General features: G+C 71.6%; 51 protein-coding genes, 3 tRNA genes and 4 pseudogenes (2 of these 58 running past the window's edge). 26 read left to right on the top strand and 32 right to left on the bottom strand.

Annotated elements, in window-relative coordinates; all coding sequences use genetic code 11:
- A protein-coding gene (locus ACZ68L_RS24125; protein WP_469580009.1) for an ABC transporter substrate-binding protein crosses the window boundary here: on the bottom strand, window positions 1-907 show its 5' portion. It extends 422 nt beyond the left edge of the window; 907 of the gene's 1,329 nt are visible here — the first part of the coding sequence; its start codon is at window positions 905-907; its stop codon lies beyond the left edge, outside the window.
- Between the two features lie 804 nt (window positions 908-1,711).
- Complete coding sequence (locus tag ACZ68L_RS24120; protein ID WP_469580007.1) at window positions 1,712-2,404, bottom strand: FadR/GntR family transcriptional regulator; 693 nt, start codon at window positions 2,402-2,404, stop codon at window positions 1,712-1,714.
- A gap of 175 nt (window positions 2,405-2,579) precedes the next feature.
- On the opposite strand from ACZ68L_RS24120, the gene leuA reads away from it, so the two are divergent.
- Complete coding sequence (gene leuA, locus ACZ68L_RS24115) at window positions 2,580-4,352, top strand: 2-isopropylmalate synthase (protein WP_469580005.1); 1,773 nt, start codon at window positions 2,580-2,582, stop codon at window positions 4,350-4,352.
- A gap of 347 nt (window positions 4,353-4,699) precedes the next feature.
- On the opposite strand, the pseudogene ACZ68L_RS24110 reads toward leuA, so the two are convergent.
- The 3 genes and pseudogenes from ACZ68L_RS24110 to ACZ68L_RS24100 all read right to left on the bottom strand — a co-directional run.
- Window positions 4,700-4,912 (bottom strand): annotated as a pseudogene (locus ACZ68L_RS24110) (two-component sensor histidine kinase); the annotation flags it as partial.
- Between the two features lie 238 nt (window positions 4,913-5,150).
- Window positions 5,151-6,077 (bottom strand): spermidine synthase, encoded by a 927-nt coding sequence (locus ACZ68L_RS24105; RefSeq protein WP_469580068.1) that lies wholly within the window; start codon window positions 6,075-6,077, stop codon window positions 5,151-5,153.
- A 144-nt stretch (window positions 6,078-6,221) separates the two neighbouring features.
- Window positions 6,222-6,671, bottom strand: a complete 450-nt coding sequence (locus ACZ68L_RS24100; protein ID WP_469580003.1) for a hypothetical protein — start codon at window positions 6,669-6,671, stop codon at window positions 6,222-6,224.
- Between the two features lie 241 nt (window positions 6,672-6,912).
- Here ACZ68L_RS24100 and ACZ68L_RS24095 point away from each other — a divergent pair, with 241 nt between their 5' ends.
- Window positions 6,913-8,265, top strand: coding sequence for a tetratricopeptide repeat protein (locus tag ACZ68L_RS24095; RefSeq protein WP_469580001.1), 1,353 nt, complete (start codon window positions 6,913-6,915; stop codon window positions 8,263-8,265).
- 190 nt (window positions 8,266-8,455) lie between these two features.
- Here ACZ68L_RS24095 and ACZ68L_RS24090 read toward each other — a convergent pair whose 3' ends face one another.
- Window positions 8,456-9,052: a histidine phosphatase family protein gene (locus tag ACZ68L_RS24090; RefSeq protein ID WP_469579999.1), complete on the bottom strand. Its 597-nt coding sequence runs from the start codon at window positions 9,050-9,052 to the stop codon at window positions 8,456-8,458.
- Between the two features lie 256 nt (window positions 9,053-9,308).
- Between ACZ68L_RS24090 and ACZ68L_RS24085 the strand changes: the two are divergent.
- The 7 genes and pseudogenes from ACZ68L_RS24085 to ACZ68L_RS24055 all read left to right on the top strand — a co-directional run.
- Window positions 9,309-9,977, top strand: a pseudogene (locus ACZ68L_RS24085) (phosphatase PAP2 family protein); the annotation flags it as partial.
- 181 nt (window positions 9,978-10,158) lie between these two features.
- Window positions 10,159-11,388 (top strand): hypothetical protein, encoded by a 1,230-nt coding sequence (locus ACZ68L_RS24080; protein WP_469579997.1) that lies wholly within the window; start codon window positions 10,159-10,161, stop codon window positions 11,386-11,388.
- On the top strand, window positions 11,379-12,992 hold the full coding sequence (locus ACZ68L_RS24075) for a hypothetical protein (protein WP_469579995.1): 1,614 nt from the start codon (window positions 11,379-11,381) through the stop codon (window positions 12,990-12,992). Before ACZ68L_RS24080 ends, ACZ68L_RS24075 begins: the two co-directional genes overlap by 10 nt.
- Complete coding sequence (locus tag ACZ68L_RS24070) at window positions 12,989-14,323, top strand: AAA domain-containing protein (protein ID WP_469579992.1); 1,335 nt, start codon at window positions 12,989-12,991, stop codon at window positions 14,321-14,323. The genes ACZ68L_RS24075 and ACZ68L_RS24070 overlap by 4 nt, the downstream gene beginning before the upstream one ends.
- Window positions 14,324-14,414: 91 nt before the next feature.
- Window positions 14,415-14,756: a hypothetical protein gene (locus tag ACZ68L_RS24065; protein WP_469579991.1), complete on the top strand. Its 342-nt coding sequence runs from the start codon at window positions 14,415-14,417 to the stop codon at window positions 14,754-14,756.
- Window positions 14,757-15,003: 247 nt separating this feature from the next.
- Window positions 15,004-15,711 carry a bifunctional DNA primase/polymerase gene (locus ACZ68L_RS24060; protein WP_469579989.1) on the top strand — a complete coding sequence of 236 codons (708 nt, stop codon included), beginning with the start codon at window positions 15,004-15,006 and terminating at the stop codon, window positions 15,709-15,711.
- Window positions 15,702-15,775, top strand: a tRNA-Lys gene (locus tag ACZ68L_RS24055). Before ACZ68L_RS24060 ends, ACZ68L_RS24055 begins: the two co-directional genes overlap by 10 nt.
- Before the next feature lie 56 nt (window positions 15,776-15,831).
- On the opposite strand, the gene ACZ68L_RS24050 is transcribed toward ACZ68L_RS24055, so the two are convergent.
- Window positions 15,832-17,046 (bottom strand): M6 family metalloprotease domain-containing protein, encoded by a 1,215-nt coding sequence (locus ACZ68L_RS24050; protein ID WP_469579987.1) that lies wholly within the window; start codon window positions 17,044-17,046, stop codon window positions 15,832-15,834.
- 409 nt (window positions 17,047-17,455) lie between these two features.
- Between ACZ68L_RS24050 and ACZ68L_RS24045 the strand changes: the two genes are divergently transcribed.
- Complete coding sequence (locus tag ACZ68L_RS24045; RefSeq protein ID WP_469579986.1) at window positions 17,456-19,336, top strand: putative bifunctional diguanylate cyclase/phosphodiesterase; 1,881 nt, start codon at window positions 17,456-17,458, stop codon at window positions 19,334-19,336.
- 68 nt (window positions 19,337-19,404) lie between these two features.
- Here the strand turns inward: ACZ68L_RS24045 and ACZ68L_RS24040 are convergent, their stop codons facing one another.
- Window positions 19,405-20,502 carry an LLM class flavin-dependent oxidoreductase gene (locus ACZ68L_RS24040; RefSeq protein WP_469579985.1) on the bottom strand — a complete coding sequence of 366 codons (1,098 nt, stop codon included), beginning with the start codon at window positions 20,500-20,502 and terminating at the stop codon, window positions 19,405-19,407.
- Window positions 20,503-20,649: 147 nt separating this feature from the next.
- Window positions 20,650-21,462, bottom strand: a complete 813-nt coding sequence (locus ACZ68L_RS24035; RefSeq protein ID WP_469579983.1) for a maleate cis-trans isomerase family protein — start codon at window positions 21,460-21,462, stop codon at window positions 20,650-20,652.
- Between the two features lie 191 nt (window positions 21,463-21,653).
- On the opposite strand from ACZ68L_RS24035, the gene ACZ68L_RS24030 reads away from it, so the two are divergent.
- The 8 genes from ACZ68L_RS24030 to ACZ68L_RS23995 all read left to right on the top strand — a co-directional run bounded on the left by ACZ68L_RS24030 (window position 21,654) and on the right by ACZ68L_RS23995 (window position 28,791).
- Window positions 21,654-22,613: a D-2-hydroxyacid dehydrogenase gene (locus ACZ68L_RS24030; RefSeq protein ID WP_469579981.1), complete on the top strand. Its 960-nt coding sequence runs from the start codon at window positions 21,654-21,656 to the stop codon at window positions 22,611-22,613.
- Window positions 22,614-22,869: 256 nt separating this feature from the next.
- A complete protein-coding gene (ehuB, locus tag ACZ68L_RS24025; protein WP_469579980.1) occupies window positions 22,870-23,772 on the top strand; it encodes an ectoine/hydroxyectoine ABC transporter substrate-binding protein EhuB in 903 nt (300 codons plus the stop codon).
- A gap of 19 nt (window positions 23,773-23,791) precedes the next feature.
- Window positions 23,792-24,532: an ectoine/hydroxyectoine ABC transporter permease subunit EhuC gene (gene ehuC / locus ACZ68L_RS24020; RefSeq protein WP_469579978.1), complete on the top strand. Its 741-nt coding sequence runs from the start codon at window positions 23,792-23,794 to the stop codon at window positions 24,530-24,532.
- Entirely contained in the window at window positions 24,529-25,173 is a 645-nt protein-coding gene (gene ehuD / locus ACZ68L_RS24015) for an ectoine/hydroxyectoine ABC transporter permease subunit EhuD (protein ID WP_469579976.1), read from the top strand. Before ehuC ends, ehuD begins: the two co-directional genes overlap by 4 nt.
- Entirely contained in the window at window positions 25,163-26,014 is an 852-nt protein-coding gene (ehuA, locus tag ACZ68L_RS24010; protein ID WP_469579974.1) for an ectoine/hydroxyectoine ABC transporter ATP-binding protein EhuA, read from the top strand. Before ehuD ends, ehuA begins: the two co-directional genes overlap by 11 nt.
- Before the next feature lie 166 nt (window positions 26,015-26,180).
- Complete coding sequence (locus ACZ68L_RS24005) at window positions 26,181-26,939, top strand: IclR family transcriptional regulator domain-containing protein (RefSeq protein ID WP_469579973.1); 759 nt, start codon at window positions 26,181-26,183, stop codon at window positions 26,937-26,939.
- Between the two features lie 129 nt (window positions 26,940-27,068).
- Window positions 27,069-27,142 (top strand) — tRNA-Lys (locus tag ACZ68L_RS24000).
- 131 nt (window positions 27,143-27,273) lie between these two features.
- On the top strand, window positions 27,274-28,791 hold the full coding sequence (locus tag ACZ68L_RS23995; protein ID WP_469579970.1) for an MFS transporter: 1,518 nt from the start codon (window positions 27,274-27,276) through the stop codon (window positions 28,789-28,791).
- Window positions 28,792-28,994: 203 nt separating this feature from the next.
- Here the strand turns inward: ACZ68L_RS23995 and ACZ68L_RS23990 are convergent, their stop codons facing one another.
- The 4 genes from ACZ68L_RS23990 to ACZ68L_RS23975 all read right to left on the bottom strand — a co-directional run bounded on the left by ACZ68L_RS23990 (window position 28,995) and on the right by ACZ68L_RS23975 (window position 33,474).
- On the bottom strand, window positions 28,995-29,303 hold the full coding sequence (locus tag ACZ68L_RS23990) for a hypothetical protein (RefSeq protein ID WP_469579969.1): 309 nt from the start codon (window positions 29,301-29,303) through the stop codon (window positions 28,995-28,997).
- A 23-nt stretch (window positions 29,304-29,326) separates the two neighbouring features.
- Window positions 29,327-29,917, bottom strand: coding sequence for a lytic polysaccharide monooxygenase auxiliary activity family 9 protein (locus ACZ68L_RS23985; RefSeq protein WP_469579967.1), 591 nt, complete (start codon window positions 29,915-29,917; stop codon window positions 29,327-29,329).
- 157 nt (window positions 29,918-30,074) lie between these two features.
- Window positions 30,075-32,057, bottom strand: a complete 1,983-nt coding sequence (locus tag ACZ68L_RS23980; protein WP_469579966.1) for an SPFH domain-containing protein — start codon at window positions 32,055-32,057, stop codon at window positions 30,075-30,077.
- A 28-nt stretch (window positions 32,058-32,085) separates the two neighbouring features.
- The gene (locus ACZ68L_RS23975; protein WP_469579964.1) at window positions 32,086-33,474 is read right to left on the bottom strand and encodes a peptidoglycan-binding protein; all 1,389 of its coding nucleotides are present in this window, start codon (window positions 33,472-33,474) and stop codon (window positions 32,086-32,088) included.
- Window positions 33,475-33,658: 184 nt separating this feature from the next.
- Between ACZ68L_RS23975 and ACZ68L_RS23970 the strand changes: the two genes are divergently transcribed.
- Both ACZ68L_RS23970 and ACZ68L_RS23965 read left to right on the top strand, forming a co-directional pair.
- Window positions 33,659-33,732, top strand: a tRNA-Lys gene (locus tag ACZ68L_RS23970).
- Window positions 33,733-34,105: 373 nt separating this feature from the next.
- Window positions 34,106-34,484: pseudogene (locus ACZ68L_RS23965) on the top strand (glycosyl transferase); the annotation flags it as partial.
- A gap of 77 nt (window positions 34,485-34,561) precedes the next feature.
- On the opposite strand, the gene ACZ68L_RS23960 reads toward ACZ68L_RS23965, so the two are convergent.
- The 12 genes from ACZ68L_RS23960 to ACZ68L_RS23905 all read right to left on the bottom strand — a co-directional run bounded on the left by ACZ68L_RS23960 (window position 34,562) and on the right by ACZ68L_RS23905 (window position 46,775).
- A complete protein-coding gene (locus ACZ68L_RS23960; RefSeq protein WP_469579962.1) occupies window positions 34,562-35,245 on the bottom strand; it encodes a class F sortase in 684 nt (227 codons plus the stop codon).
- Between the two features lies 1 nt (window position 35,246).
- A complete protein-coding gene (locus ACZ68L_RS23955) occupies window positions 35,247-35,822 on the bottom strand; it encodes a hypothetical protein (RefSeq protein ID WP_469579961.1) in 576 nt (191 codons plus the stop codon).
- A gap of 126 nt (window positions 35,823-35,948) precedes the next feature.
- On the bottom strand, window positions 35,949-36,737 hold the full coding sequence (locus ACZ68L_RS23950; RefSeq protein WP_469579959.1) for an HAD-IIA family hydrolase: 789 nt from the start codon (window positions 36,735-36,737) through the stop codon (window positions 35,949-35,951).
- A gap of 204 nt (window positions 36,738-36,941) precedes the next feature.
- A complete protein-coding gene (locus ACZ68L_RS23945) occupies window positions 36,942-38,003 on the bottom strand; it encodes a 2-aminoethylphosphonate ABC transporter substrate-binding protein (protein WP_469579957.1) in 1,062 nt (353 codons plus the stop codon).
- A 64-nt stretch (window positions 38,004-38,067) separates the two neighbouring features.
- Window positions 38,068-38,865 carry an ABC transporter permease gene (locus ACZ68L_RS23940; protein WP_469579955.1) on the bottom strand — a complete coding sequence of 266 codons (798 nt, stop codon included), beginning with the start codon at window positions 38,863-38,865 and terminating at the stop codon, window positions 38,068-38,070.
- On the bottom strand, window positions 38,852-39,667 hold the full coding sequence (locus ACZ68L_RS23935; protein WP_469580066.1) for a 2-aminoethylphosphonate ABC transporter permease subunit: 816 nt from the start codon (window positions 39,665-39,667) through the stop codon (window positions 38,852-38,854). The genes ACZ68L_RS23940 and ACZ68L_RS23935 overlap by 14 nt, the downstream gene beginning before the upstream one ends.
- 298 nt (window positions 39,668-39,965) lie before the next feature.
- A complete protein-coding gene (locus ACZ68L_RS23930; protein ID WP_469579953.1) occupies window positions 39,966-41,066 on the bottom strand; it encodes an ABC transporter ATP-binding protein in 1,101 nt (366 codons plus the stop codon).
- Entirely contained in the window at window positions 41,063-41,788 is a 726-nt protein-coding gene (locus ACZ68L_RS23925) for a phosphonatase-like hydrolase (RefSeq protein ID WP_469579951.1), read from the bottom strand. The genes ACZ68L_RS23930 and ACZ68L_RS23925 overlap by 4 nt, the downstream gene beginning before the upstream one ends.
- Window positions 41,785-42,909, bottom strand: a complete 1,125-nt coding sequence (locus ACZ68L_RS23920; protein WP_469579950.1) for a TIGR03364 family FAD-dependent oxidoreductase — start codon at window positions 42,907-42,909, stop codon at window positions 41,785-41,787. Before ACZ68L_RS23920 ends, ACZ68L_RS23925 begins: the two co-directional genes overlap by 4 nt.
- A gap of 165 nt (window positions 42,910-43,074) precedes the next feature.
- Complete coding sequence (locus tag ACZ68L_RS23915; RefSeq protein ID WP_469579948.1) at window positions 43,075-43,845, bottom strand: GntR family transcriptional regulator; 771 nt, start codon at window positions 43,843-43,845, stop codon at window positions 43,075-43,077.
- Between the two features lie 242 nt (window positions 43,846-44,087).
- Complete coding sequence (locus ACZ68L_RS23910) at window positions 44,088-45,146, bottom strand: hypothetical protein (protein ID WP_469579946.1); 1,059 nt, start codon at window positions 45,144-45,146, stop codon at window positions 44,088-44,090.
- Window positions 45,147-45,575: 429 nt separating this feature from the next.
- Window positions 45,576-46,775, bottom strand: a complete 1,200-nt coding sequence (locus ACZ68L_RS23905; RefSeq protein ID WP_469579944.1) for an ROK family transcriptional regulator — start codon at window positions 46,773-46,775, stop codon at window positions 45,576-45,578.
- A 56-nt stretch (window positions 46,776-46,831) separates the two neighbouring features.
- On the opposite strand from ACZ68L_RS23905, the gene ACZ68L_RS23900 reads away from it, so the two are divergent.
- Entirely contained in the window at window positions 46,832-47,995 is a 1,164-nt protein-coding gene (locus ACZ68L_RS23900) for a Gfo/Idh/MocA family protein (RefSeq protein WP_469580064.1), read from the top strand.
- On the top strand, window positions 47,992-48,471 hold the full coding sequence (locus ACZ68L_RS23895) for a heme-degrading domain-containing protein (RefSeq protein ID WP_469579942.1): 480 nt from the start codon (window positions 47,992-47,994) through the stop codon (window positions 48,469-48,471). Before ACZ68L_RS23900 ends, ACZ68L_RS23895 begins: the two co-directional genes overlap by 4 nt.
- 169 nt (window positions 48,472-48,640) lie before the next feature.
- On the opposite strand, the gene ACZ68L_RS23890 is transcribed toward ACZ68L_RS23895, so the two are convergent.
- From ACZ68L_RS23890 to ACZ68L_RS23875, 4 genes are all read right to left on the bottom strand, one after another.
- Window positions 48,641-49,501 (bottom strand): fumarylacetoacetate hydrolase family protein, encoded by an 861-nt coding sequence (locus tag ACZ68L_RS23890; RefSeq protein ID WP_469579940.1) that lies wholly within the window; start codon window positions 49,499-49,501, stop codon window positions 48,641-48,643.
- Between the two features lie 136 nt (window positions 49,502-49,637).
- Complete coding sequence (locus ACZ68L_RS23885; RefSeq protein ID WP_469579938.1) at window positions 49,638-50,408, bottom strand: YidC/Oxa1 family membrane protein insertase; 771 nt, start codon at window positions 50,406-50,408, stop codon at window positions 49,638-49,640.
- 92 nt (window positions 50,409-50,500) lie between these two features.
- Window positions 50,501-50,833, bottom strand: coding sequence for a DUF6412 domain-containing protein (locus ACZ68L_RS23880; RefSeq protein ID WP_469579936.1), 333 nt, complete (start codon window positions 50,831-50,833; stop codon window positions 50,501-50,503).
- 174 nt (window positions 50,834-51,007) lie between these two features.
- The gene (locus ACZ68L_RS23875) at window positions 51,008-51,133 is read right to left on the bottom strand and encodes a hypothetical protein (RefSeq protein ID WP_469580071.1); all 126 of its coding nucleotides are present in this window, start codon (window positions 51,131-51,133) and stop codon (window positions 51,008-51,010) included.
- A gap of 7 nt (window positions 51,134-51,140) precedes the next feature.
- On the opposite strand from ACZ68L_RS23875, the pseudogene ACZ68L_RS23870 reads away from it, so the two are divergent.
- Window positions 51,141-51,515, top strand: a pseudogene (locus ACZ68L_RS23870) (MFS transporter); the annotation flags it as partial.
- On the opposite strand, the gene ACZ68L_RS23865 reads toward ACZ68L_RS23870, so the two are convergent.
- Genes ACZ68L_RS23865 through ACZ68L_RS23855 form a run of 3 tightly spaced genes read right to left on the bottom strand, consistent with a single transcriptional unit; the run spans window position 51,484 to window position 54,066 of the window.
- Window positions 51,484-53,019: a sodium:solute symporter family protein gene (locus ACZ68L_RS23865; protein WP_469579934.1), complete on the bottom strand. Its 1,536-nt coding sequence runs from the start codon at window positions 53,017-53,019 to the stop codon at window positions 51,484-51,486. The pseudogene ACZ68L_RS23870 and the gene ACZ68L_RS23865 overlap by 32 nt on opposite strands.
- On the bottom strand, window positions 53,016-53,174 hold the full coding sequence (locus tag ACZ68L_RS23860) for a DUF3311 domain-containing protein (protein ID WP_469580062.1): 159 nt from the start codon (window positions 53,172-53,174) through the stop codon (window positions 53,016-53,018). The genes ACZ68L_RS23865 and ACZ68L_RS23860 overlap by 4 nt, the downstream gene beginning before the upstream one ends.
- 55 nt (window positions 53,175-53,229) lie before the next feature.
- On the bottom strand, window positions 53,230-54,066 hold the full coding sequence (locus tag ACZ68L_RS23855; RefSeq protein WP_469579933.1) for a class E sortase: 837 nt from the start codon (window positions 54,064-54,066) through the stop codon (window positions 53,230-53,232).
- Window positions 54,067-54,144: 78 nt separating this feature from the next.
- Between ACZ68L_RS23855 and ACZ68L_RS23850 the strand changes: the two genes are divergently transcribed.
- The 3 genes from ACZ68L_RS23850 to ACZ68L_RS23840 form a co-directional block, all read left to right on the top strand.
- A complete protein-coding gene (locus ACZ68L_RS23850) occupies window positions 54,145-55,146 on the top strand; it encodes an SEC-C domain-containing protein (protein WP_469579931.1) in 1,002 nt (333 codons plus the stop codon).
- Between the two features lie 187 nt (window positions 55,147-55,333).
- Entirely contained in the window at window positions 55,334-55,828 is a 495-nt protein-coding gene (locus tag ACZ68L_RS23845) for a GNAT family N-acetyltransferase (RefSeq protein WP_469579930.1), read from the top strand.
- Between the two features lie 228 nt (window positions 55,829-56,056).
- Window positions 56,057-56,955: the 5' portion of a NaeI family type II restriction endonuclease gene (locus ACZ68L_RS23840; RefSeq protein ID WP_469579928.1), read on the top strand. It continues 28 nt past the right edge of the window; only the first 899 of its 927 coding nucleotides appear in the window; its start codon is at window positions 56,057-56,059; its stop codon lies beyond the right edge, outside the window.

Raw genomic sequence — 56,955 nt, 5'->3', positions numbered from 1 at the left:
TGGCGTCACCGGCGTTGACCGAGATCTGACCGGCCATCCACGCGGGGCAGGCCACCGTGGCGACGGTGCCCTTGCGCAGGGCGGCCGTCCACGGGTCGTTGAACTGGGCGAGGCCCTGCGTCAGCTTCTTGGACGCCGCCTCGGCCGCCAGGTTCCAGCCCTGCTTGACGCTGGGGCTGTCCTTATAGACCGGCTTGCCGCTCTCGTCGTAGTACTGCTTCGCGTTCGAGCTCACCACGGCGTTGAACATGGCGCTCGCGGAGTCCATGAAGTAGGTGCCCGCGGGGGCCTTCTTCTTGTACTCCTCACCGAGCTTGAGGTAGTCCTCCCAGCCGCCGGAGACCTTCTTGGCAACCTCCTCACGGTCGGTCGGCAGGCCGGCCTTCTTGAAGAGGTCGGTGTTGTAGCAGAGCGACATCGGACCGATGTCGGTACCCGCGCCGATCACCGCGCCGTCGGACGTGGTGGCCTGCTTCTCCTTCCAGGAGACCCAGTCGTCGACGTTGATCACCTTGCTGAGGTCGGCGAAGGAGGACGCCTTGGTGTCGACGAGCTCCTTGATCCGGCCGACCTCTATGCCCTGGACGTCGGCGAGACCACTGCCCGAGTTCAGCTGCTGGAGCAGCTTGGGGTAGTAGACCTTCTCGTCGGAGGTGACGTCTTCCTTGACCGTGATGTTCGGGTGCAGCTCGTGGTACTTGGCGAAGAGACCGGCTTCCTTGTAGCCGAACTGCCCGAAGTCGGCGACGGTCAGCGTGATCTTCCCGTTCGCATCGGGGCCCGTGCTGCCCGACGAATCCGAGTCGCTGCTGCAGCCGGTCAGCAACAGGGCCGAGGCTGTCAGCCCCGTGGTGGCCAGAACCGCGGCTCTGCGGCTCCGGCCGGCGACGGTGCGGGTGATACGCATTCCACTACTCCTTGTTCCGGGGTGGGACTGGCGTTCTGACTGCGCGGCATACGCACCGGTGGGCGCGGGTGCCGGGTGTTCAGGGGGGAGGACACGGGCAGTGCCGTTCGGACGGGAATCCCCGCACGATGTGGGAGCGCTCCCATGCGTCGATGTCGGAAGGTTCCTGCCTTGAGGGGGTGGGTGTCAAGAGTTGAAGGCGCTTCCGTTGCCCGAGTGTGTCCTGCAAGTCACGAGACCGTGTCCCGCCCAAGTCTTGCCATAGCCCACCGACTTCGGCCGAGAGTTCGTGTGGTTCCGGAAACACGCAGGCCAAGGGCCTTTCAAGGCAGGGTCGCCGCACCGGGCACGCCGAACAGGCCCCGTCGCGCCGCGTTTCCGGCCGCTGCCGGGAGTGGCCCCCGTCATCCCCGATTCACGGCCGACCGCCCGCCGGAAGGTGAACGGGGCATCGCGCGGCGGGGGTGGTCGGGGGCGGATCCGCGTTCTTTCTCCGAACCCGCCGCCGGTACTCGGCGTTCCGGGCCCGGGGCGACTGGGTATGGGGGCGGGCCCGGGAGGCCCGACTTGGAGGCCCGACTTGGAGGCCCGACTTGGAGGCCCGACTTGGAGGCCCGACTTGGAGGCCCGGCTTGGAGGCGGCTTGGCGGCGCGGGCCTGAAGGCGCGGGCCTGGAGGCCGAGCCCGGAACGCCGAGCCCGGGGGCCTGGGCCTGGCGCTCCGCACTCGGCGTTCCGCGCGCCGGTTCCATCGCCGACGCCCCACAGCCGGCCGTGCCTCCCCGACGTGTCGGAGTCGTCAGGCCTACACCGTCCGCAGCCGGGCCAGCGTGGACTCCAATTCGGCCTGAGCGGCCCGGCCCGCCGAATCCGCGTCACCGGCCACGACGGCCCGCACCAGTGCGTCATGGCTCGCGTCGCCAGGGTGCGGGTTCTCGCGGCGCAGGCCGAACAGCTCGACGAGGTCGATGAGCCCTTGCCGCAGCGCGGGGGCGAACTCGCCGAAGAGGTCGGTGAGTACGGGATTGTGGGCCGCGACCACCACGGCCCGGTGCAGGGCGATGTCCGCGTCGACGAACTCGGCGTCTCCCCCCGCCCCCGCCGCCCGCCGTGCGGTGAGCGCCGCGTCGAGGGCGGCCAGGTCCTCGTCCGTACGGCGTCGCGCGGCCAGCCGCGCGGCCTGGACCTCGATCAGCATGCGCACCTCGTAGACATCGACGACGGAGGCCCGGCGCAGTCGGGCCGGCCAGTCCTCCGTCGCGTGGTCGGCGATGACGAAGACGCCCGCGCCCTGACGGGACTGGAGGAGGCCGAGCGTGGCCAGGGTGCGCACCGCCTCGCGGACGGTGGAGCGGCCCACGCCGAGCGTCTTGGCCAGGGTGGTCTCGCCGGGAATCTTCGTGCCGACCGGCCAGTGCCCCTCCGTGATCTGCTCGCGCAGATGGTGCGTGGCCTGTTCGACCAGGGGGCTGGGGCGGAGTGGACCGAGCGAGGACACGGATTTCACCTGTCAGGTTGTCTGAGGACTTTCTTTCTGGCTACTGTACCGGGCATGACGCACAGCGGTCTCCTTCTTCTCGGCTGCCGCGGCGGGGCCTGAAGCGACCGGCACCCCGCCGCGGGGTGCCGTGCTGTGCCGGTCGCATCCGGCGATGCGAGAAGAGTCCGCCTTCATGTCCGACCGCCTGTCACCGATGCACAGCTTCCCCACCATCTGCACCCCGCGCGGGCCCGTGCCCGCCGCCGCGCCCCGCTGGAACCCGCAGCGCGGCAGTTCCATGCCGTCCCACCGCTACCGTTCGGCCTTCGACCGCGTCGAGGTCCCGCTGACCGGGCGCACCTGGCCGCAGGCCCGTATCACGAAGGCCCCGCTCTGGGTACCCGTCGACCTGCGGGACGGCAATCAGGCACTGGCCGAACCCATGGACACCCCGCGCAAGCGCCGGATGTTCGATCTGCTCGTCGCCATGGGATACAAGGAGATCGAGGTCGGCTATCCGTCCGCGAGCCGCACCGACTTCGACTTCGTCCGGCATCTGGCCGAGAGCGACGCCGTGCCGGACGACGTCACCGTGGTCGTGTTCACCCCGGCCAAGCAGGACCTGATCGAGCGGACCTTCGAATCCATCGAGGGGATGGACCGCGCAGTGGTCCATCTGTACATCCCGACCGCCCCCGTCTGGCGCGATGTCGTGCTCGGCCGCAGCCGTGCCGAGGTGCACGGCGTGGTGCGCGAGTCGGCGACGCGGATGGAGCGGCTGGCGCGGGCGCGGCCCGCGGCGGACATCCGGTTCGAGTTCTCCCCCGAGGTCTTCGTCCTCACCGAGCCGGACTTCGTCCTGGAGCTCTGCAACGGCCTCACCGAGCTGTGGGACGCCTCCCCGGACCGGCCGGTCATCCACAACCTGCCCGCCACGGTGGAGATCGCCACGCCGAATGTGTACGCGGACCAGATCGAGTACATGCACCGTCATCTGGAGCGGCGCGACGCGGTGATCCTCTCCGTCCATCCGCACAACGACCGCGGCACCGGCACCGCGTGCGCCGAACTGGCCGTCCTGGCGGGCGCACAGCGCGTGGAGGGCTGTCTGTTCGGCAACGGGGAGCGCACCGGCAACGTCGACCTGGTCAACCTGGCCCTCAACCTGCACGCCCAGGGCGTCGACCCGATGATCGACTTCTCCGACATCGACGAGATCCGCCGCACGGTCGAGCACTGCAACCGGCTGCCGGTGCCGCCCCGCCACCCCTACGGCGGCGATCTCGTCCACACCGCGTTCTCCGGCACCCACCAGGACGCCATCAGCAAGGGCTTCGCCCATCACGCGCGCAGCGGCTCGGACCGGTGGTCGGTGCCGTATCTGCCGATCGACCCGGCGGACGTGGGGCGTACGTACGAGGCGGTCATCCGGGTCAACAGCCAGTCGGGGAAGGGCGGCATCGCCCATCTGCTGCAGAGCAACTACGGGGTGAACCTGCCGGCCGGGATGCGCACGGACTTCTCCCGTACGGTGCAGACCGCGACCGACGACAGCGGCCTGGAGGCCACGCCGAAGGATCTGTGGGAGCTGTTCGAGGCGGCGTACCTGGTCCCCGGACAGGACGGGAACGTGGCTCTGACCTCCTGGTCCACCGACCGGAACCCGGCCGGTGAGCACCGGTTCGTCTGCACGCTGCGGGTGGGCGACCGGGAGGGCGACTACGAGGGCACCGGCAATGGTCCGGTGTCGGCGTTCACCCGTGCGCTGGCGGCGGCCGGCATCGAGGTGGACATCCTCGACTTCACCGAGCACGCGACGTCGACGGGGCGGGGCAGCCCGGCGATGGCGTACGCGGAGTGCCGGGTCGGCACCGGCGGGGAGCGGCGCTGGGGGGCGGGCCAGGACACGTCCGTCCTCACCGCGTCGATCCAGGCCGTGCTGTCGGCGGTGAACCGGGCGGAGTAGCGGGGCCGTCGGGCTTCGTCCGGGCACCAAAAGGTCCGGGCACCACAAGGTCCAGGCGTCAAAGAGAGGGGGCGCGCACCCCGGCCGGAGGTGGGGATGTGGGGGCCGGCCGGGATGCGCGGAGTGGGTGTTGGTCCATGGACGTCGGGCGGTTACTTGTACGCGCCGATCGCCTTGGTCCCGGTGCTCGCCGTGCGCCGGTGCGTACTGGTGCCCATCGCGTGCCTGCCTCTGTCCTGCCGGGGTGGGGGTTCGGAGCACGCCAGCGGCAGCGAATCCGGCACATGGCGCCCTTCGGAACCGAGTTGGCGTTCTCAGGGCTCCCTTAAGGAACGCATCGGTGCTGGTCAAAGGTTCGGACCTGCGCCGGAGCGGAATCGGAGCACTGCCTTCCGGCGGATCGCACGGCGACGCCGCCGCACCCGGTGGCCGCGCCGGTCCCGCTCCGGCCGCTGCCCGTCGAGGCCGATCCAGTCGCGCACCTCCGTGCCACCGAGCGCCGAACGGCCGATCCGCACATCGCCGCCGGTGGACTCCGCGACCCGGCGGACGATGTCGAGGGGATGTTCCGACAACGCGGCGAGGTGCCGTAGCTGTCGTCGCGCGCCCGCCAGGGATGACGTGTGACAGCCCTTAGGCCCTGTCCTGCCGATCTTCGCGGGCCCGGAACGCCTGGCACGGCACCTCGCCGCGTTGTCGGAGTCGCCCAAGTACGTCCAGTACGAGGACGATCCTCCGCCTTGCGATGCACCGCACCAGACACCCCGGGCTGATCCACGAAGATCGACAGGACAGGACCTAGCCGAACGCCGACGGCGGCGGCGCCGGTGACGGTCTGGCCTCCGCGTCCCTCACCGCCGCCGCGCCGCCGGTGAAGTCGGCGAGCGCCCGCCCGTGTTCGACGCGTCCGGGGTGCGGATCGGTCGCGACCCGGCGGGTCAGCTCCGCGACCTTCAGCGCCAGGTCCGAGGCGAGCAGCACGGCGTTGCCGAAGCGGCGGCCGCGCCAGACGGTCGGGTCGGCGGCGAGCGCCAGTTCGGGGAAGACCGTGGCCGCGGTGGCGATCTGGCCGCGGAGATGGGTCAGCGGCGGCCCGTCCGCGAGGTTGGCCACGTAACTCCCGCCGGGTTTCAGGACCCGGCGCACCTCGGCGAGGAACTCGGTGCTGGTGAGGTGGGCGGGGGTGCGGGCCCCGCTGAACACGTCCGCGATGACGAGGTCCGCCCAGCCGTCCTGGATCTTCCCGAGCCCGGCGCGGGCATCGGTGGACCGGACCCGGATCCTGGCCTGCGGGTCCAACGGCAGCTCCCGGCGGACCAGTTGGACGAGCGCGGCGTCCACCTCGACGATCTGCTGGGTGGAGCGGGGGCGGGTCGCGGCGATGTAGCGGGCGAGCGTGAAGGCGCCGCCGCCCAGGTGCACGACGTGCAGAGGCTGCCCGGGGGGTGCGACGAGGTCGGCGATGTGGCCGATCCTGCGCTGGTACTCGAAGGACAGATACGTGGGGTCGTCGAGGTCCACATGGGACTGGGGGGCGCCGTCGAGCGTCAGCGTCCAGGCGTGCGGGCGCTCCCGGTCGGGCACCAGCTCGGCGAGACCGCCGTCCACGGGTTCGGCGAGGGGCTCGGCCCTGCGCCCGCCCACGCGTTCGGTCCTGGCGTCGGCCCTGCGGTCGGACCGCTTGCGGGCGCCCGCGCCGCCGTCCGGCGTTCCTCGACGTGCCACTGCTGCTCGTGCCTGCTCACTGCTCATCGCTCCGGGCCCGTTCACGGAACCGGCCGTGCCGGGGAATCCGGCCACCGGCCCATTATGGGCGCGCCGGCAGGAAGTCCGCGGTCGGCCATGGGCGCGCGGGCGGGGAGGCGGTGGTCAGCGGCAGCTGTCGGCCGCCTCGATCAGCCGGGCCGCCTGGTCGAGCGCGGCCCGCAGCGCGCCCGGGTCGGTGACCGGGGCGTCCTCCCCGGGCGGCAGCAGCCAGCCGCTGCCGGTGACGGGCGGTTCGGCGGGGACGCGCAGCCCGCGGCCGTCGGTCTGCGTACAGGCGCTGCCCGGTACGTCCCAGGCCTCGGCGGTACCGGGCGGCACCAGGAAGCCGAGGGTGTCGCAGGCGCCGTCGTGCAGGACCGGGCCGACGGCCTCCTGGTCGGCACCGCGGCGCAGGATGTCCACGGCCTCCAGTCCCTGGCGGGCCGGGACCGTCACCAGGTCGCAGGGCTCGGCGCCGTGGTCCTCCGTGAGGGCGGCGGGCGCCGTGGCACCCGTTGCGGCCGGGGTCGTCGCGGTCGTCCGTGAGCCGGTCTCCGTGCCGAGATGCAACAAGGGACCTCTCCTCTCATCGCCGGGCGGAGCCGATTCCGTCTCCGCGTGGACCAACGCGCCGACGGCGTCAAGGGCTACGGTGCCACGCCGCCGCAAAGGGTGGCAGTTCATGGCGGATCGTGGACGATATATCCCTTTTGTACGTAATCGCTGAGTGTGCGACGCGTCACAGCCGGTACGTTCTTGCTCCGCCGGGACACCGGAAGCAGGAACCCCGGCTGCAGAAGAGAGGTCCTAGCCCATGGTGTCGACAGGGGCAGTTCCCAACCTCGCCTTCCGGCGGCTGCGCGGCCCGCGCTCCGCCGGGGAGTTCGCTGCCGCGGTACGCAGGTCCGCCCGCGAGATCGGCGAGCAGGTCGCGTGCGACGCCCGGTACATCGGACGCGTGGAGTCCGGCGAGATCCGCTGCCCCAACTACGCGTACGAGCGGGTCTTCCTGCACATGTTCCCCGGGACGACCCTGGCGGACCTGGGCTTCTCAGCGCGCGAAACCGTACGCGGCCGAGGTGCGCGGGCCACTGCCGAAACCCCACCGCCCCCAGCGCTCCACAGCGACACCGACGAGGAGAGCGACGTGCTGCGTCGCGTATTCATGACGAGCGGCACCACCGCGATGGCGGCCGCGACCCTGGGTCTCGGCCTGGACGGCCCCTCCGCCGCCGCCACCCTGCCCGACCCACGCCGCGTCGGCGAGGCCGAGGTGAGCGCCGTCGAGAAGGCGGTACGGCAGATCCGGCTGCTCGACGACCGGCACGGCGGTGACGGCCTGTACCGCAGGGCGTCCCGGCCGCTGCGGGCGGCGTACGCGCTGCTCGACTCCGGGACCGCCACCAAGCGTTCCACCGCCGACCGGCTGCATGCGGGAGCGGGCGAACTGGCCATCTCGGTGGGCTGGCTGGCCCATGACTCGGGCCGGTTCGAGGACGCCCGCTCGCACTACGCGGAGGCGCTCGCCACCGCGCGGGTGGCGGGCGACGCGGCGCTGGAGGCGCATGCGTTCTGCAATACGTCGTTCCTGGCCAGGGACACGGGACGGCCCCGTGAGTCCGTACGCGCGGCCGAGGCCGGGCAGCGGGCGGCACAGCCGCTCGGCTCGCCGCGGCTGCTGGCCCTGCTCGCGCTGCGGGAGGCGGGGGGCCGGGCAGGGCTCGGGGACCGTACGGGCTGCGAACGGGCGATCGGCCGCGCGCACACCGCGTTCGGGCGCGGGCCCTGCGACGCCGATCCGGAGTGGATGACCTTCTTCCGGGAGGCGGAGCTGGAGATGCTGGAGGCCCAGTGCTGGTCGGCACTGGGCGACTGGTCGCGGGCGGCCCGCCACGCACTGCGCGCGACGCGGCTCCAGGACCCGCACTTCACCCGGAACCTGGCGCTGTACCGGGCCGAACTGACCACGGACCTCGCACGGGCCGGCCGGGTCGCGGAGGCGGCGACGGCGGGCCATCAGGTGCTGGACCTGCTGGACCGCGTCCAGTCGTCCCGTATCCGGGCGATGCTGGCGGACGCGACGGCGGTGCTGGCGCCACAGCGGGGTGCGGTGGAGGTACGGGGGTTCATGGAGCGGTACGCGGAGGTCGCGGAGCCGGCCGGGTAGAGGCTCCGGCGGGCGCGTCGCGCCCGCCCGCGGCGGACGGCGAGCCCCGGCCGACGTCCCGCGCGCCGAAACCCGGCTGGGCCGGCGAACCGGACCCGTCAGCCGCCCGGACACGGAACTCCTGCCCCTGGTCAGGGACGCAGGGCTACAAGCCCGTCCGGCGAGCGGGGCCGCTCCCGGAACGGCCGGGTCACCGGTCCAGGTGGCCCGTGTCGTTCCAGCGCTCCAGCGCGGGCGCCCCGTAGGCCCATCCCAGCACCGAGAGCGACGTCGGATCGAGCCGGATGCGCGCCGCGAACGACACGTCCTCGCCGAGCCACCGCGCTCCCAGCGCCCGCAGGATGTGCCCGTGGGCGAAGACCAGGACGTCGCGGTCGGCCGAGCGGGCCCAGTCGACGATCTCGTCGGCGCGGCCGGACAGCTCGGCCAGGGTCTCCCCCTCCGGCACCCCGTCACGCCAGATGAACCAGCCGGGACGGATCGCCTTGATCTCTGCCGGAGTCATCCCCTCGTACGCCCCGTAGTCCCACTCCATGAGCGCGTCCCACGGCTCGGCCCGGTCCGCGAAGCCCGCGATCTCACAGGTCTCCCTCGCCCGCAGCAGCGGGCTGGTGCGGACTTCGAGGCCCGGCAGGTCCGCCCACGGTCCGCGGTGCAGCCGCTCGCCGAGGAGCTTGGCGCCCGCACGGCCGGTGTCGAGCAGCGGAATGTCCGTCCTGCCGGTGTGATTGCCCCTGACGGACCATTCCGTCTGGCCGTGCCGGGCGAGCAGGATACGCGGTGCCATGACGGCTCTCCCTGAAACTGAGATCTGAGGCCGGCGATCGGGACAGAACGGATCGTCCGGTTTTCCCATCATCGCGCACGCGCACGCGAGGCAACCTCCGGGGCCGAACCGGCGTCCCTCTCTGCACGGAGATCTCCGGCGGAGAAAACCAACGGAAATGTCCGTACACGCACGGGGTACCCGACAGGGACCCCCGGGGGAATCGCGGCCGGCCCGCACCGTACGGTTGAACGCCCGCTGTCGGTCGCATTAACACATGATGGAGAGCTTCCGGATGCAGCATGCCAGCACCGCGCCCATAACGCGCCCACGGCCCCGTTGGTGGACCGAGCTGCCGCTGCTGGCCCTGGTGTACGCAGCCTACTCGGCGGGCCGGCTGGTGGCGCGCGGCGACGTGTCCACGGCCGTCGACCACGGTCTGCGCATCCTGCACCTGGAGAAGACGCTCCACATCAACTTCGAGCACCCGCTCAACCGGCTGCTCACCGCGCACTCCTCGATAGGCATACCCGCCGACTTCGCCTACGCGTCCCTGCACTACCTGGTCACCCCGGCCGTCCTGATCTGGCTCTTCCGCCACCGCGCGGCCCTGTACCGCAGGGCCCGCACCTGGCTGATGACCTCCACACTGCTCGGCCTGATCGGCTTCACCCTGCTGCCGACCTGCCCGCCCCGGCTGCTGCACGCCAGTCACGGATTCGTCGACACGATGGCGCAGTACAGCTCGTACGGGTGGTGGGGAACCGAGGCGAGCGCCCCGCGCGGCATGGGCGGGATGACGAACCAGTACGCGGCGATGCCGAGCCTGCACGTCGGCTGGGCGCTCTGGTGCGGGATCCTGCTGTGGCGCCACGGCCGCCACCCGCTCGTACGGGCCGCGGGCATCGCGTACCCCCTGGTCACCACGTTCGTCGTGATGGGCACGGCCAACCACTACTTCCTCGACGCGGTCGCGGGCGTCGCCGTGATGGGCGTCGGAGCCCTGCTGGCCGGACCGGTGATGCGTCTCGCGGACCGGATCAGGGACCGGCTCGAAGCCCGCTTCCCGAGGCTCGTCGCGACCACGAAGTCCCCGGTTGTCAGTGCCGGATGCGAGACTTCGGCGGGTGAGCGAATCCCTGGCCAGCGGACCACCTCCGCAGATTCCACCGACGCCCCGGCAGCGGCCGACGCAGACGCCTCGGACGGCCGCGCGTCCCGGGCCGACACCGCAGCCCCCGCAGACGCGCGACCAGCGCAGGACGACGCTCCGGCAGCGGCTCGCTGAGCTGCGGGGCCCGGCCGTCGCGGCCCGGCCGCTGGACGCCCGCGCACTGGCGGCCCTGGCCGCCAACCCCGGCTGCCGGCGCCGCGCCCTGCTGGACGGCGCGGGAGTGGACAAGGCCGCGCTGGCCGCCGCGCTCGGTTCGCCGGCCCCCTTCGGCCAGTCCCAGTTCGCTCTCGTCCGGGGCAACGCCTTCGAGGCCAAGGTCAAGGCCGACGGCGGTACGGAGCTGATGCGGCTGCTGCACGAGCGTCTCGGCGACGGCGCGCCCCCGCACGAGGTGCTGGTCCCCGATCTGACCGCGGCCGGTCCCGAGGGCCGCGCGGCGCGTACGGCCCTCGCGCTGCGGGAGGCGACCGAGTCGGGCGGCTGGGCGCTGCTGGACCACCCGATGCTGGCCCTGGAGGTGGCCGGCTCCCCGGCCTACCTGGAGCCGGACGCGGTGGCGGTGCACCCCGACGGCACCTGGACGGTCATCGAGATCAAGTCCTTCCCCATGATCGACGGTTCCGCCGATGCCGCGAAGGTCGGCGCGGCGGCCCGGCAGTCCGCCGTCTACGTACTGGCTCTGGAGCGGATCGCGGAGCTGACCGAGGGCGCCGAGGTCGGCCACCGGGTCCTGCTGGTCTGCCCGAAGGACTTCTCCAATCTGCCCACCGCTTCGGTCGTCGACGTACGCAAGCAGCGTGCGGTCACCCGGCGTCAGCTGACCAGGCTGACCCGGATCGAGGACATCGCGGCGGCCCTGCCCGAGGGCGCCACCTTCGACCCGGAGTGCCCCCGGCAGCAGCTGGACGCGGCGGTCGAGTCGGTCGGCGCGGCCTACGCCCCGGAGTGCCTGTCCGCCTGTGAACTGGCCTTCCACTGCCGGGCGAAGTCCCGCGCGGCCGGTGCGGTGGAGACACTGGGGCGCAGTGTGCGGGGCGAGCTCGGCGGGCTGACCACGGTGGGTGCGGTGCTGGCCGCCGCCGCGGGCAAGGAGGGCGACCCGGCCGATCCGACGGTCGCGGCCCTGCGGCGGGCGGCGGCGCTGCGTGCCGAGGCCCTGGCGGGCGGTCCGGCATGTCGCTGATCAGCACCCTGGCCCGGCTGGAGGCCGTGGAGAGCGGCCGGGCACAGCCGATGACGACGGTCCTGCACCGCCATCTCACCGACCGGCCGCTCGTCCTGGTGCCACTGACCACCGCCGGTGAGGCGGGCGCCCCACTGGGCGCGCTCGTCGGGACCGACCGGGAGGCGCCCCGGCTGCTGGCGGTCGCGCAGCCGCGCGACCGGGATCTGCGGTTCGCGTTCCTCGCCGAGCTGGCCGAGGCGGTGCTGCCGCACATCGAGGCGTACGAGGACGTCATCGAGCCCGCCGAGCGGAGCGAGACCGATCCGGAGACCGGGAAGAAGGTCAAGGTCGAGGTCGAACTGTGTGCGGACGCACCGCAGTTGATCGTGCCGAGCCGGGCGGGCATCGACTTCGTACGGCTGCTCGGCCGCTCGATGCGGTTCCGGCGCACGGCGGAGGACGATCCCGAGGCCCCTTACCCGGCGCCCGCCCGCGTCCCGCTGCTGGGCCGCTGGCTGACGCATTACGGGGAGCGGGCCAGGGTGCCGGGCTCCTCCCTGCTGCTCGCCACGACGGATCTGCTGAACCGTCACTGGGCGACCGGGCAGAGCAGTCTGGAGGATCAGCATCTGGGCGCGTTGCTGGCCTGGATCGACGCCCCGGCGGGCGAGTCCGGGGCGCGGGCCGCACTCAGTGCGGAGCTGGACCGGGACGGCGCAGGACAGCTGCTGTGCCCGCCGGCCGGCCCGGCCACGGACCCGGCGTTCGACAACCGGCTGCTGGCGCCCGCCATCGAGAAGTACGACCGGGCGCGCACCTCGCTCGCGGCGGCCGAGGACGGCCTCGCCGCCGATGCCCGGCTCGGCGAACTGACCGCCGCCGAGCGGGAGATCAGGGCGCTGCTGGCCGGGGTGATGCGGCCGACGTGGGATGCGGTGTGGCGGGGGCTCGATCTGCTGAGGGAGCTGCCCGAGGGGACCAGGGCCGAGGACCGCTGGACGCGGGACCGCTGGTCGTTCACCGGGCACCGGGACCGGGTGCGTTCCGGTGAGCCGCCGCAGCCGCGCCGGGACGACGCGGTGACGGCGGCGCAGAAGCTGGCCTCGCGCGAGACGGCGCAGGCCCAGCTGGAGGCGCAGGAGGCCTTGGACGATCCGCTGGTGCTGGCCGGACGGCGGCTGGCCGGTGAGGCGTTCGTCGGCGAGGTGACGGAGGTGGTGATGGCGTACAGCGAGTCGAAGCGCCCGTCCCCGCGTCCGCTGGTCACGGTCCGCACGGACGAGCGCCCGCATCTCGGCGAGCGCACCAAGGTGTACCGCTCGCTCGAAGGCAGGCCGCAGACCGCCGAGTTCGTGGGATTCGCCGCGGAACCGGAGGACGACGGCCCGCCTCCGCTGGTGCTGCGCATCACCGACCGGATGGGCAGAAGCAAGGAACCGGCCCCGGGTTCGGTGCCCGAGCCGGGTGACCGGATCTCCTGGACGCTGTTCGAGCACGATCAGCGCGGCGGCCCGAAGCTGCCGGACCCGGAGCAGACGCCGTGGACGCACGGCGGACCGCCGGGCGCGGCCGCGGAGCGTGCCGAGCATCCCGATCCCGTGACCGCGGAGGACCTTCTGTGACGGCCGTATTCGACCCGGGCGCGCAGGCCGCGCGGGCGACCGACGCGATCCTCGCCGACACCTTGAGCGGCACGTCGCGCGGCATCGTGGTGGACTCCCCGCCGGGCGCGGGCAAGTCGACGCTCGTGGTGCGTGCCGCTCTCGAACTCGCGTCGGCCGGGCACCCGTTGATGGTGGTGGCGCAGACCAACGCCCAGGTCGACGACCTGGTGGTGCGGCTGGCCGAGAAGGACCCGGGACTGCCGGTCGGCCGGCTGCACAGCAATGACACCGACCCGTACGACAAAGTGCTGGACGGCCTGGCCAACGTACGGAAGTCGGCCAAGGCGTCGGACCTCACCGGACTCGACGTCGTCATCTCGACGGCCGCCAAGTGGGCGCACGTGAAGAACGTCGAGCCGTGGGGGCACGCGATCGTCGACGAGGCGTACCAGATGCGTTCGGACGCCCTGCTGGCCGTCGCGGGACTCTTCGAACGGGCGCTGTTCGTCGGCGACCCGGGCCAGTTGGACCCGTTCTCGATCGTGGGCGCGGACCAGTGGGCGGGGCTGTCGTACGACCCGTCCGCGAGCGCGGTCTCCACGCTGCTCGCGCACAATCCCCGGCTGCCGCAGCACCGGCTGCCGGTCTCGTGGCGGCTGCCGGCCTCCGCCGCGCCGCTGGTCTCGGACGCGTTCTACCCGTACACCCCGTTCCGCAGCGGTACGGACCACGGGGACCGGCGGCTGTCGTTCGGCGTCGCGTCCGACGGCTCGGCACCGGACCGGGTGCTGGACGAGGCCGCAAAGTCCGGCTGGGGCCTGCTGGAGCTCCCGGCCCGGCACACCCCGCGCACCGACCCGGAGGCGGTACGGGCGGTGGCGCTGGTCGTCCGCCGGCTGCTGGACCGGGGCGGCGCGGCGACGAGCGAGCGTTCCCCCGAGCCGGCCCCGGTGACGGCGGACCGGGTCGCGGTCGGCACCGCCCACCGCGATCAGGCGGCGGCGGTACGGGCGGCGCTCGCGGAGCTGGGGGTGACGGGCGTGGCGGTGGACACGGCGAACCGGCTCCAGGGCCGCGAGTTCGATGTGACGGTGGTCCTGCACCCGCTCTCCGGCCGCCCGGACGCCACGGCGTTCCATCTGGAGACGGGCCGGCTGTGCGTACTGGCCTCGCGCCACCGGCACGCCTGCGTCGTGGTGTGCCGGGCGGGCGTCGCGGAGCTCCTGGACGAGCACCCGTCGACGGAGCCCGTGCAGTTGGGGGTCACGGTGAAATTCCCGGACGGCTGGGAGGCGAACCACGCGGTGATGGCGCATCTGGCGGAACACCGGGTGCGGTGGCAGGCGTGAGGGCGGCCGTTCGCGGAACGCCGGACGGCCGCTTGCGGGACGTTGGACAATGGAGGGTGGCCGTCGGGCCCACCGAAGGAGGAAACACCACATGGCACAACCCGAGCGGAACGAGCAGCAGCGGCTGCGACCCGCGCCCCTGCTCTTCGAGCCGTCGGCGTCGGTCGCCGATCCCGAGCACTTCTTCGACCTGGAGTCGATGGACGATCCGCAGGAGCTGCTGACCCGCGCCACCGAGCTGACCCTGGCGTTCCGCGCCGCGACCGACCGGGCGGTCGAGTTCCAGGCGCTCGCGGCCGCTCAGCTCGCCGATCCGCGCCGGTTCGACCGGCTGACGACCGCGGACATCGCGCAGCGCGCGGAGTGGACCGAGGACTATGCCAAGAAGATGGTGGAGTTCGGCCGGAGCCTGCTGGGCGGCTCCGCACCCTGACCTCCCCCTTGGGCCCGGCACCGGCACCGGCCCGAGCGCCGTACCGATGCCATCGGGTCCGCCGCCCCGCCCCGTCCCGGCCCGCCACCGCAACCGGGGCCGTCCGGGCCCTCGCTCCACCCGGCCGTGACTCCGGGTACCACCACTGGCATATGCCCGCGCGCAAGATACTCCTTTGCACCCTCACCTGTCCCGGTTTCCGGCAACTCTCGGAATCCACTTGATCACTCCCGGTAGACATGCCTGCATGAGCGCATGGCTGCCAGACGAAACGACCCTGCACACCGGCGACGCCCCCCAGCACGGCTCCGACGTCTTCGCCCTCCTGCGGGACCGGACCGCGAGCCAGACTGCCCAGGTCACGGCGGCCGGCGCCGCCTGGCTCGCCGGCGCCACGGCCTATCCGCGCAGCACGCTGGCCCAGTGGGAGGCCCACCCCACCTCCCCGGGGGTGCTGCCGTGCGGATCGGCCTTCGACGTGGTGAACGTGCCCACCCTCTTCGGCCGCCGGATGCTGGAACACCTGTGGGCCGACGGGCCCGGCTCCGGGCCCGTCGCCACGCATCGCGGACGGATGCTGCTCTTCGCCTCCCCCGGCACCGCCCAGCGGCTGCCGTCGCTGCTCGACTGGGAGGAGTGGGGCGGCGGCCTCGAACCGCGCGCCGCCGCGGACCCGCGGGAGCGGGACGGCGGCGAGGCCAAGGTCCCGCCACTGCTCTGCCACGGCACCGGGGACGCGGTGACCGTCCCGCCCCTGACCTGCGCGTCCGCCGCCCCCGGACCCCGCTGGGTGGTCGCCCCCGACACCCGCGGCCCCTGGCTGCCGGGTCCGGACGTACTGCTCTGGGCCTGCGTCCGGGTGACCCGGTCGACGCTCTCGCCGGCGGCTCGGAATCCGATTTTTCCTCCCGCCGATCAGGATGCTAATGTCTACGACGTCAGCAGGCGCCGCTAGCTCAGTTGGTTAGAGCAGCTGACTCTTAATCAGCGGGTCCGGGGTTCGAGTCCCTGGCGGCGCACAGACGGAAGAAGCCCCCTCGCGGAAGCGAGGGGGCTTCTTCGTGATCGCGGACACCTATGTTCCCGTGGTGATCCGGACCGTCCAGGCACCCGACGGCGTCCGGTCGGCGACTTCGATCCTGGCGTGCGCGCCGGGGATGCTGTACGTCTCGCCGACCTGCAGCGGGGCGTCGGCGAGCGGGGCGTAGACGGACCGGTCCCAGCAGGCGTCGGTGGTGGGGTGGGTGTCGAGTACCTCGACCGGGCCACCGCCGGACGGGGTTCCGTTCCGCACCCGGTAGAGCAGGACGCCTTCGGTGCAGGTCGTCCGGTCGTTGCCGGTGGCGCCGCGCGCCTCGATGGCCACGGCGCTGCCCTCACCGGTCCTGATCACCGCGAGCCGGGTGCCGAGGGAGCCGCCGGGTGCGGGCGCGGCGGCGATCGGCTCCAGGGTGATGTCCCGGCTGCGCTGGACGCAGACCACCTGTCTGCGGTCCAGCCAGCCCAGCTTCCACTTGTGCCAGCCGAGGAAGTCCGGTGCGAGACCGAACTGGCTGCCCATCACGTCCCAGTCACCGACATAGGTGTCCCAGTCGCCCTTGCCGTCGGACGGCCGGTGGTAGAGGTCCGGCAGGTCGAAGACGTGGCCGGTCTCGTGGGCCAGCACGTTGTGGTCCGGCGGGTGCCGTTCGAAGACGGTGACGAGGCGCCGGATCTCCGTACCGTCCGCGCGCAGCGGCTGATCGAAGTTGACGACCTTGGTGGCGTCGGAGTCGACCCCCGGGGCGTCCGGGTCGGCGACCAGGTAGACGATGTCGTACCGGGAGAAATCGACCTTCGGGTCGGCCGTCGCGATGGCATCGCGCAGATAGGCACTGCGCCTCTCGTTGTTCCAGTCGCGCTGTATGCCGTACCAGTCGGAGGCCTCGGGCATCTGGATCCACTGCTTCAGCGGGTGCGGGCGCAGGGTGAACTTCCCGTACGAGGCGCGCTGGAAGAACTGGGTGGTGGCGGGGAAGTAGTCCGCGGTGAGTTCCTTCGGGGTGGCGGTGGGGCGGTGGTCGGGAAAGGAGAGGAAGACCATGACCGCGTCGAGGGAGCGGACGGGGCGGGGGTAGGCGTCGTTCCAGTCCCCCAGGCCGAGTGAATGATGCGCCTCGGTGCGGGGCAGCGCGCACGGACCCGCTTCGCCGATGGCGGCCACGGCCGGCCCGGCGACGAGGGAGGTGGCCGCGAGGGCCAGGAGAGAGGTCACGGCCGCGGCCACGCCGCGCAGGCTCGGCCTCTCCACTCCCCCGGTCCTGTGCTGACGCGGCACATCTACCTCCGGGCGCGGGCTGCGGTCACGCACCCACCCTGTGACGGTTCGAGGCTTTCGTCCTGTTGAGCTGCCCCAGTCGAGTCAGCAGCCGGCCACGGCGTTCACCCTCACGGACAGTCACAATCAATCACTGGAAGATCGCGAAAGAACGGAACCACTCAGGAACGACCAGTCATGGGCAAACCAGATCGGCGCGGGACTGGCCCATGCGGGGCGAACGCGGGGCGTGGAGGGGGCGGGCGCTGGAACGGCCGACGTACCAGCCTCTATGCTTCACCAGGCTTTCCCGCGTGGATTCCGCCTCCGACAGCGGCGTTCCGCGCGGTGGGCCAGTCCGGCCACACCTGTTCAGGACAGAACTGCACGGCGGGAGCGAACGGTGAGCGGAACCTCCGAAGGGCCGAGGCCCGCGGCGGGCACACACCCCCACTCCGCAGGACCGTCGGTCACGGAGTGTCACACTTTGTGGCCCCCTGCCGGGGCCCAGCGATCCGAGCCGCACGGCTACCGGGCCGCCTTCCGGGCCGCCACGCTCCCGATGGCCGTCGTCAACCACGAGGGCCTGGTCGTCGCCGCCAATGACGCTCTCGGCGGCCTCCTCGGCAACTCCCCCACGGCACTGACCGCGCAGTCGGCGGCCGATCTGCTCGACCTCGTCGCGGACGGCCGCACCTGGCACGCGTACCGCGAGGTGCTGCACGGGCGGCGCTCACGGTTCCGCTGCACCCGCAGGCTCAAGCACCCCGACGGACGCTCGCTGTGGGCCGAGATCACCGTCGTACCGATGCCCGAACCGGAGGCCGGCCGGGCCGGTGGCTCCGGGCCCGGCCGGGTGCTCCTCTCCGTCGCGGACGTCAGCGACCGGCGTGAGCTGCAGAAGCGGCTGCGCCACCTCCAGATGCACGATCCGGTGACCCGGCTGCCCAACCGGACGCTGTTCTTCGAACGGCTCTCGGCCGTCCTGGAGACCCCCCGGCACCAGGACGGCCGGGACGACGGTGTCACCGGGCACCGCCGGATCGGGCTCTGCTACCTCGATCTGGACGGTTTCAAGGCCGTCAACGACACGATGGGCCACCGGATCGGCGACCGGCTGCTCGCCGCCGTCGCCGCACGGCTCACCGACTGCGCGGCCCAGGACGGCCCGCACCGCCCCGGTGCCCATCTCGTGGCGCGCCTGGGCGGCGACGAGTTCGCCATCCTGGTCGAGGACTCCACCGGGACACAGCAGCTCACCGACCTGGCCCGCACGGTCCTGGCCGCGCTGGAGAAGCCCTTCGACCTGGCCGGGCAGCGGCTCTCCGTCTCCGCCTCGATCGGGGTGGTGGAGCGAGCCATGGCCGGCACCTCGGCGACCGGCCTGATGCAGGCCGCCGACACCACGCTGTACTGGGCGAAGGCGGACGGCAAGTCCCGCTGGACGGTCTTCGACCCGGAGCGCAACGCCCACCGGATGACCCGGCAGACGCTCTCCTCCAATCTGCGGCCCGCCGTCGAGCGCGGCGAGTTCACCATCGAGTACCAGCCGCTGGTCGGGATGGCCGACGGAGTCGTACGCGGTGTGGAGGCCCTGGTCCGCTGGAACCACCCGCAGTTCGGCATGCTCTCGCCGAATCGGTTCGTCGCCATCGCCGAGGAGGACGGCTCGATCGTCCAGCTCGGCCGGTGGGTGCTGCGGTCCGCCTGCCGCCAGGCCCGGCGCTGGCAGCTCGATCACCCCGCCGAGCCGCCGCTGTTCATCAGCGTCAACGTCGCCGTGCGGCAGGTCTGGGACTCCGACCTCGTCACCGATGTCGCGGAGATCCTCGCCGAGACCGGCCTCGATCCCGGGCTGCTGCAGCTGGAGCTGACCGAGTCGGCGGTGATGGGCTCGGCGGGCCGCCCGCTGCAGGCCCTCCAGTCGCTCAGCGACATGGGCGTACGCATCGCCATCGACGACTTCGGGACCGGCTACTCGAACCTCGCCTATCTGAGCCGGCTGCCGGTCTCCGTGCTGAAGCTGGACGGTTCGTTCGTGCGCGGCTTCCGCTACGAGGACGGTGCCCACCCGAGCCCGGCCGACGAGACGATCGTCGAGGCGATGGTGCACCTGGCGCACCGCCTGGGCCTGACCGTCACCGCGGAGTGCGTGGAGACGGCGGGCCAGGCCGAACGGCTGCGACGGATCGGCTGCGACACCGGGCAGGGCTGGCTGTACTCACGGGCGGTGGCGCCGGAGCGGATCGCCGAGCTGATCGGCAGCGGCGGGCTGAAGGTCTGAAACCGGTGTTCCGGCCCTCCCCCGGGGTCCGGAACACCGGGGGAGGTCAGGAACACCGGTTGCCCGGGTCAGGCCGCCGGCAGCCCGTACGCGTCCGCGATCAGCTCGTAGCTGCGCAGCCGGGCCTCGCCGCCGTGGGCGTTGGCGGTGATCATCAGTTCGTCGGCGCCGGTGCGCTTGGCCAGGTCGTCGAGGCCCGTGCGGACCTCGTCCGCCGTGCCGTGGACGATGTTGGCCAGCCAGCTGTCGACGAACTCCCGCTCCATCGGGCTGAAGGCGTACGCCTCCGCCTCCTCGGGTGTCGGGACCAGGCCGGGGCGGCCGGTGCGCAGGCGGACCATGGACAGCGCTCCGGAGAGCACCTGACGGCGGGCCTCGCGCGCGTCGTCGGCGGCCAGCGCCGAAACGCCGATCAGGGCGTACGGGGCGTCGAGCGCCGCGGACGGCCGGAACGACTCCCGGTACAGATCGAGGGCCGGCACCGTGTTCTGCGCCGAGAAGTGGTGGGCGAAGGCGAACGGCAGGCCGAGCACACCGGCCAGCCGGGCGCTGAAGCCGGAGGAGCCGAGCAGCCAGATCGGCGGGCGGGCCGCGGACTGGACGCCGCCCTCGGCCGTGGCCTGGACCGGGCCGGGGACCGCGTGGATACGGGAGTAGGGGTGGCCGTCGGGGAAGTCGTCGTCCAGGAACCGGGTCAGTTCGGCGAGCTGCTGCGGGAAGTCGTCGGCGCCCTCGTTGAGGCGGTCCGACCGGCGCAGGGCGGCTGCCGTGGCGCCGTCGGTGCCGGGAGCGCGGCCGAGGCCGAGGTCGATGCGGCCGGGCGCCATGGCCTCAAGGGTGCCGAACTGCTCGGCGATGACGAGCGGTGCGTGGTTCGGCAGCATCACGCCGCCCGAGCCGAGCCTGATGCGCTCGGTGCGGGCGGCGAGGTGGGCCAGGATCACGGCCGGTGAGGAGGAGGCGACGCCGGGCATGGAGTGGTGTTCGGCGACCCAGTAGCGGTGGTAACCCCGGCGCTCGGCGAGCTGCGCGATGTCCACGCCGGTGCGCAGCGCCTGGGTGGCGGTGCGGCCCTGGCCCACGGTCACCAGGTCCAGCACGGAGAGCGGAACGGTGGCCGTTCCCTCCGCCTTGCCACGGATCTCGTCGCCTCGAATCTCGTCCACGTCCTGGCCTCTCCGGTGATGCGCCTACGTCCGGCTCGTAGGTCCGGAAGAGCAGAACAGGAGGTGGACTCCGTTTATTCCCCACTCCCTTGTTCCCCCGTTCTCCTGTTCCGCCTCCCCGCACCGCCGACCGCCGACCACCCCGGCTCACCAGCCGGAGTGGGTCTGCTTTCCGGGCCACCCCTTCCTTCCGCTGTGCGCACGCTCCCGGCCGGTGCCCCAGGCGGCCACCGGGGCCGGGGGCGCCTCGCGCTCGGCGAAGATCCTGCCGAGCCTCGGGGACCAGGACCGGCGGTCCGCCAGCCGCAGCCCCTCCCGCACCGACACCTGGTTCCCGGTGAGGACCGGTTTGCCGAGCAGCCGCTCCAGCTCCGCCACGTGCGCGACGGTGTGCAGGGCGGTGTCGGGCAGCAGCATCACGTCCGCCTCCGGCCGGTCCGCGGCCGTGACGAGGTCCTTCACCTCGTCCAGGCCCCAGGCGGCGGCCTCGGCGGCGGAGGCGAGACCGGCGGCACGGGTGGCGGTCACCTCGACGCCCGCGGAGTGCAGGAAGGCGGTGAACAGCTCGGCGACGGGCTCGGGATAGGTCGCGGCGACCGCCACACGGGCGGCCTCCAGTTCCCGTACCGCGTGGACGAAGGCGAAGGAAGTGCTGGATGCGGGCACCCCGGCCGCTCTGGCCAGGGCGGCGGTCTGTTCATGGGCGCCCTCCCAGCCGTACAGGAAGCTGCCGCCGCCGCTCACCCAGACGACGGACTCGACACCGGCGCGCTGCAGCTCCGCCACCCCGGCGGCCAGCCGTTCGGGCGTACCGGTCCGCATCAGCGCGTCGGCCCCGTAATTGTCCTCGTCGACGTCGGTGTGGTTCACGACCAGCCTGACGGCGTCGAGCAGGATCTCCATCCGCGGGAAGTCGTCCTCCGCGAAGTGGCCCGGGTAGAGAAAGCCGAGGGTCGTCATGTCCACCCCTTCTGTTCCTGCGGTGCCTGGACGGGGCGGGAGCAGCGCACCCACCCATGACCGTTTTCGCCCGTCTCTCCCAGTATTCCCCCATCCGTCGCCGCTCCCCCTGTGAGCTGTTGACGAAGACGGGCGCGGCTGCGAGCGTGGTCAATCCGCACATCCCAGAGGCAGCGGAGCGACCGTCCCTCATGTCAGAGCCCACCCTGCTCGTCCTGGACACCGACCCGTCGCCGCGTCTCGGCCGGCTGACCGGCAGGGCCGACATCCGATACACGGACGAGGCCGGACTCGCCGCACGGCTTCCGGCAGCCGACGTCCTGCTGGTGTGGGACTTCACCTCCGACGCGGTACGGGCCGCCTGGCCCGGTGACGGGCGGCGCCCGGTATGGGTGCATACGGCGAGCGCGGGCGTGGACCGGCTGCTCTGCCCGGAGCTGACCGCGTCCGACACGGTGGTGACCAACGCGCGGGGCATCTTCGAGCGGCCGATCGCCGAGTACGTGACGGGCCTGGTGCTGGCGTTCGCCAAGGACCTCCCCCGCACACTGGAGCTCCAGCAGCGGCGGCTGTGGCGCCACAGGGAGAGCGTCCAGGTCGCGGGCAGCCGTGCGGTGGTCGTCGGGGCGGGCCCGATCGGACGGGAGATCACCAGGATGCTGATCGCCCTCGGCATCCAGGTGGCGCTCGTGGGACGCAGGGCGCGGCGCACCATCCACGGGGTGGCGGAGCTGGACCGGCTGGCCTCCATGGCCGACTGGGTGATCTGCGCGGCGCCGCTGACGGAGTCGACCCGCGCCATGTTCGACGCGCGGTTCTTCGGGCTGATGCAGCCCTCGGCCCGCTTCATCAACGTGGGGCGCGGACCATTGGTCGTGGAGGACGATCTGGCCGCCGCGCTGCGCAAGCGCTGGATCGCGGGCGCGGCGCTCGATGTGTTCGAGCGAGAGCCGCTGGAGCCGCACAGCCCGCTCTGGGACGTACCGGATCTGATCGTGTCGCCGCACATGAGCGGCGACACGGCGGGCTGGCGGGACCGGCTGGGCGAGCAGTTCGTGGAGATGTACGAACTCTGGGCGGCCGGTGAGCCGTTGCCGAACGTGGTGGACAAGCAGCGCGGGTACGTTCCCGTGCGGGACCGGAACGAGTGAGCTCAACCGGTCCGGTCCGCCGCCCGTTTCGCCCCTCCATGACGGACATCCCCGCATGACGGATCGTCATGAACCTTTACCGGCAAGGATGTACGCACCGCACACCGGCCGTCGCACTCCGCCCTCGAACGGACACGGGAAGGTCACCTTCCGGCCACCGTTCGATCACAGGCGTCGTCTTTCTGCATAGACGCACGGGATCGGGCAGGCGCTCCCCCTGTCCGGACCGTTCGCCCGCTCCAGGAGATCACGAACCATGGCTGACTTCCCCAACCTGTCCCGCCGGGGCTTCCTCAACCGATCGGCAGCCGTGGGTGGCCTGCTCGTCGTCCCCGGCCTGCTCTCCGCGTGCAGCAAGACGGACGCCGGTTCCGCGGACGGCGCGGGGGCGCTCGACAAGCTCCGCAAGCAGGGCTTCGTCCGGGTCGCGTACGCCAATGAGGCCCCGTACGGCTATCTGCAGGGCCGGCAGCTCAAGGGCGAGGCGCCCACCCTGCACCGGGAGATCTTCAAGGCGCTCGGCGTCGACGCGCTGAAGCCCACCCTCTCCGAGTGGGACGGCCTGATCCCGGGACTTCAGGCGGGCAAGTACGACGTGGTCAGCGCCGGCATGGCGATCACGCCGGAGCGCTGCGCCAACGCCCTTTTCTCCGAGCCCGAGTTCATCTCGCCCACCGCGCTGATGGTGAAGAAGGGCAACCCGAAGAAGGTCACCGACCTGGCGTCGGCGAAGGCCGCCGGGATCAGCGTCGGCGTGATGTCGGGCGCCGTCGAAGGCAAGTACGCCGAGGGCGCGGGCATTCCCAAGGACAGGATCAAGACACTGCAGAAGCCGCAGGACGGCGCGGACGCGGTCAAGGGCGGCCGGATCGACGCGTTCCTGCTCACCGGCATCTCGCTGCGCTGGCTGGCGAAGACGAATCCCGACACCGAGGTCACCGAACCCTTCCTGCCGGAACTCGACGGCAAGAAGCAGTACAGCCCCGGCGGCGCCGTCTTCCGCAAGGGCAACGAGGACCTGCGGGACGCCTTCAACCGCGAGCTGAAGAAGATCGTCTCGGACAAGTCACGCTATGTGGGCCTGCTCCAGGAGTACGGCTTCGGGGCCACCGAGCTCCCGCCGACCACCCTGAAGACGGCCGATCTGTGCAAGGGCTGACGGGGACGGACCGCACCGCATGAGTGATTTCTTCTCCGCCTTCTTCGACGATCTGCCGCAGTTGCGCTCGGGACTGCGGGTGACTCTCGAAGCCACCGTCCTGGGCGCGCTGGCCGCCCTGCTCCTGTCGTTCGCCCTCGGTCTGATGTCGGTCAGCCGACTGCTGGTGGTGCGCGGTGTGTCCCGCGTGGTCGTGGAGTTCTTCCGCGGCACCTCGCTCTACGTCCAGCTGTTCTGGCTCTACTACGCGATGCCGACACTGACGGGGTACGAACTGACACCGCTGCTCTGCGGTGTCGTCGCCTTCGGTCTCAACTACGGCGCGTACGGGGCCGAGGTGGTACGCGGCGCGATCAACTCCGTGCCGCGCGCCCAGTACGAGGCGGCCGTCGCGCTGAACATGACGCCGCTGCACCGGATGCGGAAGGTGATCCTTCCGCAGGCCTGGGTGCAGATGATCCCGTCCTTCACCAATCTGCTGATCCAGCTGCTGAAGTGCACCCCGCTGCTGTGGCTGATCTCCGCGGCCGACCTGATGACCGTGGTCCAGCAGCTGCGCGACCGCACCGGTGAGACGCTCACCGCGTATCTGACCCTGCTGGTCGTCTACTTCGTCCTGGCCTACGCGCTGACCCTGCTCATGAACCTGCTGGAGCGCGGCGCCAAGCGGCGGCTCGGCCTGGCGACCGGCGCGGGCTCGCTGCTGCGCAGCCGCAGCGCCACGGAAGCCGCCGCGTCGGCGACCGGAGGTGCCCGGTGAACGGCTTCGACCGGAACGCCGCCGCGGACGTCCTGCCCCTGCTCCTGCGCGGTTTCGAGGTCACCCTGCTCGCGACCGTGCTCGGCACGTTCGTCGCCGCGGTCCTCGGGCTCGCCATCGCGGTCGCCGGACGGGCCCCGAGCCGGTTCGTGACGGTACCGGTGCGGGTCGTGATGGAGTTCATCCGGTCCACCCCGCTGCTCGTCCAGCTCGTCGGCGCCGCAACCCTGTTCGCCTCGGTGGAGCCGCTGGTGACCGGCATCGTGGTGCTGGGCGTCCACTACGCCACGTACACCTCCGAGGTGTACCGCGCCGGGATCGACGGCGTGCCGAAGGGCCAGTGGGAGGCCTGCCGGGCGCTCTCGCTCAGCCCCCGGCGGACCTGGCAGGCCGTGATCCTGCCGCAGGCGGTGCGCAATGTGCTGCCCGCCCTCGGCAACTACGCGATCGCGATGTTCAAGGAGACCCCGTTCCTCGCCGTGATCACGGTGCAGGAAATGGTCTTCGAGGCCCGGCAGTACGGGGCCGAGCACTTCGGGTACTACACAGAGGCATTCACGCTCGCGGCCCTGATCTTCCTGGTCGCGAGCTACCCCACCTCACTGTTGATGAGAAAGCTGGAGAAGCGCCTTGGCCACTGACCCCTTCCCCCTGCAGAAGACGGCGGTCCGGGCCCCGGAGGACGTCGCACCGGTCTCCGCCGTGCCGGGGACCGGCCATCCGCTGGTCCGCTTCGACCACGTCGTGAAGCGGTACGGGGACCATGTCGTCCTCGACGGCCTGGACTTCTCCGTGCGGCGCGGCGAGCACGTCACCCTGATCGGGCCCAGCGGCTCGGGCAAGACCACCATCCTGCGGCTGCTGATGACGCTGGAGAAGGTCAGCGACGGAGTCATCTGGGTGGACGGCGCCCCGCTGTCCCACGTCCAGGCGCCCGACGGTTCGCTGAGGCCGGCGACCGAGAAGCATCTGCGCGCGGCCCGGAAGAAGATCGGCATGGTCTTCCAGCAGTTCAACCTCTTCCCCAACATGAAGGTGCTGCAGAACATCACCGAGGCCCCGGTCAGCGTGCTGGGCATGGACCGCGACGAGGCGGAGGCCCGTGCCCGCGAGCTGCTCGATCTGGTGGGGCTCTCGGGAAAGATCGACGCACACCCCTCCCAGCTCTCCGGCGGACAGCAGCAGCGGGTGGCGATCGCCCGCGCGCTGGCGATGCGGCCGGAGATCCTCCTGCTGGACGAGGTGACGTCCGCGCTCGACCCGGAGCTGGTGGCCGGCGTGCTGGAGCTGCTGAGCGACATCGCCAGGAACACCGACATCACCATGCTCTGTGTGACCCACGAGATGAACTTCGCCCGGGACGTCTCGGAGACGGTACTGATGTTCGATGCCGGACGCGTGGTCGAGTCGGGTCCGCCGGAAAAAATCTTCACCGATCCTGCGCACGAACGTACGCGCGATTTCCTGGCCGCGGTGCTGTGACCTCGCCACTCACCGAATGTCATTGACCCTGGCATATGCCATACGGATGCGCCTCAGCTCCTGGAGCCGGGGCGCACCGTTGAGTCACCAACACCCACCCCGGAACGCGCCCTTGGCGACTATCGTGAGGACATAGCTTGCGGTCACAACCTGGTGGGGGGAAACCGTGACGTTGAAGCCCGAACCGACCGCACCGTTCCATTCGGTGCAATATGCCCTTCGTGTGCTCGAAACGGTCTCCAAGCACGGCAACGGCGTGACGGACGCCCAGATCTCCCGGGAGACGGGGCTGCCGCTCGGGCATCTCACCTCCCTGCTGCTGACGCTGCGCCGCGAGGGGTACGTCGAGCAGATCACCGACGGCGCCTATGTCATCGGCTCCTCGCTGCTGCTCCTGGGGTCCGGCGCGGCCCGCAGGCAGGCACTGGAGACCAAGCTCCAGCAGACACTGACACAGCTGCGCGATTCGGTCGGCGCGGCGGTCTACATCAGCCGGTACGTCGACGGCGAGATCCGCGTCACGCAGTACGCCGACGGTCCCCGCACCCCCGCGGTGAACGAGTGGGTGGACTTCCGTTCCTCCGCGCACGCCTCGGCGGTCGGCAAGTGCCTGCTGGCCCAGCTCGACCGGAACGGCCGTCGCGACCACCTCTCGCGCCACAAGACGGCCCGGCTCACCTCGCGGACGATCACCAACGAGAAGGTGCTCTTCTCCAAGCTGGACAGCCAGCCGACCACGGTCCCGGTGCTCGACCTCCAGGAGTACGCGGTCGGCACGGTGTGCGCGGCGGTGCCGCTGACGGCCGGTTCGTCGGCGGGGTGCCTGGCACTGTCGCTCCCGATCGAGGACGCGCATCGCCTGCGCGCGGCGGCGGACACGCTCAACCGCCGGGCGGCGCCCGTGCTCCTGTCGCTGGCGCTCTGAGGGTTGTCCGGGACTCGATCCGGTCCGGCCGATCCCGACCCGGTTCGTTTGGTTCGTTCACTCCTGCCCCAATTCGTTCCCAGTGTTATCAGCACCCCTCGGGAGCAGGTATTATTTTCGAGTCAGCAGGCGCCGCTAGCTCAGTTGGTTAGAGCAGCTGACTCTTAATCAGCGGGTCCGGGGTTCGAGTCCCTGGCGGCGCACAGACAACGCACTGGGCGGTTCACGTACACACGTGAACCGCCCAGTGCGTTTTTTGCCGCCCGATGAGATGGACGAACGTCTTACACGGTCGTACTAGACAACCGTATTACACACTCGTATATTTCCAGGCATGCCGAACGCTACGAGCACCACCGCCGCGCCCGGCGACCTCGCCGGTCGCCGGGAATGGACCGCCTTCGTGGTCCTCCTGCTGCCCCTCCTCCTCGTCTCGATGGACATCTCCGTCCTCTTCTTCGCGATCCCGTCCATCGACCGGGACCTCGCGCCCAGCGCCACCCAACAGCTCTGGATCTTCGATGTGTACGCCTTCGCCCTGGCCGGTCTGCTCATCACGATGGGCTCGCTCGGCGACCGGATCGGCCGCCGCAGGCTGCTGCTCCTCGGCGCGTTCGCGTTCAGTGCCGCGTCCGTCGCCGCCGCGTACTCCACCAGCCCCGAGATGCTGATCGCGGCCCGCGCCCTGCTCGGGATCGGCGGTGCGACACTGATGCCGTCGACGATGGGGCTCGTGCGGAACATGTTCCGCGACGAGCGACAGCGCGGCCGGGCGATCGGCATCTGGTCGGGCGCCATGGCCGGCGGGATCGCGCTCGGCTCGGTGCTCAGCGGGGTCATGCTGGAGCACTTCTGGTGGGGCTCGGTCTTTCTGATCAATGTGCCGGCGATGGTGCTGCTGCTGGTCCTGGTGCCGATGCTGGTCCCGGAGTTCAAGGACCCGAACCCCGGCCGGTTCGACTTCCTGAGCGTGCCGCTGTCGATGGGCGCCGTGCTGCCCGTCATCTACGGCGTCAAGGAGAGTGCCGCCCACGGGTTCGACGTGCCGCGCGGGCTGCTCATCGCCGCCGGGCTCCTCGTCGGGTGGTTCTTCGTCCGCCGTCAGCGCGGTCGCGGCGACGCGATGATCAGCCGGGAACTGTTCCGTGACCGCGGCTTCGCGGCGGGCATCGGGCTGAACGCGCTGGCCGCCTTCGCCATGATGGGCTCCTCGTTCTTCACCACGCAGTATCTGCAGTCGGTGCTCGGCATGGGCACGATGGAGGCCGCGCTGTGGAGCCTGGCCCCGTCCCTGGCGGTGGGGGCCGCGGCCCCGACGGCCACGGCGATCGCCCAGCGGACCGACCGTGCGCGCGTCATCTGCGCCGGTTTCGTGATCGCCGCCGCCGGTTTCTCCGTCCTCGCCCTGACCGGTACGGACTCGCTGTGGCTGCTGCTGGGCGGCTGCGCCGTGATGAGCTGCGGCATCGTCACCGTGATGGCACTCGTCTCGGACCTGGCGCTGTCCACCGCCCCGCCCGCGAGGGCCAGTTCGGCGGCCTCGCTGCTGGAGACCGGGCAGGAGTTCGGCGGTGCGATGGGCATGGCCCTGCTGGGTGCGGTGGCCACGGCGGTCTACACGGCGGACATGCCGGGCTCGGCGCCGGAGGTCGCCCGCAAGACGCTGGCGGGCGCCGTGGCCACGGGGGACGGCTCACTGATCTCGATCGGGCGGGAGGCCTTCGTGCACAGCATGCAGTACGCCTCGGTGGCGGGGACCGCACTGCTGCTGGCGGGTGCGGTGCTGACCGTGACGCTGCTGCGGCGGCGCACCGATCCGGCGACCCCGGACGAACTGGCCCTGACGAGTTAGAGGCTTTCGTTCGCATCGGGGGCGCGGTGCCGGGGCAACCGGTGCGCCTGGTGCTGTGGCCGGAAAGGTCTGCCGGGAAGCTCGCGGCGTCCGGTGCGGTGCGTCGCAAGCCGGAGGATCGCCCTCGTGCCGGACACACTCGGGTGAGGCGACAACGCGGCGAGGTGCCGTGCCGGGCGTCGCGAGCCGGTGCACCTTTCCGGTCACAGCACCCGCCGGTCCCGGTCAGCGGCAGCGCCCGGGTGGGTCGAGCCGGGCGGGGCGGCCCGGGTGGGGCCGCCCCGCTCGACCGGGTGCGGGAATCGGGGGTGTTGTCCAGCATCACCCGGGGTGCGGTTCACACCGTCCGCCGACGGCGGAACCGCCAGGGGCGCGGCCCGTGCGGCGGCGCCGGGGGCGGCGGGCCCGGTGATGACGAAGGAGGCGTCCTCGCGTCCCGGTCCGGACCACCGGCCGCTCCATGGTCGCTGTACGGACTCCGCGACGGCGTCCGCGCCCCACGGCGCCCGCACAGCGGGCAGCAGGTGACTACGCGTCAGAACTGCACATCGGAGCAGGCGTAGAACGCGTTGGCCGTGTCAGCGATGTTCCAGACGCTCAGGATGATGTGCTTCCCGGTCTTCTGGGTGGGGATGGTGCCCTGCTGGGTCAGGGTCGCCGGGGGCTGCTGGCCGCCGTACGGCACCGTCATGAAGGGCTGCGGCTCCAGGTCGGCCCTGGTGAGCGGCTTGGTGGGGTCCCAGCCGTCCTTGGTGATGTAGTAGCGGAAGTCCGTCGTGGCGTGGCGTGCGGTGAACTGCCAGCGGAAGCTGAAGCCCTGCCCGGCTGTGACGTTGGTGGCGGGCCAACTGCCGCCGCGCGGGTCGTCGAGCTGGGCGAACTCGGAGTGACCGCCGGAGCAGATCTTGCCGTCGGCCGGACCTGCCGCCGGGAAGCCCTTGGGACCCTCGACGCTCTGCGGCTCCCACTGGATGTTGCCGCAGCCCGTCACCGTGCCGTTGGCACAGAGCTTCTGGCGGCTGATGGGGTTGTCGGTGTAGCCGTGGCTGCCGGCGCCGCTCGTCGCGAACATCGAGACGGCCGCCACCGCCAGGCCGACTATGGCCGCGCTTGCCCTTTTACGCATTGCTGTCGCTCCTCAAGAACGTGGGGGAGGTTCCATGAGCCCTGCTGCGCGCGTGTTGCGGTCTAGACCAAGCCTTAGATTATTGACGGGATATGAACATGTCCAGACCAATGGGGGTTGGATTCCGCTTCGACGCCGGAGCGTCCCTCCGGGGCCCTCAGGCCCCCTCCCCGCCACTGCGTCCGGTGTAGAAAGCCACCGTCAAGTCCTTGACCAGTGACTTCCGTTCGTAGTCGTCCAGCTCCACGATCCCCCTTGCGGTCAGCCGGTTGACGGTGTCGTCCACCGCGTCGACCACCGAAGTCAGCACGCTGTCACGGTGCTTGGCGTCGATGGCGGCGATCCGGCGCCGTTGCATGGCCGCGGCGACCTCGGGCGCGTACTCGATGCCGGTCGGCTGGGCCGAGTACACCTCGATGCCGACGGGTTCGCAGTCCGCCTTGAGCATCCGGGTCAGCGCGTCACCGACCGCCTCCGCGTTGCGCAGGGTGTGCGCGTCCTCGTGGAACGCGTCGGCGGGCAGTTGCGAGAGGACCCGGGCCATCGCCGCCTCGACCTGTTCGCGCAGATACGCCTCGTGGTCGGCGACCCCGAGCGTCGCCCGTACGGTGTCCCTGATCCGCCACACGACGAGGACGACGACGCGCAGCGCCGTACCGTTGGCGTCCACCGCGGGGAGCGGTTCGCTGCGCCAGTGCCGCAGACGTACGTCGACCCGGCGGCGCAGCAACAAGGGGCTGATCCACATCAGTCCGGTCCGGCGCACACTTCCCCGGTACTCGCCGAAGAGCGTCAGCACCCAGGCGTACCCGACCCGTCCGCGGCTCAGACCGCCGAGCGCGAAGAGCACCACCGTGACCAGCGCGGCGAGCGCCGCCCAGGCACCGATGCCGATGCCGTCGTACGGACGCGAGCCGATCCCGAGCCGGTCCGGCGCGGCGGCGGGCAGCGCGCCGACCCACCAGAGGACGGCGAACCCGGCGGCGATCCCGGCCAGTGCGGCGAGCAGCGCGACCCAGCCGGGCAGCGCGGGCCCCGGCCGCTCGGCCAGCCGGGGATCGCCGACCGGCGCCGGCCTGGTCGACGGCCGCACCTGCGGCCCCCTCGGCGCGGGCGGTCGACGCACCCGCGCCGTCGCTCCCCCGCCGCCGGCTCCCCTCGACAGCACACCGGCGGGGAGCGCGGCGGCGTCGGTGTGTGCGGAATCCTCGCGGAAGAGCAGGTGCACAGGGATGGGCACGGTCCGCTCACCGGCGATGACGGCGTGATGCCGCCCGGCGCCCCCCGAACTGCCGCCGGACCGCGCGGCCCCGTCGCCCCCGGCGACGGGGAGGGAGCCAAAGACGGTGTCGGGGGCCGCCCGGTGCCGGGAGGAGGGGGACGGGAACGGGGCGTCGGAACCGGGCCCGGCGCGATGCCCGGCCAAGGCCGGTACGGGCACGGGGCCCGGCACCGGGTCCTCGACGGTCACGCTCCCCGAAGCCGCGGCCGGGACGGGGGCGATGTACGGGGCCAGGACGGGTGCGGTGCCCACGACCGGGACAGGGGCAGTGCCCGCGGCCGGGACGAATACGGCGGTCGAGGTCGCGCCGAGCGTTGCGGAGCCCACGGCCTTCCCCGGTACCAGATCCAGCACGAGGTCGACCACGGAGTCCGGACCAGTCCCCGCCTCCTCGCCCGGGGCGAAATCCGGGGCGGAACCCGGGGCGAAATCCGGGGCGGAACCCGGCGCCGGGCCCGCACCGGCCGCCCGGACGGGAGCCGTCTCCGCCGCCGGAGCCGTACCCGGCCCCGCACCGACCCCCGGAACCGGCCCCGGCGCCGTATCCGGGCCCCCGTCGGCTCCCGGCACCGGAGCCGCTTCCCCGTCCGGACGCGCATCGGCCCCCGGAGCGAAGGCAGGCTTCCCCGCGGATCCCCCGTCGGCCCCCGCCGGAAGCGGAGCCGTACCTCCATCCCGGCCGCCGCCCGCCGGCGCCCGGTCCGGACCCCGCCCCCGCAGCGGCGCGCGCACCGGAGCGGGCACCCGCGCCTGCTCCCGTTCCTGCTCCTGCTCCTGCTCCTGCTCCTGCTCCTGCCCCTCTTCCCGTCCCCTCCCGTTCTCCGGGGTTCCGGAGCTGTCCGACACCGTGGATCCCATTCCCGCCTCCGTCATGTCCGCCGTCGTGTCACGCGAAGAGTCGCCGCCAGGTCTCCGGACCGGGGTAGCCGTCGGCCGCTCCGCCCCGCCAGCCCTGGGCCCGCTGGAAGGCCTCGACATTGCGCCGGTCCGCCTCGGTCCAGCGGGGCCCCGGTCCCGACCGGTAGTACGTGCCGTATCCCTTCTTCACCAACTGCTTGCCGAGCCTGTCGACATGGCTGTTGGACTGACCGGGCCGGAAATAGCCCCGCCCGGGGAACGCCGGATCAGAGTTCGAACCCCCCTGACCGTTTCCACTTCCGGCGGGGACGTCGCGACCGGCCCCGTCGACCAGCAGCCGCCAGGTATCGGGGCCGGGGATGCCGTCCGCCTCCTTGCCCTTCCAGCCCTGGGCCTTCTGGAAGGCCTGGGTCGCGAGTCGGTCGGCGTCGCCCCAGGCCGGGCTGGGACCGACCTTGTAGAAACGCTTGCCGCCCCGGTCCACGAGCATCTTCCCGAGCCGGGTGACGTACTCGTTGCTCGCTCCGGGGCCGAACTTCCCGGCGCCCGGGAACTCCGTCGACGACGACGGGCTGCTGCCTCCGCTGCCGCTCCCACTGCTGAGACCCTTGTACCGGTAGGGGATGTACTTGCCGGAGTTGGTCCAGTACGCCATGGGTGTCGTCTGCTTGCGGGTGTGCGGCTTCGTCTGCTCGTACGCCGTGTAGTGGGTGTGCGTGTAGTCGGTCCAGCCGCCGAAGATCGTGACGTGCGAGCCCTTCCCGGGGTCTGCCGGATTGTGGAAGAGCAGGATGTCGCCCGGCTGCAGTTCCTCCCGCGTGATCCGCTGCCCGGACTTGGCGAGGCTGCCGGTCCACTCGTTGCCGGGCAGGTTCCAGGCCATCGACACATAGCCGGAGCAGTCCTGCCGGTATCCGTCGGACCAGTACTTGTTCATGCTGTACGGAACCTGCGCGGCCACCCACTTCTTCGCGCGGTTGATGATCGCGGTCCTGGTGGTCCTGGGCAGCGTGGTGCCCGTGGACGAGGGCGGGCCCGAGGCCCCCGCGCCCTCCAGCGGTCCGGGCACGCCCTGCGGGCTGTCCGGATCCCCGTCGGCCGGGGCGAGCGGATCGCCCTCGTCGGCCGGGTCCACCGGGTCCGCCGGAGCCGTCGACGCCGTCGTCTCGTCCGGCCGGGCGGCTCCGGTCGCCTCCGCCGCCCGGTCGCCCGGCCCGCTCACCGCCTCGGCCGCGCCGGTGCTCAGCACCACTCCGGCCGCGGTGACCAGCACCAGCGCACGGCGCGCGCCATGTGCGGCCGGATGGCCTCCGTACCGCACGGGCAAGGCGCCTGCGGCGGTTCGCCGTTGCGCGGCGCACCCCGCACAGGCGCAGTCGATGGCGGGCACGTACTCCTCGAAAGCCGGCACAGTCATGCGATTCCCCTCCGCACTCGTCAAGATCTTTGGGCGCATGTGCACGGGCGTCAGTGTCTCAACTCTCCTGACATAATGCATTTTGACGGATAGAAGGGAAAAAACGACCATCCGACAGGCCGTGAGGGGCTGGAAATGGTCAGGAGCACGCCCCACCTTCGGGTAGAGTTCTCCAGGTCAGCAGGCGCCGCTAGCTCAGTTGGTTAGAGCAGCTGACTCTTAATCAGCGGGTCCGGGGTTCGAGTCCCTGGCGGCGCACGCAGAGTCAAGACCCCCTCACCACGCGTGAGGGGGTCTTGTTCGTTTCCGAAACGGACCCCGCATCGCCGCCTTCGCAGGCGCCGCGCAAGCACCGCGCGACCGCCACGCTATCGACGCGCGGTCGACGCGCATCCCGCATGCGACCAGGCCGCAGCTGACACACGGTCACGATTTCGTCACTCAGAGGCTCGAAGACCCCTCCCCGTGCGCCCTCGTGCGCCCCCGCCGCAAGGGTTCTGTAAATCGCACGTATGACTGGTAACCCACCTGTTTCACCCTCGCGATCGGGACCGGGGTCGGACAACCCGTCCAGGGGTCATCAGCTCCAACAGGCCCGATGCATAACACAGTTGGGGGATGCAGCGGTCGACGCCGACAGGCGTCCGGCAGCACAGCGACGACCCTTTACCGACCATTCGGCTCGGGATACCCGCGCAGCCGAAACGTACTGGCCGTCGGCGAGGGCCCGGCCGCGTGGACGGACTTCTTCGCCCAGCAGCTGCGCTGGTCGCGGGGAACGTACGAGACGATCCTCAAGCAGTGCTGGAAGAGCGTCTTCTCGCTCCCCGCGGGCAAGCTCCTCAACTGCGCCATGGTGATCGTCTTCCACCCGTGGTCCGCCCTGAACTGGATCCTCGCGGCGCCGAGTTGTGCACGGACAACGTCCCGCCGCACGAGCCCGAGGGTTCCGGCGGTCCGGCGGTCCGGCCGACATGATGATGTCCGCGCTCGCCGCCCCGATCTACGCACCCGGCGGGGAGCTCGGCGGAGCGGAGCCCCCCGCGAGCCGGAGCACCGCCCCGGCCACCATCAGGTACCCACGGCCTCAGTTGCCGCCGCTCCCCCCGGACTTCCTTCCGGTCAGGTAGGCCGACACGACCACATTCGCGTCGTAGGAACGCGATGCCCGGTCGTAGGTGCCACCGCAGGTGATCAGACGGAGTTCCGCGCGGCCCTGCTTGTGGGGGCCGTAGGCCTTGTCGGCGTTGAAGCGTTCACGGGTGAAGACCTGGACGTCGTCGACGGTGAATTCGGCGACGGTGCCGTCCGCGCGGGTCACCTCGACCTTGGCGCCGGGGCGGGTCGCGCTCAGTCCGTAGAAGACGGCCGGCTCGGTCTCGGTGTCGACGTGGCCGACGAAGAGGGCGGGGCCCTTGGCGCCGGGCTCGGTGCCGTCGCCGTACCAGCCGACGGTCCGGGGCGTGTCGAACGACGGTGGTTCGATCGCGCCGTCCTTGTCCAGGCCCCGGGCGATCACGGGCGCCTCGATGCCGAGCGACGGGATCTCGACCCGCTTCGGCACGGCGCCCTCGACCGGGTCGTGCGGCGGGGGCAGCGGGACGCCGAGCGGGCGTCCGACCGCGGCGACGTCGCCGGTGGTCGGGGCGGAACTGGCGCCGGAGCCGTCCGTGATGTCGCGGCCCCAGAGCCACAGGCCCATCAGCAGGACGGCCCAGGCCACTCCGGTGAGCAGTCGGCCGTGGTCCGAGGGGCCGTCCGGGGCGGACACGTCAGTCCTTGGCCGGGCGGCGACGGCGCACGCTGCGGAACACGACGACGGCGGCCGCGACGACGACGAGGGCCAAGCCGATCACCGCTTGCACGAGGCCGGGGCCGTTCTGATGGGCGGTCTGTTCGTTGAGCAGGGCGGTGCCGCCCCCTCCGGCGCGGACCGGGGCGAGGGGCGTGGGCCTGTTCCGGTCGGCGACCGTGACCTTGCCGGACATCGTGGTGCCGCGGCTGTCCGAGCAGACGACCCGGATGTCGTAGTCGCCCGGGGAGGCGTCCGAGCTGATCCGGGCCTTCGCGGAGAGGCCGCCGTCCGTGGCGGGCGAGAACCGTGCCTCGGAGGCGAAGACATCGGAGTCGCCCTTGGCCTCCTTGCCCTCGCAGCTGTCCAGCCGCAGGTCCACCTCACCGCCCGGGGCGGCGGAGAGCGGGGTCACCGAGAGGCCGGCGCGACTGCCGGAGCCCGTCCCCGGGTCGGAACCGGTGCCGGTGCCGGAGTCGGCCAGTGCGGCGGAAGCCGGCACCAGGGTCGCCGCGACCACCGCGACGGCACAGAACGTGAGTGGTATGGAACGCATCGTAAACCTCCTCAGGAAAGGTTCACGCCTGCGTCGGCTTTCCGCATCCGCAGGAGCGGGGGAACGGGGCGCTCACGGACCGCCCCGGATCGCCCCCCGCCCCTCTCCGGGCGGCGCCCGCCGGGCTCAGCCCATGTCGATGAGGTCGACCAGGTCGGCGATGGAATCGACGACCCGGGACGGCCGGAAGGGGTGCTTGTCGATGTCGGCGACGGTGGTGAGACCGGTCAGGACCAGGAACGTCTGCATCCCCGCCTCCAGTCCGGCCAGCACGTCGGTGTCCATCCGGTCACCGATCATGGCGCTGGACTCGGAGTGGGCGCCGATCGCGTTGAGCCCGGTGCGCATCATCAGAGGATTGGGCTTGCCCGCGAAGTACGGGGCCTTGCCGGTGGCCTTGGTGATGAGGGCGGCGACGGACCCGGTCGCGGGCAGCGGGCCCTCGGCGGACGGGCCGGTCTCGTCCGGGTTGGTGCAGATGAAGCGGGCACCGCCGTTGATCAGCCGGATCGCCTTGGTGAGCGCCTCGAAGCTGTACGTACGGGTCTCGCCGAGGACCACGTAATCGGGTTCGTGGTCGGTGAGGACGTAGCCGATGTCGTGCAGGGCGGTGGTGAGCCCGGCCTCTCCGATGACGTACGCCGTGCCGCCGGGCCGCTGGTCGTCCAGGAACTGGGCGGTGGCCAGGGCGGAGGTCCAGATGTTCTCCACGGGCACGTCGAGACCCATGCGGTCGAGACGGGCGTGCAGATCGCGGGCGGTGTAGATCGAGTTGTTCGTGAGGACCAGGAAGGGCAGCCCCGAGTCCCGCAGCCGCTTGATGAAGGCATCCGCCCCGGGGATCGGTATCCCCTCGTGGATCAGGACTCCGTCCATGTCGGTGAGCCAGGATGAGATCGGCTTGCGCTCTGCCATGTGGGACTCCTGCCGTACGCCGTGTGCGGGGACGCCGGCGGCACCGCGTTGTGCAGCGCCGACGTCCCCGATTTTAGGCCGTCCCTGCGACCGGCAGGTACTGCCGGAACGCTCGGTGCGAGCAGGGGCCTGGACCAGACCCGTTACCTTTTCGTGATGATGCGCCGGAGGCCCGGTTGCCCGCGATGCGCCTGTGGGCCGCGGTCAGCTGCCGGTGGCCGACTTCCAGGCCCCGACGTACGTGTCCAGGTTGGTGCCGATGTCCGACCAGTCGGGCTCGAAGACCTCGACGCCGTCCATCAGCTTGGCGAGCGCGACGGCGCTGGCGTCGGTGGCCTCGACGTCCTTGCGGGCGGAGAAGCCGCCGCCGACCGCGCTGACGTCCTTCTGGGCCTGCTCGGAGAGCAGGAAGTCGAGCAGCTTCTTGCCGTTGGCACTGTGCGGGGCCTTGTCGACCAGGCCGGCCGCGTACGGCAGGGCGAACGTGGTGGGCTTGCCGCCCTGCTTCGCGGGGAACCAGATGCCGAGGTCGGGCATGTCCTTGGACTGCGCGTAGTTCATCTGGACGTCGCCGTTGGCGGCGAGCAGTTCGCCCTTGTCGACCTTGGGGGCGAGCTTGCCGGTGGAGGCGGACGGGCCGACGTTGTTGGCCTGGAGCTTCTTCAGGTACGCCATCGCCGGCTCCTTGCCGCCGAAGTCGTGCATGGCCTTGATGAGGACGGCGGTGCCGTCACCGGCGACTCCGGGGGTGGAGTACTGGATCTTGTTCTTGAACTTGCCGTCGAGCAGCTCCTCCCAGGTGGTGGGTGCCGACTTCAGCTCCTTCTTGTTGTAGATGAACCCGAAGTAGTTGTTGACGACCGAGGTCCACTTGGAGTCGGACGCCTTGTCGGCACCGTCGACCTGGTCGGAACCGGCCGGCGCGTACGCCGCCAGAAGCCCCTTGCTGTCGGCCTGCTGGATGAACGGCGGCAGCGTGACCAGCACATCGGCCTGGGTGTTGGACTTCTCGCGGACGGCGCGCTGCACCATCTCGCCGGAGCCGCCCTCCACGTACTTGACCTTGATGCCGGTCTTCTTCTCGAAGTCCTTGAAGACCTTGTCGTACCAGCCGTCGCCGTTCTCGCCCTTCAGGCCGTCGGCGCTGTAGACGGTGACGACCTTCTCGTCGGAAGCGGCCGAGGAGCCGCCGCAGGCGGAGAGGGTGGCGGCGAGGGCGAGGCAGCCGGTGACGGCGGCTATGGGCGTGAGGTGGTTCTTGCGCATGGCAGTCGTATCTCCTGGAAGTCGGCCGGGAGCCGGCCGGAGTCGGTACGGGGGTGTCGGCGGATCAGCGGAACGAGGCCCTGGTGCGGATCCGGGAGACGCCGAGCAGCACGAGCAGCGTCGTTCCCATCAGGACCACGGCGACGGCCGCTCCGGTGAAGAGCGAGCCGCGGTCGGTGGCCGCGAAGATCTGCACCGGGAGCGGTGTCCAGTCCGGCGGGTAGAGCATCATCGTGGCGCTCAACTCGCCCATGGACAGGGCGAAGCAGAGTCCCGCCGCCGCCGTGAGGGACGGCAGCAGGAGCGGCAGCCTGATGCGCCACAGGACGTACGAGGGCCGGGCGCCGAGACTGGCCGCCGCCTGTTCGTACATCGGGTCGAGACGCACTATTGCCGCTGAAACCGACGAATAGGCGAACGCCGTGACAAGAATCGTGTGCGCCAGGATCACGATCCAGCGCGTCCCGTTCAGCAGCATCGGCGGTTTGCTGAAGGCGACGAGCACGGCGAGGCCCACGACCACGGACGGCACGGCGACCGGCAGCATGAACAGCGCGTCGAGGAACCTCCTGCCGCGGCTGCGCAGCGAGGCGGCGGCCAGCGCGGCCCAGGAACCCACGGTGAGGGCGAGCAGACTGGCGCTGACGGCGGTGATCAGGCTGGTGGTCAGGGCCTGCAGGGAGTCGCCGCCGGTCGCCGCCGCGTAGTGCTCGGTGGTCGGCCCCGAGGGGAAGGCGCCGGACCAGTTGGTGGTGAACGACGCGGCCAGGACGACCAGCAGCGGCACCGCGAACAGAGGGACGAAGAGCACGAAGAACACGGCCCAGGCGGCCCACTTCCCCGTACGGCTATGCACCAACACGGCGGCTCACCATCCGATACAGGCTGTAGAGACCCACGGAGATCGCGATGTTGACGACGGCGACGACACAGGCTGCCGGGTAGTCGGACTCCAGGATCGCCTTGCTGTAGACGAGCATCGGCAGGGTCGTGACCCCTTTCGCGCCGGTGAACAGCACGATGCCGAACTCGTTGAGACACATCACGAGGACGAGGCTGCCGCCCGCGGCGAGCGCGGGAAGCGCCTCGGGGAGGATCACCTGCCGCACGATCCGGGCCGGCTTCGCGCCCAGCGAGGACGCCACCTCCAGCTGCGCGCTGTCGAGCTGCGAGAACGCGGCGAGCAGCGGGCGCATCACGAACGGGGTGAAGTAGGTGATCTCGGCGAGCAGGACGCCCCACGGGGTGGTGAGGAAGTCGAAGGGGCCGCTCGACGCCCCGGTGACGTCCGTCCAGAGGCCGTTGGCCATGCCGACGCTGCCGTAGATGAACAGCAGGGCGAGCGTGATCAGGAACGACGGGAAGGAGAGGAAGACATCGATGAACTTGGCGACGGCCTTGCCGCCGGGGAACGGCACGAACGCGATGACCATGGCCAGGACGGAGCCCAGCACCAGGCATCCGACGGTCGAGCCGACCGCCAGCCAGACGGTGGTCGTCAGCGCGGAGCGGAACGACTCGGAGGCGAACACGTCGCCGTACGGGGCGAGCGAGGTGCCGCCCTCGTCCGGGCTGAAGGACTGCTGGACGACGAGGGCCAGCGGGTAGAGGAAGACGAGCGCGAGTACGGCGACGGGCGGCAGCGCCCAGACGAAGCGGGGGATGCGGCGGCCGTCGCGGGCCGGGGTCTGCGGACCCGCCGCCGGGGGTGTCGTCCCGGACGGGTCCGGGCGGTTGCCTGCGACGCGCCGGCGCGCAGCCGGTACGGACGGGATGTCAGGTGTCACGGGGTGCGCGGTGCCAGGACCTCCCGTTTGGATCACGCCGGGCTCGTGTGCCCCGGCACCGCTCCTCGCCGCATTGTCGTCGGTCGCCACGGCGCCGCCATTGCTCGCTCCTCCGCCTCGCGATCCACGGCACCGGACCCCGCCCGCTGATCCGGCCTGATCCGAACGGAAAACCCTAGCCATCGGCCCCTCCCCCGGTTCCCGGCGCCGCGCCCACGGGCAGCAGGACCGCGTCCTCGGCCGCGAAGTGCAGCGTGACCTGGTCACCGAGCGCCGGAGTCTCACGCAGCTCGCGGAGGTCCGCCTTGACCCGGTGCCCGTCGATGTCGACGTACAGCCGGTGCGTGGAGCCCCGCCACTGGACCTCGGCGATGGTGCCGCTCAGCGCGTTGGGCCCGTCGCCGAGCCCGACCAGATGGGGCCGGACGCACAGGGTGGCGGTGGCACCGCCGGCCACGTCGCCGGTCGGTACGTCGAGCGCGCGCCCCGCGAACTCGACGGTGTCGGCGCCGTCGGCGACGGTGACCGGCAGCAGATTGGCGTTGCCGACGAACGACGCGGTGAACTCGGTACGCGGACGGCGGTACAGCTCCTGCGGGGTGCCGCAGTCCTGCAGCCGGGCCTTGTCCATGACCGCGATCCGGTCGGCGAGGGTGAGCGCCTCCACCTGGTCGTGGGTGACGTACAGGATGGAGACGTCCGGCAGCTCCCGGTGCAGTCGCGCCAGTTCGGCGAGCATTCCGGAGCGCAGCTGGGCGTCGAGCGCGGAGAGCGGTTCGTCGAGCAGGAGAACGCCGGGGCGGATGGCCAGCGCGCGGGCGATGGCGACGCGCTGCTGCTGGCCGCCGGAGAGTTCGCGCGGGTAGCGGTTGGCGTAGGCGGCCATGCCGACGAGTTCGAGTGCCTCGGCGACCCGCTCGGGGATCTCCGCCTTGGCCGCCTTGCGGGCCTTGAGCCCGAAGGCGACGTTGTCCTGGACCCGCATGTGCGGGAAGAGGGCGTACTGCTGGACGACCATGCCGATGCCGCGCCTGTGCGGCGGCAGGCCGGTGACGTCGCGGTCACCGAGGTACACCCGGCCGGAGGCGGGCCGGACGAATCCGGCGACGGCGCGCAGGGCGGTGGTCTTCCCGGACCCGGAGGGCCCGAGCAGCGCCATGACCTCGCCGGGTTCGACGGTCAGATCGAGCCGGTCGAGGACGGTGTTCCCGCCGTACGCGACGCTGACCTGGTCGAACCTGATGCCGCTGCGGACGGCGTCGGCCCCGCCCGTCATGCCTCCGCCCGCGCGATCAGGTCCGGGAGCTCGGCGACCGAGCCGAGCACCTGCGTGGCGCCGTGACGGGTCAACCGGTCCCTGTCGTGGGCGCCGGTGAGCACGCCCGCGACGATCCCGGCCCCGGAGCGCACGCCGCTGAGCATGTCGTACGAGGTGTCACCCGCGACGACGATCTGCCGGACGTCGTCGACGGCGCCGGTGCGCAGGAACGCGGCGAGGACCATGTCGGGGTAGGGACGGCCGCGACCGCCCGCGTCGGCCGGGCAGAGGGTCAGGGCGACCAGGTCCTGCCAGCCGAGCGCGGCCAGGATGGCGTCCTGGGTGGTGCGGGCGAAGCCGGTGGACAGGACCACGGTCCGGCCCTCGGCCCTGAGCCTTTCGATGGCCTCGCGGGCGCCGGGGACCGGCGCGATCCGGCCGCCGTCGACCAGCTCCCCGTACGCCTCCTCGAAGGCGGTGTTGGCCCGCTGGGCCCTGTCCTCGTCGCCGAAGAGGTGACGGAAGACGGAGATCTTGGACTCGCCCATGGTGGCGCGCACATAGTCGAGCTTCTCCGCGTGGTCGGCGGAGCCGGGCTCCACGCCGAGGCGCTCGGCCGCGACGGAGAACGCCTGCTCGACGAGGCCGCCGTCGGCGACAGTGGTGCCGGCCATGTCGAGGACGATCAGGTTCAGCTTGTCGGTGGTGTTCGACGTGTCGGTGTTGCTCAACTTCTTCACCAGTCCAGTTCGTTGGCGGTCGTTTCGGCGATGGCGGGCGAGCAGGTCATGCCGCGCCCGCCCGGACCGGTGACCAGCCAGACGCCGTCCCGCACCTGCTGGCGGTGGACGACCCGGCTGGTGTCGGTGCACTGGGCGTAGACCCCGGCCCAGCGGTGGCGGATCCTCGGCAGCGGGCGGCCGAGGAAGGACTCGACGACTCCGGTGAGGTGCTCGTACGGCTCCTCGACGGTGTCGAAGGAGAAGGGGTGCTCGTACTCGTGGGTGTCGCCGATGGTCAGCCCGCCGTCGCGGCGCTGGACCATCAGGAGCTGCATCCTGTGCTGTGCGGCGGTGGGCGCCTGCGCCTGTTCGGCGTCGAGGGTGTCCAGCGCCTCGCTCCGGTACGCCGGGTAGTAGCGGAAGCTGTCGGCGTCGGCGACGGAGGTGGTGAGCTGCTCGCCGAGCGGGTCGGTCTGCATCATCTGGAGCCGGACACGGCGCACCGGCAGATCGGGGCCGGCCAGTTCGCGCACGAGTCCGCCGAGCCAGGCTCCGGTGGCCAGGATCACGGCGTCACCGGTGTGGACATCGCCGTGGTCGTCACGGACGGAGGCGGTGCCCACCACCTCGCGGACCTCGCGCCCGCCGAGGTACGTATACCGGCCGGACTGCGACAGCGCCCGCTTGAGCGCCAGTTGGGCGGTGCGCGGCTCGACGGCGGCGTCCCGCTCGCACCACAGGGCGGCGGTGAAGTCGCCGCGCAGCGCGGGGTTGACCGCGCGGGCCTCGTCGGCGGTGAGCAGCTTGTAGCCGCGGGCCGCCGCGTCGGGGCGGGCGACGGCCGCCTCGGCCACGGCGGTCTCCAGCCCGGTGCGGAGCGGGGTGAGCGAGCCGCAGGCCCGGAAGCCGAGATCGGGGACCCGGGCCCCGATGCCCTCCCACAGCTCACGGGCGCGCAGCGCGGTCTCCAACTCCTCGCCACCGGCCCGGCCGCTGACCCATATCTGTCCGAAATTGCGGAGCGATGCCCCGCGCGCCTCGCTCTCGCGCTCGATCTGTACGACCTCGTGGCCGCAGTTCACTGCGTGCCAGGCGTGCATGGTTCCCACCACGCCGGCTCCTACGACGATGACTCTCACGACGGCTACGCTCCTCGGGGCCGGTGACCCGTACGGATCGGTACGGCAACGGGAGGGTGAACTGGGCCCCAAGCTTGGACTAGACCCGTTATGTTCTCGTTATCACGATGAGTAGGCCGGGCACTGCCGTTCCGGAGTCGTTTCCGGAGTCGTTTCCGGAGTCGTTCAGCGTCCGTCCTGCGCGCCCAGGTGTGCGGTGAAGGAGAACCTGTCCCCGCGGAAGAGGGTCCGTACGCGCTCCAGCGGCTCGCCGTCCGTGTCCCGCGAGATCCGGTGGATCAGCAGCATGGGCAGCGCGGGCGGTGTACCGATGAGCAGCGCCTCGCGCGGCGTCGCGAGCACGGTCTCGATCCGCTCGTCCGCATCACCGAAGGAGATCCCGAGCCGGTCGCGCAGATGGGCGTAGAAGGACGAGTCGGGGTCGAACGCCGTGTCCAGGTCCGGTACGCGGGCGACGGAGACGTAGGTGCTCTCCAGGCCGACCCGGTCGTCGTCGGCGAGCAGCACCCGCTCCAGGTGCCAGACCGGTTCGCCGCGCGCCACCCCGATGTCGGCGGCCAGCGCCTCGGGGCAGGGGAACCGCTCCAGACCGATGAGGCGGCGGCCGGGGGTACGGCCCTGGCGGCGTACGCCCTCCGTATAGCTCGCCAGCGAGAGCGGCTGTTCCAGCTTGGGACCCGCGACGACGGTGCCGCGCCCCTGGCGCGCGAGCCGCCCCTCCAGCAGCAGTTCGCGCAGCGCCTGGCGCACCGTCTCGCGCGAGACCTCGTAGCGCTCGGCGAGATCGCGCTCGGTGGGCAGCATGCCCCCCTCACGCAACTCGTCTATGAGGAGGGAGACACGAGCCTTGACCGCGTAGTACTTGGGGATGCGGCCGTGCTCCGGGATGCCGGAACGGATGGGTGCGCCAGGTGTCTGGTCGTGCGGGTAGTCCACGGCCCGATGGTGGCAGACGGACATGAACACGCGTGAACGGCCGATGGCGGGAAGGAGGCCGGAAGGGGCGGCTCAGCGGCGGGCGGCACGCACGGCGGGGCGGCCCAGCGGCGGGCGGCGCCGACGGCACAGTGGTTCAGCGGCGAGGGCGGCACGTCGACTCAGCGGCAGGCGGCACGCACGGCGGGGCGGCTCAGCGGCGCGCGCAGCACACCAGCTCAGCGGCGGGCGGCGCCGTCGGCTCAGCAGCGAGGGCGGCGCGCACGGCGGGTCCAGAGCACCATGGCCCCGCCGCCGATCAGGAACCCGGCGACGGTGACGCCGGCGTACGGAACGGTGCCCGACCCGGTCGCGGCCAGCTCGGGGAGGTCGCCCTCCCCCGGGGTCCGGCCGGGCCGGACCGGCCGCGGAGTGTCACCGCCGCCGGCGGTCCGGGCTCCGTCGGGCGCGGGGTCGCGTGGGCTGTCGCGGGGGGTGTGGACGGTGTCCTTGGTTCCGCCGACGTCCCCGGGCTCGTCGATGTCCCCGGTCCCGGCGATGTCCCCGGGCTCATCGGGCTCATCGGTTTCGCCGCCGTTGTCCTCGACGACGGTGAACGGGTAGTCGTCGGACTCACCCACCCAGGCCCCGTCGTCCTTCGCGGACGTGCCGCTCGCCCCGTGCTGCCGCTGGACGATCGCGGCCCTGGCGGTGATCCGTCCCGGGCTGGTGTCGGAGGTGAACGCCATCCTGACCTGGACGGTGACGGTACCGCCCGCGGGGATGCTGAAGCCCTCGAAGGCGTCGGCCCCGTCGTCGCCGTCGGCCCCGTCGTCGCCGAAGACGCCGATCTGCTCGTCCTGGTCGGTGGCCTCCCAGGCGACCCGGTGCTCCACCTCGGGGCGGGCCAGGTCGGAGAACTTCAGCTGGATCTGGTCGGAGGTCAGCGTCCGGTCCTCGTCGGTGAGGACCAGCACCGGGTGGATGTCCCGGCACGGCTCGGTGGTGGTGTTGGTCAGGTCCAGGTACCAGGTTCCGTAGCCGCCGCCGGACGCGTAGGTGTCCGGGCCGCTGCGGATACGGGTGCTGATCGGGAACTCGCTCGCCGCCGGATCACCGCAGGCGGGCTGCTGGTCGGCGGTGGTGGCCCCGGGCTTCGAGACCGGGGAGGCCGAGGAGGCCGGTGCGGCGGACGCGCCGCCCAGGACGACGGGAACCACGCTCGCCGCCGCCAGCCCGAGCGCCAGCCCGTGCCGCGTCCGTCCGGGGAGCGGGGACGAGCGCGGGGGCGGCGAGGGTGGCCGCGCGGAAGTGCTGGACACGGGGATGGATGTTGCGCCGGCCAGCGGGACGGATGCGGGACTCGCGGTGTACATCGCCGCGGTGCCGGACGTGAAGGGCGATACGGCGTCGGCCGCGCGGCCGGTCCCGGAGCCGGCCGGGGAGGGCGTGGCGGACGGGGGTGGTGTGGAGGGCATGCGGGGATCACCCTTCGCGGCTCGCGGGACGGTCGGCTGGGAGAGCGCTGAAGATCTTGGCCGGACCGGGGAGCGGCGGCCGACACGTACAACCACAAGGCGCCGGAGCTGTGCGTGCCGACCGCCACGGGTCCGGCCAAGATCCTCAGCACCCGCCCAGCCTTTGTGCGCCGGAGTTCACCGGTCGTGGACGGCGACGCTGCCACGCACGCGCGAGGCGACCGGCACCGACATGCCGGAGGTTCGGCCGGCCGGTCGCCGGGTACCGCTCGATCAGCCCAGTCGCGCGCCCCGCTCGCCCGCGTCCGCGCTCCCGACCCGTCCGAACAGCGGGGCCAGGACCAGTTGCGCGGCCCCCTCCGCGACCGGCCGGTCCCCTCCCCGTGCGGCGGTGACCGGCACCGGCGTGTCGAGACCGCCGCACCGGGCGCGCTCCTCGATCACGGCGCGGACGCCCCGTACGTACGGCTCGGGACCGGCGGCGACGGTACGGCCGCCGAGCACCACCCGGTCGATGTCGAGCAGCGCGACGAGATTGGCGGCGCCGGTGCCCAGGACCCGGGCGGCCTCCGCGACATCGCCGCGGGCGACGGCGGCGAGACAGAGCGCCTCGATGCAGCCTTGCCCGCCGCAGCCGCACACCGGACCGTCCAGCTGGACGGTCTGGTGCCCGAACTCACCGGCCCCGGTACGGGCCCCGCGATGCAGCGCCCCGCCGAGGACCAGCCCGGCACCGAGCCCGGTCCCCAGGTGCAGATAGGCGAAGTCACCCGTGTCCGCCGCGCGCAGGGCGAGCCCCAGGGCGGCGGCGTTGGTGTCCTTGTCGACGACGACGGGCAACCCGGTCCTCGCCGCGAGCGCCTCCCGCAGCGGATACCCGTCCCACTGCGGGAACCCGGTGACGCGGTGCAGCACCCCGGCCCGGTGGTCGAGCGGCCCCGGCACCGCCACGCCGACCCCGAGCACCGGCCGGCCCACGGCCGCCCCCGCACCCCCGCCCGGCACAGCCGGAACCGCACCCGCGCCGCGCACCGCCGCGTCCTCCACCGCACCCGCGCCGCGCGCCAGCGCGACCGCGTCCGCCGCCGTCGTGAGCACCTCGTCCGCCGGGGCGCCGAAGTCCAGTGGGGCGGGGTGGCTCGCGACGACTTCGCCGGCCAGGTCGACGAGCACCACCGTCAGCTCGTCACGGTCCAGGTGCAGGCCGACCGCGTACCCCGCGTCCGGCACCAGCCGCAGCACGGTGCGCGGCTTGCCGCCGGTGGAGGCCCGGTGGCCCGCCTCGGTCACCAGGCCGTCGGCCCGCAGCCGGGCGGTGATCTTGCTGACGGCCTGCGGCGTGAGCCCGGTGCGCTCGGCGAGTTCGAGCCTGCTGATACCGGGCTCGCCCGCCACCCGCAGCAGATCCAGCAGCAGCGCCGCATTGTGACTGCGCAGCGTCGGCAGGTTCGCGCCGCTATTACTCCTGTTCACCACACCATTGTCCCTGTCGCTTGCACTTTGGCAACAGCGTTGCTTAAGTGACCCACATGACTGGCATCGCGACCCACGAGACGTCCGGACTGCCCGAGACCCCGCTGCGCGTCGGACTCGTCGGCTACGGCCTGGCGGGTTCCGTCTTCCACGCCCCGCTGATCGCCGCGACCGAGGGCCTGGCGCTCGACACGGTCGTCACGTCGAACGAGGAGCGGCGGGCGCAGGCGCGCGCCGAGTTCCCGGACGTACGGTTCGCCGCGTCGCCGGAGGAGCTGTGGGACCGCGCGGACGCACTCGATCTCATCGTGATCGCCTCCCCGAACAGGACCCATGTCCCGATCGCGACGGCCGCGCTCGGGGCCGGTCTGCCGGTCGTCGTGGACAAGCCGGTCGCCGGTTCGGCCGCCGAGGCGCGGGAGCTCGCGGCCCTCGCCGAGGAACGCGGGCTGCTGCTCTCGGTCTTCCAGAACCGCCGCTGGGACAACGACTTCCTCACGCTCGCCCGGCTGATCACGGACGGCGAGCTGGGTGACGTCCAGCGCTTCGAGTCCCGTTTCGAGCGGTGGCGCCCGCAGCCGAAGGGCGGCTGGCGCGAGTCGGACGATCCGCAGGAGATCGGCGGGCTGCTGTACGACCTGGGCAGCCATGTCGTCGACCAGGCGCTCGTGCTGTTCGGTCCGGCGGTGCGGGTGTACGCGGAGTCCGACGTACGCCGCCCCGGCGCCGCCGCCGACGACGACACCTTTCTCGCGATCACCCATGCGAACGGGGTCCGCTCGCATCTGTACGTCAGCGCCACCGCGGCCCAGCTCGGTCCGCGCTTCCGGGTGCTCGGTTCGACCGCCGGCTATGTGAAGTACGGCCTCGACCCGCAGGAGGCCGCCCTGCGCGCGGGAGCGCGTCCGACGCCGGGCGGCGGCCCGTGGGGCGAGGAGCCCGAGGCGCTGTGGGGCAGGATCGGTTCGGGCGAGTCCCCGCTGACGGGCGGCGGCGCCCCGATCCGTACGCGACCGGGCGACTACCCCGCGTACTACGCGGCGGTCACCGACGCGCTGCGCGGAAGGGGTGACAATCCAGTGACCGCCCTGCAGGCCGCAGCGGCCCTGGACGTACTGGAGGCCGCCCACCGCTCGGCCCGCGAGGGCGTCGCCGTGACCCTGCCCGCCGCACCCCCGCCCGCCTCCGCCTCCGCCGACAACGAGGAGCAGCCCGTATGAACCCCACCGCTCCGACCATCTCCGAGCTCATCGCCCAGGAGCGCCGACTGACGCTGCCGCATTTCAGCTACGACGACGCCTACGCGCTCGGCGGCCTGCTCGTCGCGATGGCCCGGGAGAGGCACGCCCCGATCGCGATCGACATCCGCCGCGGCGCACAGCAGCTCTTCCACGCCGCGCTGCCGGGATCGAGCGCCGACAACGACGCCTGGATCGACCGCAAGCGCAAGGTCGTGGAACGGTTCGGCGAGAGCTCGTACCTGGTGGGAACCCGGTTCCGGGCGAAGGGGACGACGTTCGACGACGCCTCGCGCCTGGACCCGGACACGTACGCCGCGCACGGCGGTTCGTTCCCGATCGCGGTCGAGGGCGCGGGCGTCATCGGCTCGGTCACGGTCTCGGGCCTGCCCCAGGCGGAGGACCACGCCCTGGTGGTCGAGGCGCTGGAAGTGTTCGCGACGACGATCGGCGCATGACGCGAGGAAGGGGTGGGGCGCCGCCGACGCGACACCCCACCCCTCCGATCTTTACTTGCAGCGCTCTGATAGGCCGGTGTGGGGCCCGCGCCGCCGGCCCCACACCGGACGGATCAAGCCCGTCCGGCGATCGAGAACGAAGCGGCCACGCGGGCACACCGCCCTGCCGTCAGGCGTCCTTCAGCTCCTGCCGCTGCCGTCCCAGCCCCGCGATCTCCAGCTCCACGACGTCGCCCGCCCTCAGGTACGGCTTGGGCTCGGGCTGCCCCATGGCGACCCCCGCCGGCGTCCCGGTGTTGATCACATCGCCGGGGTACAGCGTCATGAAGTGGCTCAGGTAGCGGACCACTTCACCCACCGGGAAGATCTGGTCGGCCGTCGTGCCGTCCTGCTTCAGCTCACCGTTGACCCAGAGCTTCAACGGCAGCGCCTGCGGGTCGGCGATCTCGTCCGCCGTGACCAGCCACGGCCCCAGCGGGTTGAACGTCTCGCAGTTCTTACCCTTGTCCCAGGTGCCGCCGCGCTCGATCTGGAACTCGCGCTCGGAGACGTCGTGCGCCGTCGCGTATCCGGCGACATGCGCGAGCCCCTCCTCGGCGGACTCCAGGTAACGGGCGGTGCGCCCGATGACGACCGCGAGCTCGACCTCCCAGTCGGTCTTGACGCTGGCGCGTGGCACCAGCACCGTGTCGTCGGGCCCGACGACGGTGTCCGGCGCCTTGAAGAACAGGATCGGCTCGGTGGGAATCTCCGCACCGGTCTCGGCGGCGTGGTCGTGGTAGTTCAGCCCGATGCACACGATCTTGCCGATCCGGGCGAGCGGCGGCCCCAGCCGCAGTCCCTCGGCGTCGAGCGCGGGCAGGTCACCGGGAGCGGACGCGGCGGCCCGCACCCGGGCGAGCGCGGACTCGTCGGCGAGCAGCGCACTGTCGATGTCGGTGACGATTCCCGACAGGTCACGCAGGGTTCCGTCCCGGTCCAGCAGCGCCGGCCGTTCCGCACCTGCCGTACCCACACGAAGCAGCTTCAACGGTCTTTCTCCCCTTGATAGAGAACGGGCCTGTCGGATGGGTGGCGGCCATCGCAGGCTTGTCCGATCGTCCAAGACATCCGATCACTCCGCAAGACCCTGTTCACACACTGGACCGGCACACTCGCCGCCCCGATTACGCCGCGGTGGCCATGGCGGTGCCCGTGGCGGGCATGTCGCGGTAGAGGACGGCCCGCTCGACCGCGGTCCAGGTGGTGCTGGTGACGACGTACAGCGCGGCGGCGAGCGGTACCACGGAGACGGTGAAAAGGGTGGCGAAGGACATCAGCGGCATCAGCTTCGTCATCGCGCCCATGCCCGGCACCGGCTGCCCGTCGGGGCCGGTGGTCGGGGTGACCGGGTTGGCGGCCATCTGCCGCTTCGTACGCCGGAAGTTGAAGGTGGCCACGACGGCGACGATCGCGAACAGGCCGAGGTAGACCATGCCCTGCGCCCCGAACGGCCCGCCGTGCGCGAGGGCGTCGTGCCAGCGCTCGCCGAGCGGGGCGTCGAAGAGCTGGTGGCCGAGCAGCGCGTTGGGGTCGCCGCCGATCTTCTGGCTGGAGAAGAGGTGGTAGAGCAGGAAGAAGGCGGGCATCTGCAGCAGGCTGGGCAGGCAGCCGGACAGCGGCGAGACCTTCTCCTCCTTGTGCAGTTCCATGAGCGCCTTCTGCATGCGCTCGGGGTTCTTGCCGTGTTTCTTGCGCAGTTCGGCGATCTGCGGCTGGAGCCTGGTGCGGGCTTTCTGTCCGCGCGCCGCGGCCCGCGACAGGGGGTGCACGGCGAGCCGCACGAGCGCGGTGAACAGCACGATGGCGGCGGCGGTGGACGCGGTCTGGAAGAGCGGGTGCAGCGCATCGGCCAGCGCGCCGACCAGGCCGGCGAATGCGGACATGAAGACGGACATGGGTGAGCCCTCCGGGGGTCTCGTCGTGCCGGGAAGACATACGAACTCGGCAGGACGGACCGCGAGGGGGGTGCTTGCTGCTGCGTGAGCCCCTACGCGGCCGTCGGGAGGGCGCGGCCGGGGGCTCGGGGGCGTCGGCGCCCCTTGGCGTCAGGGTCTCGCTGCGGCAGGAACGCGGTGCGTTTCTCCCGGTCGCGCATGGCCGTACGGACCCGGGTGCGGGGCACGGGGACGGCGCAGCGGGCGCTGATGACCGAGGCGGCGACGAGCGCGGAGCCGGCGGCGGCCGTGGCGGCGAGCGCGACGGCGGCGGAGAGGCTGCCGCCCTCGGCGAGGAGTATTTCGGTGACGAAGAAGAGCAGGATCCCGGCGGGGCGGAGCAGCCGGGCGAGGCCTCCGCGCAGACGGTTCGTGTCACCCCTCATCGGCCCCTCCCTTCTTCCCCTTCGCGGCCGGACGGCCGGGCCCACCTGTCGCGCGCACATCGCACGCACGCCTCGCACGCGCACATCCGCGCCGATCACGCACCCACGCATGCGTGTGCGTGCGTTCGGCTCTCCAGCCGTTATACACGATGAGTCCGACACACCCGTCCGCGCTCAGGGGCGTCCGGTGTCCAGCGGTCGCAGCAGCCGGTGCGGCACCAGCAGGGCACGGCCGACCGGATCGGCGGGGTCCGGATCGAGTCCGTCGCCCGGCCGCATCTCGACGTCCCGGGGCGGCACGGGCCGCCAGCTGGCCGTGGGCTTCGTCCTGCACGCGGTGGCGGTGCTGTCGCTGCTGGGCACCCTGGACACGGCGGGCAACGCGCACATCGGCGCGTCGCTGTGGCCGCGGCTGCTGCTCGCCCTGGTCGTGTCCGGCGTCGGCAGCGGGCTGCTCAACGCCGCGCTGCCGCGCCTGGCGGTCGAGTCGGTGCCGTCCGAGCGGGCGGCGATGGGCTCGGGCGCGAACAACACCGCCCGGTACATCGGTTCGTCGGCGGGCGTGGCCCTGACGATCGCGACGGCCGCGACGGGCTCGGGCGCGAACGGCGCGCTGTTGCTGTCGGTCGCCTTGGCCCTGGTGGCGACGGTCAGTGTCCTGCTCCTGCGCGAGCGCCGCTGACCTCCTGCTCGTCCCCCTCCCCGGCCCCGATCTCGTCGCGCGCGAGCACCTCGTCGTCCGGCCGGTCGTCGCGCTCGCGCGGCCCCGCGTACGTCACGGCGAGCGCGACGACGAGGTTGGCGGCGAGCGCCACGATGCCCGCGTTCACCCCCCACACCGGATCGTTCTCCGTGAACACGAAGCCGCACACCAGGCCCACCCCGACGACCAGCCCGCTCATCGCCCCGGGCAGGGTCAACCGCCGCCACATCAGCCCCAGCAGCACCATGGGGAGCAGCTGCGCCATCCCCTCGTACGAGATGAGGGAGAGTCGTACGAGGGTGTTCGGCGCGGTGTAGGTGAGCACGAGCGCGATCACCCCCGCGACCACCACGACCGTCTGCGCGGCGCCCTTCTGCCGCCGCTCCCACCGCGGCACGAGCGAGAGCACGCTGCGCCCCCACATCGTGCCGATGACCAACATGAACACGGCCATCGGCACGATCGACGAGAGCGCCGCGGCCACACCGATGACGCCGACCGCCCAGGCCGGCAGGGAGTCCACGACGAGCTTGAAGAGCGCGAGGTTGGACTCGGCGCCGACGAGCCCCGGCACGACGAAGAGGGCGGCCATGCCGAGCAGCATCGGCACGAAGAGCAGCACGTTGTAGGCGGGCAGCAGCATCGCGTTGCGGCGCAGCACATCGGCGTTCTTCGCGCCGAGATAGCCGGCGACAGTCGTCGGGAAGATCACCACGGTGAGGGAGTTGAGGAACGAGGTGGTGATGAACCACGCCTGCCCGAGCCCGCTGTCCCCGTGCCCGGGGAAGGTCAGCCACTCGCTCTTCTCGGTGACGAGCCGGTCGAGGAAGGGCCCGTACCCGTCGAAGTAGTGCAGCGGCACGTAGAAGGCGAGGAAGCCGAGCGTGGCGATCACGAGGACGTCCTTGAGGACGGACACCCACGCGCTGCCGCGCAGCCCGCTCACCACGACGAAGCCGGTGGTGACGGCGAAGGCGATGAAGTAGGCCCAGTTCAGGCTGATGGCACCGTAGGAGATGGTCGAGACGACCACGCCCATGCCGGTGATCTGGAGCTGGATGTACGGCAGCAGGAAGACGGTCGCGAGGACGGCGACCAGCGCACCGAGCCAGGGCCGCCCGAAGCGGTGCGCCACCATGTCGGTGATCCCGACCAGCCCGTGCCGGCGCGCGTACGCCCAGAGCATCGGCCCGACGACATAGCCGACGGCGTAGCCGCAGGACATGTACGCCACCACGTAGAGCACGGGCGCCCCGTAGTTGTAGCCCCAGCCCGCGGCACCCAGGTAGCTGAAACTGGTGTAGCCCTCACCGGCCATCAGCACCCAGATGAACACGGTCCCGAGGCTGCGCCCGCCCACGGACCACTCCGCGAGCCCGCCACCCTCGCTCCCTCTCCGCCGTCCGCGCATCGCGAGCAGCCCGAGGGCGACGGTGACGACCATGAAGGCCCCGAAGACGGAGGTCGCGACCGCGGCGTTCACCGGCGGTCCCCCCGCCGGGTCAGCCATACGGCGACGGGTGTCAGCAAGGTCGCGCCGAGCAGCCATATGAAGAGGAACGGCAGCCCGAGAACCACGGGATGGACCCGGTTCACGAACGGCAGCGCCCCCAGGTACAGCACGTAGGGAACCAGCAACCACAACAACTGCGGACGTCGTCTGAGCACGTCGGAAAACCTTAGCCCGGCACCGCTACCGCGCCCGGACCCCCGTCAGCCTCCCCCATACGACAAGCCGGTAACGGGAGGTGAATTCGGGCGTGCACGTAGTGAGCGTCACATAGGAACCGGCCGTGGTGTAGCCGGCGTACGGCTTCACATTGCTGCGCGGCACGGCCGCGATGACACCGCCGTCGCTCGCGCTGGTCTGCCCGAGCGTCCGGTCGACGGTGTACGTGTAGACGGAGTCCCGGGTCTCGACGTCGATCCGGTCCCCGCGCCGCAGCCGGTTGATGTACCGGAAGGGCTCGCCATGCGTGTTGCGGTGCCCGGCGAGCGCGAAGTTCCCCGCCTGGCCGGGCTGCGCGGTGCGCGGGTAGTGCCCGACGTACCCCTTGTCGAGAACGCCTCGCTTGCTGATGCCCTGGGCGACGGGTGCGGCGAGCCCGAGCCGTGGGATACGGATGACGGCGTACGCCTGATCCCAGCGGGGCTCGGGGGGTGCGGTGCCGCCCGCGGACGACCGGCCACCGGAGGCCCCCGGGCCGGAGCCGCCACGGCCCACCGTTCCCTCGCCGCCGCTCTGCCCCGGTGGCTGCCCGTCCTTCCCCCCTCGCCCCTCCTTCCCCCCTCTCCCCTCTTTCTCTTCTTCCGGCTCCGCCCACTCCCGCTGCAGGGCCCGCACCTCGTGCCGGGCGTCGGCGCGGGCCTGCCGGTTGGTCCACCACAGCTGATGAACAACGAGCAACAAGAGGACGACGCCGAGGGTCACCACCACCTCGGCACCCGTCCAGAGCCCGCGCGCGGCGGCCCTGCGCCCTCGCGCGTTCCGCTGCGTCACCACCGGTATCCGCTCCCGCACGGCCCGCACGATAGGGCCATGTCCCCCAACTCTCCAGAGCCGGAACCGCCCTCCGTGCAGGTGCCGTACAGCAGTACGGTGTGATTCATGCGCCCCGACACGCCTGCCGACCACACCACCGAAGCCGAGCGCCTGCTGCGCACCGCGGCGCAGTATCCGGAGGACCGTGAGCCGCTGCTCCTCCAGGCCGCGGCCCATCTGGAGCTCGCCGGCGACCGCGCCCGCGCCACCACCCTCTACGACGACCTGCTCGGCTCGCCCGACCTCGACCACCCGCACCTGGTCAAGGCCCTCAACGCGGCCAACCTGTGGGAGTACGGCCACGAGGCCGAGGCCCGCGCGATCCTCGACGGCATCCGCGCCGCGGGCCCGCTCGACCCTGCACCCTGGGAGATCGCGGCCGAGACCCTGGAATCGCACGACGAGCTGGAAGCGGCCCACGACTGCTTCACGACCGCGCTGACGCTCCTCCTGACGCCCGGCGAGGAAGTCCCGTACGCCACCCAGTCGCTGCTGATCGGCCGCCACCGTGTGCGCAGGCTGATGGGCGTCGACCACGACGTCTGGGACGAGCTGGCCGACACCCTCCACACGGCCGCCGTCCCGCTGGACGAGCTGCACGACCCCAAGCGCCTGTGGGCACTGGGCTCCTCCGACCCGGGCGAGCTCCGGGCCGAGATCACCCGCATCCGCGCCGAACTGGGCACGTACCGCACCGCGCTGTCCCGCCCGTTCCCGGTGGCGGTGCTGCACTGGCCGGCCACCGAACTCGACGAACTGCTCACCGCGTACCCGAACCTGCGCGGCGAGTACCCCTCCCGCCCCGACCACCTGGCCCGCCTGGAGGCCGCCCTCCGCGACCTCCACCACGCGGGCACCCCGAACCTCGGCATCGTGACCGGCACGGTCCCGTCGTACGAGGCCTTCGCCGCCTCGGAGGCCACGTCCCCGGCCGACCCGGACCTCCTCCCCCAGTACGCCACCACCCTCGCCGCCCGCGGCCGGGCCGCCCCCTGGCCCCCGGCCCGCAGCGCACCCTGCTGGTGCGGCTCGGGCCGGACGTACCGGGAGTGCCACGGGGCGGCGTGAACGACGGTACGGAGGGACGGCCCCGGCCGGACCGGGGCCGTTCCCGTACCGCACGGCCACCCATGACCTCGCGCGGGCGTGAACGTGACACATCGGGCCGCGCCCGTCACGACACGACACGACGACGGGGTGGCGTCCCCCGGAATCCCAATGGCCCCGTCATGCCGCCGATCCGTATGGTGCAGCCATGCCCGACCTCCAGCGTCTGCACCCCGATCACGTCCCGGCCCTGCTCGCGTTCGAGCAGGAGAACCGCACGTTCTTCGCCGCCTCGGTCCCGGACCGCGGCGACGACTACTTCACGAACTTCGATGCCCGACTCGCTGCCCTGCTGGCCGAACAGGCCGCCGGACTCTGCCACTTCCACGTCCTGGTGAACACCGACGGCGAGGTGCTGGGCCGGTTCAACCTGGTCGACGCGGCGAACGGCTCCGCCGAACTCGGCTACCGCGTAGCCGAAAAGGCCACCGGCCGAGGCCTGGCCACAGCCACCGTCCGCCGGTTGTGCGCCCTGGCCACTACCGAGTACGGCCTGACCACACTGCGGGCAGCAGCCGCGCTCGACAACACAGCCTCACGCGCGGTCCTGACCCGCACGGGGTTTGTCCCCACCGGAGAAGAGGTCCTGCTGGGCGGACGGCCGGGGCTGGGCTATGTGCGGAACTTGATGCCCGCGGCCTGAGCAGGCCACCGGTCCGCCGTCCCAACCGCTTGGAACGCCACGCTGGTTCGAGCAGCGGAACCCCGAATCGTCGTGTCGGCGGCATCACCCTGACGGGAACTCCGTCCAAACCCCAGGAGTCAGGACAGGTGTCGTCATCAACATTCCGCTTGCTTCACGAAAGAGTGCAGAGTGACCCTTTTTGACCCCCCGGGGCCAGCGCCCGGCGTATGCGACGACCCTGAACTCATGTTGATTCACCAGCGCTTGATGATGCTCGACCCTGCGGGAGCACGCTTTGCCCGTGTGCTGCGTGACACCATTGACCAGTTGTTGAATGGCGAAGCAACCGGCCGGTACGACTGGAGCACCCTTTTCAAAACTGAGAAAACGCACGCGGGAACCCTCGTCGAGATCAACCTGCAGCGTGAGTTCGAGTTCACAGACGGCATCGACATGGACTACCGCATAGAGGGAATCGACGTCGACTGTAAATACTCTCAAAAGTTTGGTTCCTGGATGATTCCGCCCGAGGCTGAGGGGCATCTGTGTCTGCTTGTCTGGGCGGACGACTACCAGAGCCGCTGGAGCGCCGGGCTACTGCGTATCAAGCGCGAGTGGCTCAACGGCGGAACTAACCGGGACATGAAGTTCACCATCAAGGCAGAGCACCGGAACAAGATCACCTGGCTCTGGAAGGACGAAGCCCTTCCAGAAAACGTGCTGCTCCACCTTGACCCAGCGACCCGGGCGCGCATCCTGATTCCGGGAAAGCAGAAGGGGCAAGCCCGTGTCCGCGAGTTGTTCCGTTCCGTGCACGGCAAGCGAATCGGCCGCGGCGTAGTGCGAACCGCGGCTCAGCAGCTCGACTACATGGCGCGAGTTCGTGAGGGGGACAAGGGGCGCGCACGCCCTGCCCTTCGTCCGGAAGGGATCATCATCCTGGGCGACTACCAGTCACACCAGGCGGTAGCCCGCGCCCTCGGCGGCCCAGTGCCGCATGAAGGGGAGTTCGTCGCCCATCGCGTTGTACGCGCCAGGCCTGAGCACTCTGATCGTCCGCAGGCCGAAATTGCTGGGGAGTACTGGGTTGTAGCTCAGTCCGGGGAATCTGGCGATGTGGCACCGAGGCTCCCGGAAGCCCAGGA

Source organism: Streptomyces sp. NPDC104309, assembly GCF_055584025.1.
Note: the sequence above shows the minus strand (reverse complement) of the source record. Positions and strands in the feature narration are given on the sequence as shown.

Coding starts and splice junctions, on each gene's coding strand:
- leuA (WP_469580005.1), top strand. CDS start 2,580: ATGTCCGACCGCCTGTCACCGATGCACAGCTTCCCCACCATCTGCACC.
- ACZ68L_RS24095 (WP_469580001.1), top strand. CDS start 6,913: ATGGTGTCGACAGGGGCAGTTCCCAACCTCGCCTTCCGGCGGCTGCGC.
- ACZ68L_RS24090 (WP_469579999.1), bottom strand. CDS start 9,052: ATGGCACCGCGTATCCTGCTCGCCCGGCACGGCCAGACGGAATGGTCC.
- ACZ68L_RS24075 (WP_469579995.1), top strand. CDS start 11,379: ATGTCGCTGATCAGCACCCTGGCCCGGCTGGAGGCCGTGGAGAGCGGC.
- ACZ68L_RS24065 (WP_469579991.1), top strand. CDS start 14,415: ATGGCACAACCCGAGCGGAACGAGCAGCAGCGGCTGCGACCCGCGCCC.
- ACZ68L_RS24060 (WP_469579989.1), top strand. CDS start 15,004: ATGAGCGCATGGCTGCCAGACGAAACGACCCTGCACACCGGCGACGCC.
- ACZ68L_RS24035 (WP_469579983.1), bottom strand. CDS start 21,462: ATGACGACCCTCGGCTTTCTCTACCCGGGCCACTTCGCGGAGGACGAC.
- ACZ68L_RS24030 (WP_469579981.1), top strand. CDS start 21,654: ATGTCAGAGCCCACCCTGCTCGTCCTGGACACCGACCCGTCGCCGCGT.
- ehuB (WP_469579980.1), top strand. CDS start 22,870: ATGGCTGACTTCCCCAACCTGTCCCGCCGGGGCTTCCTCAACCGATCG.
- ehuC (WP_469579978.1), top strand. CDS start 23,792: ATGAGTGATTTCTTCTCCGCCTTCTTCGACGATCTGCCGCAGTTGCGC.
- ACZ68L_RS23995 (WP_469579970.1), top strand. CDS start 27,274: ATGCCGAACGCTACGAGCACCACCGCCGCGCCCGGCGACCTCGCCGGT.
- ACZ68L_RS23985 (WP_469579967.1), bottom strand. CDS start 29,917: ATGCGTAAAAGGGCAAGCGCGGCCATAGTCGGCCTGGCGGTGGCGGCC.
- ACZ68L_RS23980 (WP_469579966.1), bottom strand. CDS start 32,057: ATGGGATCCACGGTGTCGGACAGCTCCGGAACCCCGGAGAACGGGAGG.
- ACZ68L_RS23975 (WP_469579964.1), bottom strand. CDS start 33,474: ATGACTGTGCCGGCTTTCGAGGAGTACGTGCCCGCCATCGACTGCGCC.
- ACZ68L_RS23955 (WP_469579961.1), bottom strand. CDS start 35,822: ATGCGTTCCATACCACTCACGTTCTGTGCCGTCGCGGTGGTCGCGGCG.
- ACZ68L_RS23950 (WP_469579959.1), bottom strand. CDS start 36,737: ATGGCAGAGCGCAAGCCGATCTCATCCTGGCTCACCGACATGGACGGA.
- ACZ68L_RS23945 (WP_469579957.1), bottom strand. CDS start 38,003: ATGCGCAAGAACCACCTCACGCCCATAGCCGCCGTCACCGGCTGCCTC.
- ACZ68L_RS23930 (WP_469579953.1), bottom strand. CDS start 41,066: ATGACGGGCGGGGCCGACGCCGTCCGCAGCGGCATCAGGTTCGACCAG.
- ACZ68L_RS23900 (WP_469580064.1), top strand. CDS start 46,832: ATGACTGGCATCGCGACCCACGAGACGTCCGGACTGCCCGAGACCCCG.
- ACZ68L_RS23895 (WP_469579942.1), top strand. CDS start 47,992: ATGAACCCCACCGCTCCGACCATCTCCGAGCTCATCGCCCAGGAGCGC.
- ACZ68L_RS23885 (WP_469579938.1), bottom strand. CDS start 50,408: ATGTCCGTCTTCATGTCCGCATTCGCCGGCCTGGTCGGCGCGCTGGCC.
- ACZ68L_RS23880 (WP_469579936.1), bottom strand. CDS start 50,833: ATGAGGGGTGACACGAACCGTCTGCGCGGAGGCCTCGCCCGGCTGCTC.
- ACZ68L_RS23850 (WP_469579931.1), top strand. CDS start 54,145: ATGCGCCCCGACACGCCTGCCGACCACACCACCGAAGCCGAGCGCCTG.
- ACZ68L_RS23845 (WP_469579930.1), top strand. CDS start 55,334: ATGCCCGACCTCCAGCGTCTGCACCCCGATCACGTCCCGGCCCTGCTC.